The organism is Pseudomonas sp. R43(2017) (genome assembly GCF_002112345.1).
In the GTDB taxonomy this organism is placed as follows: Bacteria; Pseudomonadota; Gammaproteobacteria; order Pseudomonadales; family Pseudomonadaceae; genus Aquipseudomonas; species Aquipseudomonas kribbensis.
Map to the genome: position 1 here is coordinate 571,596 of NZ_NEHJ01000002.1, position 57,671 is coordinate 629,266.

Below are 57,671 nucleotides of genomic sequence, written 5' to 3' on the forward strand. Positions count from 1 at the left end.
CAAGGACCTGCTGCTGGAGCTGGCGGCGCTGGACCACATTCCCGAGTCGTTCAACCTCGCCGAACTGACCCGTCCGCTGGAGCGCGTGTCGCGGCACATGCCGCTGTCGCAGTTGCTGGAGCAGTTCCGCAAGGGCGGCTCGCACTTCGCCGTGGTTGAAGAAGCCGACGGCAACATCATCGGCTACCTGACCATGGAAGACGTGCTGGAAGTGCTGGTCGGCGACATCCAGGACGAACACCGCAAGGCCGAGCGCGGCATCCTCGCCTACCAGCCGGGCAAACTGCTGGTGCGGGGCGATACGCCGCTGTTCAAGGTCGAGCGCCTGCTGGGTATCGACCTGGACCACATCGAAGCCGAAACCCTCGCCGGGCTGATCTACGAAACCCTGAAACGGGTGCCGGAAGAGGAAGAAGTGCTGGAAGTCGAAGGCCTGCGGATCATCATCAAGAAGATGAAAGGCCCGAAGATCATTCTGGCCAAGGTGCTGATGCTCGACTGACGGGGATTACCGCTTGCCCAACGCAAAGTTGGGCAACGCCCCCAGCGGCTGGTTGAACTGATACGGAATCGACACCAGCCCCCCTCCGGTATTGCGCTGTACCACGAAGTGCAGGTGCGGGCCGCTGCTGTTGCCGGTGTTGCCGGACAGCGCCAGCGGACTGCCCACCGCCACACGCTGCCCCTCCCGGACACTCACCGACCCTTGCTTGAGATGCAGGTACACGCCCATCGTGCCGTCGTCGTGCAGCACCCGCACAAAATTGCCGGACGGATCGGTGCCGCGCCCGTTCTGCGAGTTCTCGATCTTCACCACCACTCCGGCCCGCGCCGCGATGATCGGCGTGCCCACCGGCATGGCGATGTCCATCGCGTACTTGTTCTTCGGCCCGTAGTGGCTGTAGTCGCCGTTGGCGCCCTGACTCAGACGGAACGGCCCGCCACGCCAGGGAAACGGATAGCGATAGCTCTGGGCAGCGCCTGCGGGGTCACCGAGGGAATACTGGAACTGCGGCGTGTAAACCAACGGCTTGCCGCCGGACACCGCCGTCAGCAACGCCAGCCGCGTATTGCTGCGCGCCGGCAGCACCCGGCGGATCGTTTCCGTCGGCGCGCCACGCACATTGCTCATCCCGGTGAACGCCAGTGCGACCTCCACCGGTGCATACAGATCGTTACGCACGAACACCACGTCGGTGCCCTTCTGCTTCTTGATGTCGAGATAGACCTGACGCTCGAGCCTCTCGACCATCCGGTCCTGAAACACGAACACCTGGGAGCCTTTGCTCGGACGGTCGCTGTACGAAACCACTCCGTTGGCATCGGTGGATTTGTAGATCGTCATGGCCACGGTCGAGGTGGAGGCCATGAACAGACCACAGAAAAACAGCAGGCGCAGGGGCATGGGCAAAAGTTCTGTCGAGTAAGGCCTGGAAATGAGCCTAGCAGCTGAAGCAGACCAGGCTAGTCGACAGATGTTTCAAATTTGGCACAGCATGAAAAAAGACCGCAGCCTTTGTCAGGCGGCGGTCTTCTTTTGCCCGCGACGCTTACGCGCCCGGAACGAAGTGCTTCTGCGCCGTGCCGCGGGCGATCAGGCGGGAGATGTAGTCGAGCTTTTGCGCGTCCTGGTCGACGAAGCGGAAGGTCAGTTGCAGCCAGTCGCTGTCGGGCTTCGGCTCGTGGGCGACGACGGCGTGCAGGTAGCCGTTGAGGCGGGCGATTTCGGCGTTGTCGCCCTGCTCCAGATCGAGCACGGCGCTGTCGAGGATCTGCGGCAGGGTGTCGGTGCGCTTCACTACCAGCAGCGCTTCCTTGATGCTCAGGGCCTTGATCACGCATTGCTGGGTGCCACTTGGCAAACGCAACTGGCCCTGGCCACGGCCGCTGGCCGGAGCAGCAGAGGCTGTCGGGGCTTTCACGGGCGGGCTGTTGAGCAGGCCACGCTGTGGCGCAGCGGCAGGTGCCGGGGCGGCAGCGGCAGGCTTGGCAAACGGGTTGGCTGCAGGCGCAGCCGGCGCGGAGCCGACCACTGCAGCCTTGCCGCCGGTCAGTGCGCTCAGGGAGTCGTTGCCGAATGCCGAGTTCATCTTTGTCGGGGCGCTGTTCATCAGGGCATCGAGCTTGCCGATCTTGTTCAGGGCCTGCTTGACCTTGGTCAGCAACTGTTCGTTGGTGAACGGCTTGCTGACGTAACCGGAAACGCCGGCCTGAATCGCCTGCACCACGTTTTCCTTGTCGCCACGGCTGGTGACCATGATGAACGGCATGGTCTTGAGGTTGTCCTGCTCACGGCACCAGGTCAGCAGTTCGAGACCGGACATTTCCGGCATTTCCCAGTCGCACAGCACCAGGTCGAAAGCCTCCTTGGCCAGCATGGCCTGAGCCTTCTTGCCGTTGACGGCGTCCTCGGTGCGGATCCCCGGGAAGTAATTACGCAGGCACTTTTTCACCAGGTCACGAATGAACGATGCATCGTCCACGACCAACACACTGATCTTGCTCATCCAACACCCCTATTAAAATCCCGGCAAGCATAACGCTGGCTGATGGCACATTGCCAAAACTCTTCAGTCACGCCGGGACTTTTCGTTCGCGGGTGCTGCTTTTTAATTCGCTTCTGCCTATGAAAAGCAGAAACAAAAACGCCCGGCCAAAGGGCCGGGCGCTTTTCTCAGGCAATCTTACTTATCGTCAGCATCGCCCGGAACATTAGCGGTTTCGCCGCTTGTCCCTTCAACTTCTTCCTTCATGCGCTTGAGGCCCATGTGGCGTACGTCGGTGCCGCGCACCAGGTAGATCACCAGCTCCGAGATGTTGCGCGCGTGGTCGCCGATCCGCTCCAGCGAACGCAGCACCCAGATGATGCTCAAGACCCGCGAGATAGAGCGCGGGTCTTCCATCATGTAGGTCGCCAGCTCGCGCAGGGCGGTCTTGTATTCGCGGTCGATGATCTTGTCGTACTGCGCCACCGACAACGCCAGATCGGCGTCGAAACGGGCAAACGCGTCCAGCGCATCGCGGACCATGTTGCGCACCTGGTCGCCGATGTGACGCACCTCGACGTAACCGCGCGGAGCTTCACCTTCCTCGCACAGCTGGATCGCGCGACGGGCGATCTTGGTCGCTTCGTCACCGATTCGCTCCAGGTCGATCACCGACTTGGAGATGCTGATGATCAGACGCAGGTCGGACGCCGCCGGCTGACGACGGGCCAGAATGCGCAGGCATTCTTCGTCGATGTTGCGTTCCATCTGGTTGATCTGGTCGTCGATCTCGCGCACTTGCTGGGCCAGGCCCGAGTCGGCCTCGATCAGCGCGGTGACCGCGTCGTTGACCTGCTTCTCGACCAGCCCGCCCATGGCCAGCAGGTGGCTGCGCACTTCTTCCAGTTCGGCGTTGAACTGCGCGGAAATGTGATGGGTAAGGCCTTCTTTACTAATCATGTTGGCGTCCTTGGAGCGTCCGGTAAGGTGCGAGCGTCAATTCAGTGAGCGACAACCAGCGTCTGCTAGCCGTAACGACCGGTGATGTAGTCTTCGGTCTGCTTCTTGGCCGGATTGGTGAACAGGGTATCGGTGTCGCCGAATTCCACCAGTTTGCCCATGTACATGAACGCCGTGTAGTCGGACACCCGCGCCGCCTGCTGCATGTTGTGGGTCACGATGACGATGGTGAACTTGGATTTGAGCTCGTAGATCAGCTCTTCGACTTTCAGGGTCGAGATCGGGTCGAGGGCCGAGCACGGTTCGTCGAGCAGCAGCACTTCCGGTTCCACGGCGATGGTACGGGCAATCACCAGACGCTGCTGCTGACCGCCGGACAGGCCGAGTGCCGAGTCATGCAGACGGTCTTTCACTTCGTCCCACAGGGCCGCGCCTTTCAGTGCCCACTCGACGGCTTCGTCGAGGATGCGCTTCTTGTTGATGCCCTGGATGCGCAGGCCGTAGACCACGTTTTCGTAGATGGTCTTCGGGAACGGGTTGGGCTTCTGGAACACCATGCCGACCCGGCGACGCAGCTCGGCCACGTCCTCGCCCTTGCGGTAGATGTTGTTGCCGTACAGGTTGATCGCGCCTTCGACGCGGCAGCCGTCCACCAGGTCGTTCATGCGGTTGAAGGTACGCAGCAGCGTGGACTTGCCGCAACCAGACGGGCCGATGAAGGCGGTCACGCGCTGTTTCGGGATGTTCATGCTGACGTCGTACAGCGCTTGTTTCTCGCCGTAGAACAGGCTCAGGCCCGGCACTTCGATGGCCACGGTTTCCTGCTCGAGGTTCAGGCTCTGCTTGTCGCGGCCCAGGGCAGACATGTTGATGCCGTGGGTATGTGTTTCGTGCTGCATGGGAGATCCCCTGTGCTAACAAATTCGGTTCGGTTGGCTGCCGGGAATCAGGCCGGCAGCCCTTCAATTCTTGTGACGGCGATCAGCTGTCCAGCGCCTTGTACTTCTCGCGCAGGTGGTTACGAATCCACACTGCCGACAGGTTGAGCACGGCAATCACCAGCACCAGCAGCAACGCGGTGGCATACACCAGCGGTCGTGCGGCTTCAACGTTCGGGCTCTGGAAGCCGACGTCGTAGATGTGGAAGCCCAGGTGCATGATCTTCTGGTCCAGGTGCAGGTACGGGTAGTTGCCATCCACCGGCAGCGACGGCGCCAGTTTCACCACACCCACCAGCATCAGCGGTGCCACTTCACCGGCGGCGCGGGCCACGGCGAGGATCATGCCGGTCATCATCGCCGGGCTGGCCATCGGCAGAACGATCTTCCACAGGGTTTCAGCCTTGGTCGCGCCGAGGGCCAGCGAGCCTTCACGCACGGTACGCGGGATACGCGCCAGACCTTCTTCGGTGGCCACGATCACCACCGGCACCGCCAGCAGCGCCAGGGTCAACGAAGCCCAGAGCAGACCCGGCGTACCGAAGGTCGGTGCCGGCAGCGCTTCCGGGAAGAACAGACGGTCGAGCGAGCCACCCAGCACGTAAACGAAGAAGCCCAGACCGAACACCCCGTAAACAATGGCCGGAACACCCGCCAGGTTGTTCACCGCGATCCGGATCACCCGGGTCAGGGTGTTCTGCTTGGCGTATTCACGCAGGTACACCGCCGCCAGCACGCCGAACGGGGTCACGATCATCGCCATGATCAGGGTCATCATCACGGTGCCGAAGATCGCCGGGAAAATCCCGCCTTCGGTGTTCGCTTCACGCGGGTCGTCGGACAGGAACTCCCAGACCTTGCTGAAGTAGAAGCCGACCTTGGTGAAAGTACCCATGGCGTTCGGCTGGTAAGCGTGAACCACTTTGCCCAGGCCGATTTCGATTTCCTTGCCGTTGGCATCGCGAGCGGTCAGGGCATCTCGGTTGAACTGCGCGTGCAGATCGGCCAGACGGGCTTCGACGTCCTGATAGCGGGCGTTCAGCTCGGCACGTTCGGCGTCCATGTCCGCTTGCGCGGTGGCGTCGAGCTTGCCTTCCAGTTCCAGTTTGCGACCGTGCAGACGGATGCGCTCGAGACCGGCGTTGATCGCGCCGATGTCGGTTTTTTCCAGGGTCTTGAGTTGCGCGGCGAGGCCGTTCACACGGTTGATCCGCGACTGCAGCTCGGGCCAGGCGGCTTCGCCTTCGGCGATGACCTTGCCGTCCTGTTTGACGTTGACCAGGTAGCCGTAGAAGTTGCCCCACTCACGACGCTCCAGCGCCATCAGCTCCGGCGGGTTCTTCTGGTCGGTCAGCCACTCGCCGACGATCCAGGTGAAGTCGTTGCCGTTCAGGTCCCGGTTGCCGACCTTGATCAGCTCGCGGGTCATGAATTCCGGGCCCTGGTCAGGCACCGGCAAGCCGGCGCTCTTCAGGCGTGCGCGGGGCACTTCTTCCTTCTGCACCACTTCGCCGATGACCAGGTGATTGCCCTGGCCCGGGACGTTGTAGCTGGCGTGGATCAGGTCCGCCGGCCAGAAGTGACCCAGACCGCGCACGGCAATCACCGCCAGCAGGCCAATGGTCATGATGACCGCGATGGACACCGCGCCACCGCTGATCCAGACGCCCGGGGCGCCGCTCTTGAACCATCCATTCAGGGAGTTCTGTTTCACAGACTTCTACCTTTCTTAAAGCGACGAGTATTTCTTGCGCAGACGCTGACGAATCAGTTCCGCGAGGGTGTTCATGACGAAGGTGAACAACAGCAGCACCAGCGCCGAGAGGAACAGCACGCGGTAGTGGCTGCCGCCGACTTCCGACTCCGGCATTTCCACCGCGACGTTGGCCGCCAGGGTGCGCAGGCCTTCGAACAGGTTCATTTCCATGACCGGGGTGTTGCCGGTGGCCATCAGCACGATCATGGTTTCACCGACTGCACGGCCCATGCCGATCATCAGGGCCGAGAAGATGCCCGGGCTGGCGGTCAGGATCACCACGCGAGTCATGGTCTGCCACGGCGTGGCACCGAGGGCCAGCGAGCCCAGGGTCAGGCCGCGCGGCACGCTGAACACGGCGTCTTCGGCGATCGAGTAGATGTTCGGGATCACCGCAAAACCCATGGCCAGACCGACCACCAGTGCGTTGCGCTGGTCGTAGGTGATGCCCAGGTCATGGGAGATCCACATGCGCATGTCACCGCCGAAGAACCAGTTCTCCATGAACGGGCTCATGTACAGCGACAGCCAGCCCACGAACAGGATCACCGGGATCAGCAGCGCACTTTCCCAACCGTCCGGGACTTTCAGGCGGATCGATTCAGGCAGGCGGCTGAAGGTGAAGCCGGCCACCAGGATGCCGATCGGCAGCAGCATCAGCAGGCTGAAGATGCCCGGCAGATGCCCTTCCACATACGGCGCGAGGAACAGGCCGGCGAAGAAGCCGAGGATCACCGTCGGCATCGCTTCCATCAGTTCGATCACCGGTTTGACCTTGCGGCGCATGCCCGGGGCCATGAAGTACGCGGTGTAGATCGCAGCGGCAACGGCCAGCGGTGCAGCCAGCAACATTGCGTAGAACGCGGCTTTCAGAGTGCCGAAGGTCAGTGGTGACAGGCTCAGTTTCGGTTCGAAATCGGTGTTGGCCGCAGTCGATTGCCAGACGTATTTAGGCTCGTCGTAGTTCTCGTACCAGACCTTGCTCCACAGCGCGCTCCACGACACTTCCGGGTGCGGGTTGTCGAGCAGCAGCGGTTGCAGCTTGCCGCCGGCTTCGACGATCACACGGTTGGCCCGTGGCGACAGACCGAACAGGCCCTGGCCTTCGACCACCTGATCGACCAGCAAGGTGCGGTGCGCGGTGCTGTGGAACACGCCGAGCTTGCCGGAAGCATCCAGGGCAACGAAGCCCTTGCGGCGCTCTTCGGCGGTGATTTCAACGATCGGCGTCTTGCCCATCTGGAAGGTGCGGATCTGCTTCAGACGCAGCTCGCCATCGGTGTCGCGGGCCATGAACCACTGGGCCAGGCCACCGGTGGAGTCACCGACGATCAGCGAGATACCGCCTACCAGTTGAGTGGCGGCAGTGACTTGCGCGTCAGCGTTTTCCAGCAACTTGTAGCGACCGTTGAGGCTCTTGTCGCGCAGGCTGAACACGTCGGCCTGGGCACGTCCGTTGACCACGTACAGCCATTGCTGGCGCGGGTCGACGAAGATGTTTTTCACAGGCTCGGTCATCTGCGGCAGATCGATACGCTTCTGCTCGTTGGTGACTTCGCCGGTCATCATGTTTTCTTCGCTGGTCAGCGACAGCACATTGAGTTGCGAACCGGTGGAGCCGACCAGCATCAGGGTCGAGTCGGTGGCGTTGAGGCTGACGTGCTCAAGCGCACCGCCGCTCTCGTTCAGCGCAATCGGCGCTTCGCCGTACGGGAACTCGATCGCCGGGGTGATGGTTTTCTTGCCTTCCGGGTAGCTGACTTTATAGGTGTGACGGAACACCAGCGCCTGACCGTTGGACAGGCCCACGGCCACCAGCGGATGACCCGGCTGGTCTTCACCGATGGAGGTCACACTGGCGCCTGCCGGCAACGGCAGATCGACGCGCTTCAATTCAGCGCCACTGTCGATATCGAAGAACAGCGCCTGGCCCTTGTCAGAAACGCGCATGGCTACCTGATTCTGCTCTTCGAGCGAAATCATCAGTGGCTTGCCGGCGTCCTGCATCCAGGCTGGGGTGATAGCGTCTTTCGCGGTCAGTTCGGCACCCTTGAACAGGGGCGCGACGACGTAGGCGAGGAAGAAGAAGATCAGGGTGATGGCTGCCAGCACCGCCAGACCGCCGACGAGGACGTACCAACGGGTGAAGCGATCCTTGAGCGCGCGAATGCGGCGCTTGCGTTGCAACTCAGGCGTATTGAAATCAATGCGCTTGGGAGGGTTCGTAGTCATTTTGGAATTGGCCAGATCATTCATGCGCACACCCTAGCGATCCTGCATGACAGAAAGATGACAATGCAGTGACGCACCAAATCCGCCGCCAGCAGGTCACTGGCAGTGGATAAAAGAATTCGGGGAGTGTGGGGGCCGGGCCGCTTGCGGGCCGGGCCCCACACGGGAGTCAGGCGGGGTTCACCCCTGACTCAGTTTGTTACTTTTTTGCGACTTCAGCGCCGCCTTCCTGCAGACCCAGGTCAGCCAGTGCTTTTGCAGCAACCTTGGCCGGCAGTGGGATGTAGCCGTCTTTCACTACCACTTCCTGGCCCTGTTTCGACAGAACCAGTTTCACGAACTCGGCTTCCAGCGGGGCCAGAGGCTTGTTCGGGGCCTTGTTCACGTACACGTACAGGAAGCGGGACAGTGGGTACTTGCCGTTCAGGGCGTTTTCTTCGCTGTCTTCGATGAACTCGGTGCTGCCTTTCTTCGACAGAGCAACGGTTTTCACGCTGGCGGTCTTGTAGCCGATGCCCGAGTAACCGATGCCGTTCAGCGAGGAGCTGATCGACTGCACGACCGAAGCCGAGCCTGGTTGTTCGTTGACGTTAGGCTTGTAGTCGCCTTTGCACAGGGCTTCTTCCTTGAAGTAGCCGTAGGTGCCGGATACCGAGTTACGGCCGAACAGTTGAACCGGCTTGTTGGCCAGGTCGCCGGTCACGCCCAGGTCGCCCCAGGTTTTGACGTCGGCTTTGGCGCCGCACAGACGGGTGGACGAGAAGATCGCGTCAACCTGTTCCATGGTCAGGTGCTGGATCGGGTTGTCCTTGTGTACGAAGACAGCCAGGGCGTCCACGGCAACCGGGATAGCGGTTGGCTTGTAGCCGTATTTCTGTTCGAAGGCCGCCAGTTCGGTGTCCTTCATCTTGCGGCTCATCGGGCCCAGGTTGGAGGTGCCTTCGGTCAGCGCAGGTGGCGCGGTGGCGGAGCCAGCGGCCTGAATCTGGATGTTTACGTTCGGGTATTCTTTTTTGTAGTTCTCGGCCCACAAGGTCATGAGGTTGGCCAGGGTATCGGAGCCGACGCTGGACAGGTTGCCCGACACACCAGTGGTCTTGGTGTAGCTCGGGATCGACGGGTCAACAGCGGCGAACGCGTTGGCGGTCGCAACGCCAGCAGCGACAAAAGTCATTGCCGCCATCAAACGCTTCAGTTTCATGCCTTACTCCTAGCAGATAGGGGGTGTTAAGTCGGGGCCAAGTATCAGCAGGCCGTGTGAACACTCTATGGCTGAAATATGACAATTGGATGAAAGGCCAGCATCCCCTGTCGGAAGGCTGGCCTTTCAGTTGTAACCGGACATTTGGGATGAATCAGCGACCCTTGCTCCACAGCCAGGCGCCAACCAGGATCCCCATCCCGCACAGCACCGCCACGTAATAGGCCGGCCCCATCGCACTTTCTTTCAGCAGCAGGCTGACCACCATCGGGGTCAGGCCGCCGAAGATGGCGTAGGCGACGTTATAAGAGAAGGACAGACCGCTGAAGCGCACCACCGGCGGGAACGCCTTGACCATCACGTACGGCACCGCACCGATGGTGCCGACCAGGAAGCCGGTCAGCGCATACAGTGGGAACAGCCAGTCCGGGTGATCGGCGAGGCTGTGATAGAAGGTCCAGGAACTGGCCAGCAAGCCCAGGCAGCCGAACACGAACACGCGACCGGCACCGAAGCGATCCGCCAGCGCGCCGGAAATGATGCAGCCCAGGCTCAGGAAGACGATGGCCAGGCTGTTGGATTGCAGCGCCATCGTCGGCGAGAAGTGATAGACCGTCTGCAGCACGGTCGGGGTCATCAGGATCACCACAACGATGCCGGCAGACAACAGCCAGGTCAGCAGCATCGAGACCGCGATGGCTCCGCGATGGTCACGCAGCACCGCGCGCAGCGGCACTTCTTCGGCCAGGGCCTTGCGCTGTTGCAGTTCGGCGAACACCGGGGTTTCGTGTAGCCAGCGGCGCAGGTAGACCGAGAACAGGCCGAACACGCCGCCGAGCAGGAATGGAATCCGCCAGGCGTAGTCCGAAACTTCCACCGGCGTATAAATGCTGTTGATCGCGGTGGCGACCAGCGAACCCAGCAGGATGCCCGCCGTCAGGCCGCTGGTCAGGGTTCCACAGGCATAACCAATATGCTTTCCGGGCACGTGTTCGGAAACGAAGACCCACGCCCCCGGCACCTCACCGCCAATCGCCGCGCCCTGAATGACGCGCATCAACAGCAGCAGGATCGGCGCCCACATGCCGATCTGCGCGTAGGTCGGCAGCAGGCCCATGATCAGGGTCGGCACGGCCATCATGAAGATGCTCAGGGTGAACATCTTCTTGCGCCCCAGCAGGTCGCCGAAGTGCGCCATCACAATCCCGCCCAGCGGCCGCGCGAGGTAGCCGGCGGCGAAGATGCCGAAGGTCTGCATCAGCCGCAGCCACTCGGGCATGTCGGCCGGGAAGAACAATTTGCCGACCACGGTGGCAAAGAACACGAAAATGATGAAATCGTAGAACTCCAGCGCACCGCCCAGGGCCGATAGCGACAGAGTCTTGTAGTCATTGCGGGTCAAGGGTCGTGCGGGTTGGTCCGGCTGCGCGATGCTCGAGGGCGCTGTGGTCATGGCAAGGTCTTCTCTTATAGTCGGATCTGCCGCCACAACAACGCTGGCTGTGGCTCGGGCAGGTTCGGCACCATAGCAAATTGTTCGAAAAAGCACATAGAGGCGCGTATTTGACGGTCGAAATGAGAACCGGATGGTCGTCGCGGAGTCTACCGACCGATATACTCGCAATCCTGCTCCGGCTTGTAAGGGGTTGCTGTGCGAAAACGTTGCTGGCCGCCTTATCGCGTTGAACCAGTCGGTTTCGCAGAGTTTCCCCTTTAGTTGCCTTATGGAAAACGTGACGAACGTAGTATGTTCGGTGCTGAATCGTTTTTCCTGAAGACGGCTACCACCAGCAATACCCAACGAAGAGTCACGGGTCAGAGGCACCCCCGGCATGATAGAGCTCGAACAAGAAGATCCGATCCCGCAAGGCGACCTGGCCCTGCAAATCACCGCGCTTCCCCGCGAAACCAACGGCTTCGGCGATATTTTCGGCGGCTGGCTGGTGGCGCAGATGGACCTGGCCGGCACCGCAATGGCCAGCCGCGTCGCCGGTGGCCGCGTCGCGACCGTCGCCATCGACCGCATGGCGTTCCTGGTGCCGGTGGCCGTCGGCGCGCAATTGTCCTTCTATACCCAGACCCTGGAAATCGGCCGCAGCTCGATCCAGATGATGGTCGAGGTGTGGAGCGACGATCCGCTGTCCAGCGAGTGGCGCAAAGTGACCGAAGCGGTGTTCGTGTTCGTGGCCATCGACGGCAGCGGTCGCACCCGTTCGGTTCCGCCGCGCGCACGTTAAACCTCGCGGCCGTTTCAAGGTCGATAGTCGTCCCAAGTTGCTGATTCGAGAGTTGTCCCATGAACACGCCCAACGTTGAAGCCGTGAAACTGGATGAACTGAACTGCTGGCGCATCCGCCACGGTCAGGCCGAAGTGCTGGTGGCCCAGCAAGGCGCGCACATCCTCAGTTATCAGGTGGACGGCCAGCCGCCGCTGATCTGGCTGAACGACAAGGCCGTGTTCAAGACCGGCAAGAGCATCCGCGCCGGCGTGCCGGTGTGCTGGCCGTGGTTCGGCGTCTTCGCCCGCAACCCGCAGAGCGTGCAGGCCATGCGCGTCAGCGAAGAGCCGGCGGCCGCTCACGGGTTTGTCCGGGCGATGGACTGGGAGCTGGGTGGTATCGAAACCGAGGGCGAAAGCCTGAAAGTGGAATTCACCCTGCCCTACCCCGAAGGCGGCTTTGCGGGCTGGCCGCATCAGGTCGACCTGACCCTGACTCTGCGCCTCGACGATCAGCTGCACATCAGCCTGACCAGCCACAACCGCGGTGCCGACACCGTCAGCATCAGCCAGGCGCTGCACAGCTATTTCGCCGTCAGCGATGTGCGCAACGTGCGCGTCGAAGGCGTGGACGGCCTGGACTACATCGAGACGCTAGATGACTGGAAGACTCACTCCCAGCAAGGCGACCTGCGTTTTGCCGGGGAAACCGACCGCATCTACCTCGACGCTCCGCCGCAACTGAGCATCGTCGATCCGGCCTGGGAGCGGCGCATCGTGCTGACCGCTACCGGCTCACGGACGGCAGTCATCTGGAACCCTTGGATCGACCGCGCCGCCGCGTTCAGCGACATGGACAACGATGGCTGGCAGCGCATGCTGTGCATCGAGACGGCGAATGTGATGGATGACATCGTGACCCTCGCGCCGGATGCCAGCCACACCATGGGCGTCAGCGTCGGCGGCAAGCCGCTCTGAAAACAAAAATCGCAGCCCTTGGGCTGCGATTTTTTTTGCTGCTCGGGATTACAGATCCTTTTCCTGCACCACCCGCACCTTGTCCGCTTCCAGCGCATAGGCCGCATCGGCCAGGTCATTGCTGACCTTTTCGATCTTCAGCGTGCCGGTCACCCAAAGCGGCGTGTAGATGTCGTCCAGCTTCAAACCCTTGGGGTAGCGCACCAGCACCAGTTGATTCGGTGGCGGTGGCGGCACATGGATGCAGGCGCCCGGGTATGGCACAAGGAAAAACAGCGTGCTGCGGCCCTTGGCGTCCGACTCCAGCGGCACCGGATAACCACCGATGCGGATGTGCTTGTCGTTCATCGACGCCACAGTCTTGGTCGAATACATCACAGCCGGCAAACCCTTGGCCTGCTTCATCCCGCCTTTCTGGGTGAAGGTGCCGGTGGCTTCCGGAGAGTTGTGGTCGATTTCAGGCATGGCCTCGAGGGCTTTCTGGTCCGACTTGGGCATCAGTTCCAGCCAGTCGGTTTCCGGCAGTTCGCCGGCGTGGGCCAGACCGCTGCCCAGCAAAAGGAGAGTCAACAGAAGACGGCGCATGAAGATGCTCGTAGGAAAAAGGAAACAGTAAATCGCCGAGCATTCTAGCCCTCTCCACCGGTTTGGCAGAGAGGGCTTTGTCGCTTTGGATCAGTTCTTTTTGATCAGGCCGTAGATCACCAGCAGGATGATCGCGCCCACCAGCGCACCGAAGAAGCCGGCGCCCTGGCCTGCCTGATAAATGCCTAGGGCCTGGCCGCCGTAGGTGGCTGCCAGCGAACCGCCGATACCCAGCAGGATGGTCATGATCCAGCCCATGCTGTCATCGCCCGGCTTGAGGAACCTTGCCAGCAGGCCGACGATCAGGCCGATAAAGATGGTTCCGATAATTCCCATGGCATTTCCCTCTGAATTGGTCGATAGGCCAAAGCCTAGTCAGACTTTGGCATCCTGCCATCAGAGAACGGCGGCCCTTAATGGTTCCGCCGCTGCCAGATGAAACTCTCGTTACTCGGCGATCAGTGCCTCGACCTTGAGGATCTGCTGTTCGAGGGTCGCCTTGTCCTTGCAACGCAGGTTGGCGTGACCGACCTTGCGCCCGGCCTTGAAGGCCTTGCCATAGTGATGCAGATGGCAATCGTCGATGGCGATGACTTTCTCGACCGGCGGAACCACACCAATGAAGTTGAGCATTGCGCTCTCGCCGACCTTGGCCGTCGACCCCAGCGGCAGACCGGCAACGGCCCGCAGGTGGTTTTCGAACTGGCTGCACTCGGCGCCTTCTGTGGTCCAGTGCCCGGAGTTGTGCACGCGCGGGGCGATTTCGTTGGCCTTGAGGCCACCGTCGACTTCAAAGAACTCGAACGCCATCACGCCGACATAGTCCAGCTGCTTGAGGACGCGGCTGGAGTAGTCTTCAGCCAAGGCCTGCAGCGGGTGACCGGAACTGGCGACCGACAGCTTGAGAATGCCGCTGTCGTGGGTGTTGTGCACCAGTGGATAGAACTTCGTCTCGCCATCGCGGGCACGCACGGCGATCAGCGACACTTCGCCGGTGAACGGCACGAAGCCTTCCAGCAGGCACGGCACACTGCCCAGTTCAGCGAAGGTATCGACCACGTCTTCCGGCTTGCGCAGGACTTTCTGGCCCTTGCCGTCGTAACCCAGGGTGCGGGTTTTCAACACGGCCGGCAGACCGATCGAAGCGACAGCGGCGTCCAGGTCGGCTTGCGACTGGATGTCGGCGAACGCCGGGGTCGGAATCCCCAGGTCCTTGAACATGCTTTTCTCGAACCAGCGGTCGCGAGCGATGCGCAGGGCTTCGGCGCTCGGGTAGACCGGCACGAACTGCGAAAGGAAGGCCACGGTTTCAGCCGGGACGCTTTCGAACTCGAAGGTCACCAGATCGACTTCATCGGCCAGCTGACGCAAGTGATCCTGATCGCCGTAATCGGCCCGCAGGTGTTCGCCCAGCGCAGCGGCGCAAGCGTCCGGCGCGGGGTCGAGGAAAGCGAAGTTCATGCCCAGCGGAGTGCCCGCCAGGGCCAACATGCGACCCAACTGGCCGCCACCGATTACACCGATCTTCATCTCAACAACCTCAGGCAATACGTGGGTCTGGATTGTCCAGGACGCTGTCCGTCTGCTCGGCACGGAAGGTCTTCAGTACCGCGTGGAATTGTGGATGCTTGGCGCCCAGGATGCTCGCCGACAGCAGCGCAGCGTTGATCGCACCGGCCTTGCCGATGGCCAGAGTGGCAACCGGAATGCCGGCCGGCATCTGCACGATCGACAGCAGCGAATCGACGCCCGAAAGCATGGCCGACTGCACCGGAACGCCCAGCACCGGCAGGTGGGTCTTGGCCGCACACATGCCTGGCAGGTGGGCTGCGCCACCGGCACCGGCGATGATCACCTCGATGCCGCGGCCTTCAGCCTCTTCAGCGTACTGGAACAGCAGATCCGGGGTGCGGTGGGCAGAAACCACCTTGACCTCGTACGGGATGCCGAGCTTTTCCAGCATATCGGCGGTGTGGCTAAGGGTGGACCAATCGGACTTGGAGCCCATGATCACGCCAACCAGTGCACTCATCGTCGCGCCTCTTCTCTCTGGGCGCCCGCAGGCGCGTCAAAAACAACAAGCCACGCAGATTGCGTGGCTTGTTGTAGGAAAAATGGCCGGACGAACCGGCCGAAGGCCGCGCAGTATACCGCAAAGAAAGCAATAAACAGCCCCCGTTGCGACCATCTGTCAAATGAGCCAAAGCCCCGGTTTTATTGACTCAAAGGTCAGCGCCAGCGCATTCAGGAAGATTGTGCGGCACCGCCTTCAAGCTTGCGCCACAACAACCGCACGTTGGCCTTGCGCACCAGCGCGCAGCGGTACAGGCGAATCTCCAGCGGCACATGCCATTGCGGGCCGCCGCAGACCACCAGTTCGCCTCGGGCCAGTTCGGCCCGCACGCTCAATTGCGGCACCCAGGCAATGCCAAGGCCTTCGAGGGCCATGCTTTTAAGGCTGTCGGCCATGGCGGTTTCGTAGATGGTGGTGAAGCGCAACTGACGCTGGCGCAACAAGCCGTTCACCGAACGGCCGAGAAATGCCCCGGCGCTATAGGCCAGCAGCGGCACGCTGGCCTCGCCTTCGAGATCGAACAACGGTTTGCCATTGGCATCCGCCGCACACACCGGAAGCATTTCGGTCTGGCCCAGATGCAGCGACGGGAAGATTTCCGGGTCCATCTGCATCGCTGCGTCCGGGTCATAGAACGCCAGCATCAGATCGCAGCCGCCCTCACGCAACGCATGCACCGCGTCGCCAACGTTGGTCGCCACCAGCCGCGTGGCGATGTTCAGGCCTTCGTTGCGCAGTTGTGCGATCCAGCGCGGGAAAAAACCCAGCGCCAGCGAGTGCGCCGCCGCCACCTGGATCACCTCGCCCTGCCCGCCTTCCAGGTGATGCAAATGGCGCAGCACCTCGCCGAGCTGTTCAACCACAGTGCGCGCGGTCACCAGAAACAGTTGCCCCGCCGCCGTCAGCTCGACCGGCGTGCGCGAGCGGTTGACCAACGTCAGGCCCAGCGCCGCTTCCAGGCTGCGGATCCGCCGACTGAAAGCCGGCTGGGTCACGAAGCGCCGTTCGGCTGCCTGCGAGAAGCTGCGGGTGGCGGCCAGGGCACTGAAGTCCTCGAGCCATTTGCTTTCCAGATTCATCACGTCCTCCCGGACACGCACCAAAACAGGTCACACGTCTGCCGCGCACGCGGCGTCACACGGGCATTATGCCGAATGTGCATAGGGCAGTGCTTAACAGCATTGGCCCAAAAATTCCCACAAGCCTAGCATTCGCAGCGTTCCGGCACAGACCGGGTCCATATCGAGATGATTTCTATCATGTCCTCCGCTGCATCATTCCGCACAGAAAACGACCTGCTTGGCTCCCTGGAAGTCCCTGCTCAAGCGTATTACGGCATCCAGACCCTGCGAGCGGTGAACAACTTCCGCCTCTCGGGCGTTCCGATTTCGCACTACCCGAAGCTGGTTGTCGGTCTGGCGATGGTCAAACAGGCCGCCGCTGACGCCAACCGTGAGCTGGGTCACCTGAGCGAAGCCAAGCACGCTGCCATCAGCGAAGCCTGTGCACGTCTGATCCGCGGTGATTTCCACGAAGAATTCGTGGTCGACATGATTCAAGGTGGCGCCGGTACTTCCACCAACATGAACGCCAACGAAGTGATCGCCAACATCGCGCTGGAAGCGATGGGTCACCAGAAAGGCGAGTACCAGTACCTGCACCCGAACGACGACGTGAACATGGCGCAGTCGACCAACGACGCCTACCCGACCGCGATCCGTCTGGGTCTGCTGCTGGGTCACGACGCGCTGCTGGCCAGCCTCGACAGCCTGATTCAGGCATTCGCGGCCAAGGGTGAAGAATTCAACCACGTCCTGAAGATGGGTCGTACCCAGCTGCAAGACGCCGTGCCGATGACTCTGGGTCAAGAGTTCCGCGCTTTCGCCACCACCATGGGCGAAGACCTGGCCCGTCTGAAGACGCTGGCCCCGGAAGTCCTGACCGAAGTGAACCTGGGCGGCACCGCGATCGGCACCGGCATCAACGCCGATCCGCGCTATCAGGCCCTGGCCGTACAGCGTCTGGCCCTGATCAGCGGTCAACCGCTGGTTCCAGCCGCCGACCTGATCGAAGCCACCTCCGACATGGGCGCCTTCGTGCTGTTCTCCGGCATGCTCAAGCGCACCGCAGTCAAGCTGTCGAAGATCTGCAACGACCTGCGCCTGCTGTCCAGCGGCCCGCGCACCGGCATCAACGAAATCAACCTGCCGGCGCGTCAGCCAGGCAGCTCGATCATGCCAGGCAAGGTCAACCCGGTAATCCCGGAAGCCGTGAACCAGGTTGCGTTCCAGGTCATCGGTAACGATCTGGCGCTGACCATGGCAGCCGAAGGCGGCCAACTGCAACTGAACGTGATGGAGCCGCTGATCGCCTTCAAGATCCTCGACTCGATCCGCCTGCTGCAACGCGCCATGGACATGCTGCGCGAGCACTGCATCGTCGGCATCACCGCCAACGAAGCGCGCTGCCGCGAACTGGTCGAACACTCGATCGGTCTGGTCACCGCACTGAACCCGTACATCGGCTACAAAAACGCCACCCGCATCGCCCGTATCGCGCTTGAAAGCGGCCGCGGCGTGCTGGAACTGGTGCGCGAAGAAGGTCTGCTCGACGACGCCATGCTCGCCGACATCCTGCGCCCGGAAAACATGATTGCTCCGCGTCTGGTGCCTCTGAAGGCCTGATCCGACGCGTTACTTGTAGCACCGCTCACCAGGTCGAGGGACTAGACACCTCTCACCTTTTGAGGGCTTGGGGATCATTCCCCAAGCCCTTTTTTTTAACTATTTGAAAGGACAATCGTCTTCTGTGGGAGTCATCCCGCAAAAGCCCCGACGCCGGTAACGTCGGGTGTTTCAAAGCTTCGTTTCGTCGCTTGCACCACAACCGTGCAGACGGGCGCCGCACTGATCGGTATAGTGCCGCCCCTCTTCGCGTGAGCGGTCGTCGGTAACGAGGCCATAACCCATGCGAAACCCGAACTAATAACAAACCCGCGATATGGATCCGGGACGAAACCCTCGCCTCGCCCGTTGTGCCGCGCGCACACCGGTGTAACGCGATGTTTCCGACCATCCAGCATTTGCTTACACAATAAACAGCGAGGAAAAATCCATGCTCGAAGTCATCAACGACTTCCTCTCAGGGAAAGTACTGATCGTGCTCATTGTCGGGCTCGGTAGCTACTTCACGATTCGCTCGCGTTTCGTTCAATTGCGCCACTTCTTCCACATGTTCGCGGTGTTCCGCGACAGTCTCAAAGGCAGCGCCGGTCAACTCAGCTCGTTCCAGGCCCTGATGCTCAGCCTTGCCGGCCGCGTCGGTGCAGGCAACATCGCCGGTGTCGGCATCGCCGTGACCCTGGGTGGTCCGGGTGCGGTGTTCTGGATGTGGGTGACCGCACTGGTCGGCATGTCCAGCAGCTTCTTCGAATGTACCCTGGCCCAGGTCTACAAACGTGCCGATGGTGATGGCCTGTACCGTGGTGGTCCGGCCTACTACATCCAGCACGGCCTGAAGCTCAAGGGCATGGCGGTGGTGTTCTCGATCCTGCTGCTGGTCACTTACGGCTTCGCCTTCATCGGCCTGCAGTCCTACACCGTGACCCACTCGCTGCAGAACGCCTTTGCCTTTGACCCGCAACACACCGGTATCGTCCTGGCGGTGCTGCTGGCCATCACCTTCATCGGTGGCATCAAGCGCATCGCCTCGGTGTCCGACCTGCTGGTTCCGGTCAAGACCCTGGCCTATATCGCCGTGACCCTGTACGTGATCGGCACCCAGATCGAACACGTACCGGCCATGCTGGTCACCATCTTCAAGAGCGCCTTCGGTCTCGACCCGGCCTTCGGTGGCCTGCTCGGCAGCGCCATCGTCATGGGCGTGAAGCGTGGCGTGTTCGCCAACGAAGCGGGCCTGGGCAGCGCGCCGAACGTCGCCGCCGTGGCGGCCGTGAAGCACCCTGGCGCTCAGGGCGTGGTTCAGGCGTTCAGCGTGTTCCTCGACACCTTCGTGATCTGCACCTGCACCGCGCTGCTGATCCTGCTGTCGGGCTTCTACACCCCGGGCTTCGAAGGTGACGGCATCGTCCTGACCCAGAACTCGCTGGCCGCCGTGGTCGGTGACTGGGGCCGCATGTTCGTCAGCGTCGCGCTGTCGCTGTTCGTCTTCACCTGCATCCTCTACAACTACTACCTGGGCGAAAACAGCCTGCAATTCCTCACTCGCAACCGCGTTGCGCTGATGACGTTCCGTGGTCTGGTGCTGGCGCTGGTGGTCTGGGGTTCGATGCAGGACCTGTCGACCGTGTTCGCCTTCGCCGACATCACCATGACTTGCCTGGCCTTCGTCAACCTGGTGGCCCTGGCCCTGCTGTTCAAGGTCGGCATGCGTGTGATGCGCGACTACGACGAACAGCGCCGCGCCGGTGTCGATCAACCCGTGTTCGACTCCAGCAAATTTGCCGACCTGGACCTGGACCTGAAAGCCTGGCCAACCAGCCCGTCGGCGGCTGCCAAGGCTGACGCTCAGGCGCAAGGCATCCCTGCAGCGCAACGCTGATGGGTGAATGACGGGCGCATCCCCGCGCCCGTCAGTTACAGTTCGAAAAACTGTGGGAGCGAGCTTGCTCCGGGCGGCGATCCGACGAATGCAGTCGTTCAGTTGATAAATATGCTGACTGACACACCGCTTTCGCGAGCAAGCTCGCTCCCACAGGACCTCATCGTTTCGGAGAATCCCCATGAATTCCTCGACTTACCCTGCCGCCCAGCACGTCATGGTGCTGTACACCGGCGGCACCATCGGCATGCAGGCCAGCGCCAACGGTCTGGCCCCGGCCTCCGGTTTCGAAGCGCGGATGCGCGACTACCTGCACAGCCAGCCTGAACTGGTCGTACCGCAGTGGCGCTTTCGCGAGATGTCGCCGCTGATCGACAGCGCCAACATGACCCCGGCCTACTGGCAGCAACTGCGCGAAGCCGTCGTCGACGCCATCGATGTGCAAGGCTGCGACAGCGTACTGATCCTGCACGGCACCGACACCCTGGCCTACAGCGCCGCCGCCATGAGCTTCCAGTTGCTCGGCCTGCATGCCCGCGTTTGCTTCACCGGTTCGATGCTGCCGGCCGGCGTCACCGACAGCGACGCCTGGGAAAACCTCAGTGGCGCACTGGTCGCCCTCGGCCATGGCCTGGCGCCGGGCGTGCATCTTTACTTCCACGGCGAGCTGCTGGCCCCGACCCGTTGCGCGAAAGTGCGCAGCTTCGGCCGTCACCCGTTCAAGCGCCTGGAGCGTCAGGGCGGCGGTGTGAAAGCCACTTCGCTGCCGGCAGCGCTGAGCTACAACCAGCCGAAGCAACTGGCCAACGTTGCCGTGCTACCACTGTTCCCGGGCATCCGTGCCGAGATCATCGACGGCCTGCTCGACAGCGGCATTCAGGGTCTGGTGCTGGAATGCTACGGCAGCGGCACCGGGCCGAGCGACAATCCTGAGTTCCTCGCCAGCCTCGGCCGGGCGCGGGATAAGGGTGTGGTGGTGGTTGCAGTCACACAGTGCCATGAAGGCGGTGTGGAACTGGATATCTACGAAGCGGGCAGCCGCTTGCGTGGCGTCGGTGTGTTGTCCGGTGGCGGCATGACCCGTGAGGCGGCGTTCGGCAAGTTGAATGCTTTGCTGGGGGCAGGCCTTGAGACGGCTGAAGTCCGGCGTCTGGTCGAACTCGACCTGTGCGGCGAGCTCAGCTGATCGCAACCAGCCGTGGGAGCTTCGCCGCTCCCTCGGCCCGGCATGCAACTTGCTGCCGTTTCCAGCATCCCAAGGCTGGAAGATCCTATGCTCCACTCCCACCTCACCACGCTCAATGCGGTCTCGCTGATCCTCAACACGTTCAAGACCGAAGGCCTGTCCAGCGAAGCACTGCTGGCCGGCAGCGGCATCAGCGCGGCGGATCTGAGCCGGGCCGACACTCGCATCACCACCAATCAGGAGATGCAGGTCTGTGCCAACGCCGTCGCGCTCAAGCACGACATCGGCCTGGAACTGGGCCGGCGCATGCATGTTTCCTGCTACGGCATCCTCGGTTACGCGCTGCTGACCTGTGCCACCTTCGGTGACGCTTTGCGGCTGGCGATCCGTTATCCGGCGCTGCTGGGAACACTTTTCGAGCTGAGCCTGGAAGACGACGGCGAGCGTGTCTGGTTCGTCGCCGCCGACTACCGCGAGAGTCCGTCGATGGCAGTGTTCAATGCCGAGTTCTGTCTGGTATCGCTGAAAGTCATCTGCGACGACCTGCTCGGTCATCCGCTTCCTCTGCTGGCCGCCCGCTTCGAACACGCCGCACCGGACTACCGCGACAGCTACGCCGAACACTTCAAGGCGCCCCTGCACTTCGGTGCCAAGGACAACGCCTTCGCCTTCGACCGACGCTGGCTCGACCAGCCGCTGCCGCTGGCCGACATCATTACCCATCAGGCCATGGCCGAACGCTGCCGCAAACAGAACACCGAGTTCACCGGCCGCCAGGCGTGGCTCGGGCGCATCCGTCAGTTGCTGACTGCGCAACTCAATGCCGCACCGGGGCTGGAAGGTCTGGCGCAGCAGATGAACTGCTCGCCGCGCACCCTCCGCCGACACCTGAAAGACATGGGTTGCAGCTATCAGGAGCTACTCGACGAGCTGCGCTTCGAGCGGGCCAAACAGATGCTTTGCGAAGATCAGCTGCCGATCTACCGCATCGCCGAAACACTCGGTTTCAGCGAGACCGCGAGCTTCCGCCATGCCTTCGTGCGCTGGAGCGGCGTGGCGCCAAGTCAGTTCCGTCCACACGGTTAAACCGTCGAGGGGCGATATCAGGTCAGCATTTTTGGCCATATCGATCCCCTTTTGGCCTCTCTGGCCGTTCTCCGATTCGTCCCGCGCCGCAACACTGGAGCCAACCGAATCAGCCCCTGCGGAGAACAACAAATGCTGACGATCTACTCTGACGATCACCACCTGCACCATGGCCGCTGCGAATTGATCGACGGGCAACTCAAGCCTTGCTTCGAGATGCCGTCCCGCGCCGACCACGTGCTGCAACGGGTAAAAAATCAAAACCTCGGCCCGGTCGAGGCACCGAAGGATTTCGGCCTAGGGCCGATCGAACGCATCCACAGCCGCGAATACCTCGACTTCTTCAAAGGCGCCTGGGCGCGCTGGACCGAATTCAACACCGACGGCGACTTGCTGCCTTACACCTGGCCCGCGCGCACGCTGCGTCAGGTCAAACCCACCAGCCTGCACGGCCAGCTCGGTTATTACAGCTTCGACGGCGGCGCGCCGATCACCGCCGGCACCTGGCAAGCGGCGTACAGCGCGGCGCAAGTGGCGTTGACCGCTCAAGCGGAAATCCAGCGCGGCGCCCGTGGCGCTTTCGCTCTGTGCCGTCCGCCGGGACACCACGCCGCCGGCGATTTGATGGGCGGTTATTGCTACCTCAACAACGCCGCCATCGCCGCCCAGGCATTCCTCGATCAGGGCCACAAGAAGGTCGCGATCCTCGACGTCGACTACCACCACGGCAACGGCACCCAGTCGATTTTCTACGAGCGCAGTGACGTGCTGTTCACCTCGATCCACGGCCACCCGGAAGCGGAATTTCCGTTCTTCCTCGGCTACGAAGACGAGCGCGGCGAAGGCGCCGGCGAAGGCTTCAACTTCAACTATCCGCTGCCGGCCGGTTCCGGCTGGGATGTCTGGAGCGCGGCGCTGGATCAGGCCTGCGCGGAGATCGACAACTACGGTGCCGACATCATTGTCGTGTCGCTGGGCGTCGACACCTTCAAGGACGACCCGATCTCGCAGTTCAAGCTCGACAGCCCGGACTATCTGGCCATGGGCAAGCGTATTGCAGCCCTCGGCAAGCCGACCCTGTTCGTCATGGAAGGTGGATACGCGGTGGAAGAAATCGGCATCAATGCGGTGAACGTGCTCGAAGGTTTCGAGTCATGAAAAGTCTCAAGCATTTCATCGCCCCCGCGCTCTGTGCAGCACTGCTGAGCGGCGCCGCCCACGCCGAAGAACGCACCCTGCGCGTCTACAACTGGTTCGACTACATCACTCCCAAGGCTCTGGAAGATTTCAAGGCGCAGAACAGTCAGACCAAACTGGTCTACGACATCTTCGACACCAACGAAGCGCTGGAAGCCAAGTTGCTGACCGGCAACTCCGGCTATGACGTGGTGGTGCCGTCCAACGTGTTCCTCGCCAAGCAGATCGAGGCCGGGGTGTTCCAGCCGCTGGATCGCAGCCAGTTGCCGAACTGGAACCACCTCGACCCGAAACTGATGAAGCTGATCGAGGCCAACGATCCGGGCAACAAGTTCGCCGTGCCGTACATGTACGGCACCATCCTGATCGGCTTCAACCCGGCCAAGGTCAAGGCAGCGCTGGGGGACAACGCGCCGGTGGACAGCTGGGACCTGATCTTCAAGGAAGAGAACATCAGCAAGCTCAAGCAGTGCGGCGTCGCCCTGCTCGACTCGCCGTCGGAGATCCTGCCGCTGGCCCTGCAACACCTGGGTCTCGATCCCAACAGCAAGAACCCGGCGGACTACGCCAAGGCCGAAGCGCTGCTGATGAAGATTCGTCCGTACGTGACCTACTTCCATTCGTCCAAGTACATGGCCGATATCGCCAACGGTGACATCTGCGTCGCGGTCGGTTATTCGGGCAGCTTCTCGCAAGCCGCCAACCGTGCCAAAGAGGCGAAGAACGGCGTGGTGGTCGACATGCGCCTGCCGAAGGAAGGGGCGCCGATCTGGTTCGACATGCTCGCCATCCCGAAAGGCGCGAAGAACCCGCAGGACGCCTACACCTTCATCAACTACCTGCTGCAACCCCAGGTGATTGCGCCGGTCAGCGACTTTGTCGGCTATCCGAACCCGAACAAGGACGCCACCGCACAGGTCGATCCGGCGATTCGCAACAACCCGAATCTGTACCCGACCGATGCGGCGATGAACACGCTCTATACCCTGCAACCGTTGCCGCGCGACGCGGAGCGGGCACGCACCCGGGCGTGGACCAAGATCAAGTCCGGCACTTGAAGCCAGCCACCGAAAAAGACCCGCCTTCGCGGGTCTTTTTTTGCGGTATCCATGTACCGCACCCTGTCCCCGACAAGCCTTTAACGTGTCCCGATCCCGGCGTTGCAGGAGAGCGCCGCTACCGACAAACAAGGACACGGACATGCCTGAAACTCCCCGCCCCGACATCGCCGATCTGCAAACCCGGCTGCTGTCCGGACCGTCACTCAGGGACGCCGCATCGAATGCCCTGCGCCCGGCGCTGAAGGTCCTGTACCCGGATCTCGACATCGACCCGCAACTGGCAATCGTGGTGACCCCCACCTGGAGCATCGAAGACGATTACGTCGTCGCCGGACCCGAGCAGTTTGAATCACTCACCGACGTTCTTGTACGCCTGGGCGTCCATGGCACCACGGTGACCTGGCTTGATGGCGAGCACTTCCTGACGCGCCAACCGGGGAGCGAACCGATCATTCATCTACCGGTGAAGATCGAAGCAGTGGGTCGTCTGGTCAACGAACTCGCAACACTTCTGTTCGTGGCGTACCAGGAGCAGCAACTCGCCTACTGGAACACCGCCACCGCAACGGATGAGCCACGCTGGTATCAGTTGTCGGATGCCTTGCGGGAGCAGTGGAACGTCATCGATTCACAGGGATGGGACGCCGAACAACTGGCCATGGCCAGAACCGTGTACCGGTTTCCCGACAGGCGACAGCGGCTGCACAACGACCCATACAAGGCACGTGCGTGTCTGATCGATATCGACCGCAATGACAACACGGAAGACCGTCATCTGACTGTATTGCCGATCGCTGTTCTGACGGGCACTTCGGGTCAGCGCACGATCATCACCACCTGTTCCGTCACCCAGGGGTTTCGCCATTTCGATTCATACGATGCCCTTGGCAATGCACTGACTGCGCTGCTGACTCCGTTGACCCGCGCGAGCCGCCTGAAGTGGCGACTGTTCGAACCCGATGGCAACTTCTTCGATCATCAGGCCTGCACGCTGCTGGCACTGGATGCGGACGTCATCGGCGCATTCGGCCAGTCACTGCACGCAAGCGATACCTCAGTCCTCCCCGTCGGCGAAAGCCTGACAGCAAACAAACGCACAGCGTCTGATTTCGAACAACTGCGGCCGCTGCTGCCAGACTGGCTGGACAGCGCCTCCACCGCCGACCAGACCTGCTTCAGCCGACACCTGCTGGATCTGGCGATCCTGCAGAACCGCACCCACGGCAAATCCTTTCAACACGAGATTCCCACGCTCCATGCCTACACCGTGGCACAACTGGTCGCGCAGATTCGCAAGGATCACCCGGCGGCATCCGACATCCGGGTCGAGAACATCGAGCTCACCATCACCAGCCTGGTCGTGTGGGGTACGTTCGTCGTGCCGGGACAGACAGAGACCCTGACGCTGACGCTCATCGAACTGGCGCTGCAGAACCTGGCCGGTTTGCCGATGGGCATCAAAACCGTTCGTCATGTGGACGGCTCGCCGACGCCGGACTGGATGACCCCGCAGTACCTGGAAACCCTGGTGACCACGGTGGACATCGGCAATGTCTACCCCGCCATGCTCAAGCGCCGGTTGATCGAAGATCCAATCGAGGCACCTGCCCTGCGCAAGCTGTACACCGATCAGTTACCGATCGAGCTGGCGTTGCTGGCGCTGCAATGCAAGATCCGTGGCGAGAGAGGCCTGGATGAGCAAGGTTATCGCTATGTCGTCGCAGCCCTCGCCACCGCCCCCGGCGACCGGCTGGTGAGCGGGCAAAGGATCGTGGTCCGCCCGTTGGCGTTTCGGGCCCATCGCACAAACGGCAGCACCGATACCGTGGCCAACATGTTCATCATCGGTCCGCAGGAAGCCGAAAAGGGGCCGTGCCTGCTCTATCGACCGCTGCTCGACCCGCCGCTGATCCAGTATCCGGGCCAGACCAATCTGTTGTATGCGATCCAGCACTCGCGGACGCTCCGGCAATCGGTACTGGCGTGGCTGCCCGACAATGTGCGCTTCAATTATTCCCAGTACGTGTTCCCGGGTACGCTGATGTCGGTGTGGACCCTCCCGCAATTGCTGGTCGACCCCACCGTCGCGCTGGACATGACCGGGCCGGTCTCACTGGCACACGACAATGCCCTCGAAGCGGATGTGGCGATGGCGCTGTTCAATGCCAATGCTCAAGCCTTGATCACCCAGGCCGACCGCCAGTCCGTGTCCAATGCCGAAGCACGCTGGGCAACGCTCAGGCACGGTGGCTGGATGCTGTTCAACGCAGCCTTGCCATTCCTGGGCCGCAGCATCGGTAGCGCCGCATGGGTCTGGCAGATCATGGATGACCTGCAGGCCTTGATCGATGCGCAAAACGAAACACCGGGGACCGTCGAGTGGTCGGCCCTGACCGATGTGTTGCTCACGCTGGGCATGATCCTCGCCCACCGGGCCGCCTCCAACCGACAGACCCGACAGCGCACGGTCATCGCGCCAGAAATGAAACCCGAGCTGCTCAAGCCTGAAGTCTCGCACCATGCAGACATTGGCGGAGCGACTTTTCCATCCACCCATGAAACCTCATTGGTCACCGTAGGCGCCCTGAGTCGGTCAAAGCCGACCCTCGGCATGCTCCTCGATACCCTGAAGATCGAGAAGCCGGCGACGCTCACCGGGCCCGCGAGCGCAGGCCCGCACCAACACCTCTACAGCCATGGACAGAAGTGGTACGCGCCGGTGGGCGAGCGCTGGTTCGAGGTGTCCATCAACGATGATGACCTGATACAGATCATCGACTCGCGCCAACAACTCGTTCGCACGGGGCCGTTGCTGACCCACAATGCACAGGGCCAGTGGTTCATCGACCTGCGGTTACGCCTGCAGGGAGGTGGTCTGGGCAGCCGGCGGAAAAAAATGCAGCAGGAGAACAAGCAGCGACTGAACCAGAAGAAAGTCGCGCTGGCCGCCTTCGAAGCCACTCTGGAGGACAAACAGCAAGAGTTGATCAACGTACGCAAGGCGATGCTGGGCGCCACCCCACAGACTGCTGCGGCGGCACGCCAGCACTTTCTCGATACCCTGGATACCCAGATCCGGGCATACGCCGCCCATGCCCAGGATCTCAAGGCCCTGAATGCGCTGGAGCCGATTCCCAACTACCGCTCCGCGATGGTCGAGCGGCTGTCGTTGCAGTTGTTTCTGATGCAGTCCTGGCTCGACGAGCACACCCGGGATTTTCGCGATGGCTTGCGCACCACTCTGACGCTGCTGGACGAAGAACAGCCCGTGCGTGGCCCTGAACGCTCGGCATCCTTTACTCGCATGACCGACATGACTCAGGGCATGATCGAAAAAATCGAGCTCGCCAACTCGCGCTTCCAGGAGCTCAGCCTGCTGGGCAAGGAAGCCTGTGAGGTCACGCGTGTCTACAAGGCCAAACTGCCGATCTTCACGCTCAGTGATCTCAAACTGTTGCAGATCACGCTGGCGGAACACCTGTGCCTGAAAGAAGAGCCCGTCCCGAGCCTTGATGCGCAGATGGCAGTCGATCGTCTGATCGACGACGCCAGCCTCAACATCCGCAGCGCTCTGGATCTGAGCGGCGATGAAAGCCTGCTCAATCTCGGAGAGCGGATCGAGGCCATGGACATGCTGGCGCAGCAGTTTTCCACCATCGACCAACGCTTTGTCGACCTGGTTGCCGAGTATCCCGAGCACATCATTGCCGATCGCCTGGAGCATGTACGTACGCGCGTGGCCGAATTCGGCCAGGACACGCTGACCCACCTGACCCGCCTTCTGCGGGAGCGGCGTCTCGTCGAACCGACACCCGGCCCATCCCGGCTCGTAACGACGCCCACGAAAAAAATCATCAAGACCCGCTTCAAAGGCACGCTGGTCGGTGAGCCGCGCAAAGGCGCAGACGGCAGGGACACGGGGCTGGTGGACGTCAAGGCCCCCTTGACCGGCAAGATCATTGCCACTTTCCATGAAAAAACGCCGGGTGTCTGGCTGCGCAGAGTCACCGCTCGCCCAGCGCCCGAAAGGCCTGCGCCCAAACTGGCGGACAGTCTCGCCAGCGGTCAGGCGTTGCTCGACGGGCTCGCGGAATTTGACCGACGCATACAGGCTCAGATCAGACGCGCACCCAGAATTCCCGCCGAGATTCAGGACCTCTACCAGCAGCATGCGGGACGTCTGCGGGAGGTCATCAAGCACATCGATCAGTCGCTGCTCGCCAGCAACCGCAGCGAGGAACGCAACGACGCGGCCGTCACCCTGCGCAATGCTCTCGAGAGCGCAGTCAGCACGCTTCATGAGACAGGCCGCAATACCCGCATCCGGATGATCAAGGAACAACCGCCCACGGCCGCACGGGTGGAATGGCTCAAAAGCGAGGGCGAGGTGGACATCGCCAAGGTCACCACCCGGCGTCGACTCAAAGGGCCCGGAAAAGACTATCTGGACGAATACGAAGTGCTCGATCGCAGAACCCGCGAGGTACTTTGGTACGCCCATTTCCACTACGCCAGTCCGGCGGATCCCGTCGGATCATTTACCGCCGCGCATTTGAAGACCGTTGCACAAAGACGACTGGGAGGCGCCATCGAACAGGACAATGCAGGTCAGGAACTGATCGCCATTTATCGCAGCGAGATCAGTCACGCGCTGGCTTCGTCGATGTTCTTCAGCTGATGTCCACAGGTCGCGACGGACTGTGGCCTGTCGCGACTAACCGAGCCAGACCTGGCGCAAACGGGCCAGGGCCGACTCGATCGCCGGCTCCGGTACTGCGGCAAATCCCAGCACCAGGCCGGCGCGCTGATCCATCGGCGTCGTCGAGTCCCGCAGCCAGTACTTGCTCAAGCCGTGGACTTCCACCTCCACGCTCGCCGCCTGCTCGATCAATTGTTGTTCGCGAGCCACGCTGTCGACCGCCACCGTCAAATGCAGTCCGGCGGACACGGCCGGCAGTTCACCCACACCCTCCAATCCCTGGGGCCAACCGTTGATAAGGGCATTACGCCGGCTCAGGGCTGCCCGGCGCATCCGCCGGATGTGCCGCTGGAAGTGCCCGGCCGCCATGAACTCGGCCATCACCGCCTGAGTGCTCACTTCGGAATGCCGCACATCCACCGCGCGTCGTTGCGCAAAGGCTTCCACCAGTCCCGGCGGGAGCACCAGATACCCCAGTCGCAACGCCGGAAACGCGACTTTGCCGAAAGTGCCGACGTAGAGCACACGGCCCTGTCGGTCGAGCGCAGCCAATGGAGCCAGCGGCGCGCCGGTGTAGCGATACTCGCCGTCGTAGTCGTCCTCGACGATCCAGCCCCCGGTGCGCTCGGCCCAGGCCAGCAATTCCAGGCGCCGGGCCAGGCTCATCACTACCCCGGTCGGATACTGATGAGACGGCGTGACGTACGCCACCCGACAATCTTCGGCGGCCGCCAGTGCAGCGCAGTCGATGCCCTCGTCGTCCACAGCAATGCCGTGCAATCGACCGCCGGCCAGCGCGAAGGCATGACCGGCTGCGCGGTAGCCTGGATTCTCGATGCCCACCCCGGCGCCAGGCTCCACCAGCAACTGTGCACAAAGGCTGATTCCCTGTTGCGCGCCACTGGTGATCACAATTTGTTCAGCCGAGCACTGCATGCCGCGCGAACTGCGCAAATAAGCGGCGATCAGACCACGCAGGCGCGCATCGCCCGCCGGGTCGCCGTAACACAGTTGCTGCAAGTCGGGCTTGCGCCAGAACGCCGCATTCAGCTTGGCCCAGACGTCGAACGGGAACAGGTCGAACGCCGGAACCCCCACCCTGAACGCCCGTGGCGGACCACTTGGCGGCGTCGGCAAATGGTTGTGTTCAAGCCGCTGCATCGCACCGCTGTGGATAACTTTGCTGGATAAATCCCCAGTGGAATCGGCTGATTTTGTGGATAAGGCTGTGGGTAAGCCTGTTGAAAAGCCTGTGGATACTTTTGTGGATAGTTTTTTTGCCGGCCTCGTCGATTGTGGCAACTGCGCCACATAAGTGCCGTCCCCGACCCGACCTTCGATGAAGCCTTCGGCATACAGTTGATCGTAGGCGCGTACTACGCTGTTGCGGGATATCGCCAGCGCTGCCGCCAGATCCCGGCTGGCCGGCAGCCGCGTGCCGCTGGCCAGGCGCCCGTCGAGCACCCGCAGGCGCAAGGCCTGATAGAGCTGGCGGCTCAGGCCTTTGCGGCGATCGAGTTCGATACCGGCAGGGTTGAACGGCAGCGACAACGTGGTCGAATCGGGCATGGCAATGGACCTATGAAATTGGTCATCAATGGCTCTTACAACAGACCAATAGCCTGCCTAGGATGCAGGCATTCGCCAAGGAAAATCTCTCCATGTACACGCCACGCGCCTTTGCCATCGACGACCTGTCCCAACTGCACGAACTGATCCTCGCTACCCGCCTCGCCATTCTGGTGACTCACGGTGAACAAGGCTTGCAGGCCAGCCACGTGCCGGTGCTGCTGCATCGCGAACAAGGTCCGAACGGCACGCTGTACGGGCATCTGGCCAAGGCCAATCCACAGTGGAAGGACCTGCGTGACGGTGCCGAGGCCATGCTGATTTTCCCGGGGCCCGACGCCTACGTCAGCCCGGGCTTTTACCCGAGCAAGGCCGAGCACGGCAAAGTCGTGCCGACCTGGAACTACGTCGCCGTGCACGCCTACGGTCACGCCGAAACCTTCAGCGATGGCGGTCGGCTGCTGGATATCGTCAGCACCCTTACCGATCGCCATGAAGCGGGTCGCGCCCAGCCCTGGTCCGTCGACGATGCCCCGGCCGACTACATCGACGGCATGCTCAAGGCCATCGTCGGGTTCGCCATTCCGATCGACCGCCTCGAAGGCAAGCGCAAGCTCAGCCAGAACCGTAGCGCCGAAGATATCGCCGGTGTGCGCGAAGGCCTGGCCGCCAGCCCCGAGATCAACGATCAAACCCTCGCTCACTTGATGCGTTAAGGAAATCACCATGAGTCAGATCGACATCCGCCCGGTCAGCGCCGCCGATCACGCGGCCTGGCTGCCGCTGTGGCAGGCCTACCTGCGCTTCTACAACACCGAGTTGCCGGACGCCGTCAGCCAGAGCACCTGGCAGCGTTTTCTCGACCCGAACGAACCGACCCACGCCGCCCTCGCCTGGGCCGACGGCAAAGCGGTGGGCATGGTGCACTTCATCTACCATCGTTCGAACTGGAGCATCGAAAACTCCTGCTACCTGCAAGACCTGCTGGTAGAGCCGCAAACCCGCGGCACCGGCGTCGGTCGCCTGCTGATCGAACACGTCTACGCTACGGCCAAGGCCGGCGGTTGCTGCAAGGTGCACTGGCTGACCCACGAAACCAACGCCACCGCGATCCAACTCTACGAGCGCATCGCCGAGCGCCCGGGTTTCATCCAGTTTCGCAAAGCCATTTAAGGAGCCAAGTGCATGACGATTTCTCTCGCTGACTGGAAAGGCGTGCCGCCGCCCTCCACCACCCTGATCGAAGGCCGCTTCATTCGCCTGGAAAAGCTCGACCCGGCGCGCCATGGCGACGATCTGTTCAACGCTCTGCAAGGTCCGGGCGCCGACCCGAAACTCTGGGATTACTTGCCCTACGGCCCGTTCCCGGAGCGCAGCGCCTTCAATGACTGGCTGAACAACCACGCCGCCCACAGCGATCCGTATTTCTTCAGCGTCATCGACCGCGCCAGCGGCCAGGTGCAAGGCATCCTCAGCCTGATGTCGATTGTCCCGGCCCAGGGCCGCATCGAAATCGGCCACGTCACCTTCGGCGCGCCGATGCAGCGCTCGCCGAAAAGCACCGAGGCGGTCTACCTGCTGGCGAAGGAATCCTTCGCCCTCGGCTACCGTCGCCTCGAATGGAAATGCAACAACGGCAACGCCCGCTCCAAATACGCGGCCGAACGGTTGGGCTTCAGCTTCGAAGGCGTGTTCCGCCAGCACATGGTGGTCAAGGGCCAGAACCGCGATACCGCGTGGTACTCGATCCTGGACTCGGAATGGCCGGCGATTGCGGCGGGGTTCGAGCGCTGGTTGAGCGACGAGAATCAGACGGCCGAGGGGCAGGTGAAAGGGTTGGTCGAGTGCCGCAGCTAAGTGAGTAAACGCCCCGGGCAGCTCCTGCAGCAGTTGAAGGGAGCTTCCCTCTGTTATTGCTTCATCTGCAACGAATTGCAGATGAAGCACCCCACTCGCAGATATATCTGCAAAAGAATGCACCTGACCCAGACATCATTCTGTAAAAACCCTCCGCTATACAGAACGCCCTCACTTATAACTAAAAGGACGTTCCCCCCATGCCGCTCCCGCCTCAGCGCCTGTCGCTCGCCACCGCCCTGTTGATCGCCACCAGTGCCGCCCACGGCAAGAATGTCGTGATCGACACCGCCACCACCGCGTCGCAGACACTGGGCGGCAGCGACACCCTGACGATTTCGGCGCCGGGCAGCATCACCAACAGCGGCAAGGCCGTAAGCCTCAAGGATGGCACCAGCGGTACCGGCGTGATCATCGATAACGCCGGCAAGATCATTTCCACGGGCGGCCGGGCCATCGACAGCAGCGGCGACCTGACCCAGGCACGCAATTACGCGATCTACAACCGCAGCGGCGGGCAGATTCTCGGTTCCAACGACGCGATTCGCATCGACAGCAACTTCGTCAGCGGCAGCCTGTTGATCGACAACAGCGGCACCATTCGCTCGACCACCGGCCAAGGGCTGGATCTGGATGCGTTGCGCAGCGACGGGGTCAAAACCACCATCATCAACCGCGCCGGCGGACTGATTCGCGGCGACGCCAGCGACGGCATGAAGACCGGCGCCAATGCGACCATCAGCAACTACGGCGAGATCTCCACCGGTGATTCGCACAATGCCGACGAGAAGTTCGACGGCATCGATATCGACACCGCGACCGGCGTCAGCGTGACCAACTACGGCGTGATTTCCGGCGGACGCCACGGCATCACCACCGACCTCGGGGCGACGCTGGTGAACTACGGGCAGATCACCGGGCGCAACGGCTCCGGTTTCGGCTCGGACGGCGACGGCACGGTGATCAACCACGGCACCATCACTGGCGCGTATTCAGGTTTGCAACCCAACGGCGACGGTGACGGCGTGGACATCGACAAGATCGCCCACATCGAAAACTACGGCACCATTCAGGGCGTCGGCGCGGGCGGCGTGGACAAGGGCGGTTTCGCCAACGGCAGTGAAGGCATCGCCCTGGGCGGCGGTTACATCCTCAACGCCAAAGGCGCGCTGATCAGCGGCGCCAACAGCGCGATTCTGGTGGACGACGGCAGCGGCGGTTCGGGGCTGGCGGCCACCACACTGGAGAACTACGGCACCATTCAAGGGCTCGACGGTTTTGGCGTGAAGTTCGTCGGCGAGTTCGCCGACAACGTGATCAACGGCGGCACCATCAGCGGCAGCAACGGACTGGCGCTGGATCTGGGCGACGGCAACGACAGCCTGACCCTGCGCAGCGGCAGCCGGTTTATCGGCGTGGTCGATGGCGGCACTGGTTATGACCGCGTGGTGATGGACGATGCGGCGGGCGGCAGCTTTGGTGCCAGCCGCAATTTCGAATGGCTGGAAGTCAGGCAAGGCGCCTGGACCCTGACCGGCAGCGGCGATTTCAGCGACGGCGGTGCCGTGCGCAACGGCGCGACTCTGATCAACCAGGGAGGTATCGCCGGCAACCTGACCGTCGATGCCGGCGGCGTGTATGCCGGCGGTGGTTCAGTGGGCAACCTCAACGTGAATGGCACATTGCGCACTGACACCCGACTCGGCACAGCAACCATCGTGCACGACTTGAACATGGGCAGCGCATCCACCCTCGCCTACGGCGTCAACGCCGATGGCAGCAGCGCACCCGTGCAGGTCGGTGGCACGGCCAACCTCAACGGCGCAACGCTGGCGGTCAATCCCGGCACCGGCACCTATCCGTGGCAGAGCAACTACACGGTGCTACAGGCTGCACGGGTCAACGGCACGTTCGGCGCGGTCACCAGCGACTACGCCTTTCTCACCCCGACCCTCGCTTATACGCCGACTCAGGTCGACCTGACCTACACCCGCAATGACGTGGCGTTCAATGAATACGCAGCCACCGGCAACGGCAGCAACGCTGCCAACAGCCTGGCCTCGATGGGCAAGAACAACGCACTGTACAACGTCCTGCTCAACACGACTCAAAGCAGCGCAGGCGCGGCCATCGAGCAACTGGCCGGCGCCAGCAACGCCAACCTGACCAGCGCCACCCTCGGTGCCAGCAGCCAGGTGGGCAGCAGCATGCTCTCGGCGATGCAGCAGATGGGTGGCAGTCCCGGTCTGATGGTCGGCCTCGATCAGCGTGACACACCGATCCTCGCCGCCAACGGCGTACCGTCCGAAGCACGAAACCTGAATGATCCGAACGCTCAAGGCCGGCTCTGGCTGCAAGCCATTGGCGGCTACGGCAAGCTCGATGGCGAACACGGCAACAGCAGTCTGGAGCAGCGCACCAAGGGCAGCGTGCTCGGTGCCGATTGGGCGCTCAATCCACAATGGCGACTGGGCGTGCTTGGCGGTTATTCGAAGACCGATCTGGACGCCACCGGCGTCGACGGCAATGTCGAGAGCTGGCATGCCGGGGTCTACGCACAACACCAGAACGGCCCGATCGCCCTGCGCCTGGGCGCGGCTTACAGCGGTCATCAAGGCGAGAGCAAACGCACGGTCGCGTTCAACGGTTTCAGTGACCGTCCCAAGGGCGATTACGACGCCGACAGCCAACAAGCGTTCGCCGAACTCGGCTACGCCATGGGCAGCGGCCGGCTCAGCGCCGAACCGTTCGCCAGCCTCGGCTACCAGCGCTATCAACGCGACCGCTATCAGGAAAAGGGCGGCGCGGCGGCCTTGCAGGTCGATAGCCAGACCCAGGACAACTTCAGCAGCACTGTCGGTCTGCGCCTGGCGCACCTGAACGCGCTGGAAAACGGCATGAGCCTGACCCCGCGCATGGCAGCAGGCTGGAAACACACCTACGGCGATGTCAGCAGCTCGACCCGTCAGGCATTCGTCGTCGGCGGCACCGCGTTCAGCGTCGATGGCAGCTCGCTGGATCGTGACAGCCTGGTGCTGGAAGCCGGCCTGGATCTGGGTGTTTCGGCGCGGCACACCCTGGGGCTGGGTTACAGCGGCGAAATTGGCAACAACAGTCGCAATCACGGGTTGATCGGGCAGTGGCAGATGAGTTTCTGAGGTTTCGCCAATCGATACTTCAGCGGGTGTTGTAGGCAAAGGCGTCTGGTCGATTGAGTAATCGTGGCGGGTTCATGACTCGCCATTGATCGAGCTACAAAATCAGGCGGCATCACCTGCGTCCAGTTCGGAATTGCCCGGCATCGGTGCACAGGCATCGACTTTTACAGTTTGGCCTCACCCTTCAAGAGGCCCAACTGAATGCCCATTCAATGCAAATACACGTTCCAACACCTTGTCCTGGCGATTGCGCTGGCGGTCGGTTGCGTAGAGTTTTCACTGGCGGAGCAGTCGGAGCCCGAGGCGCCCGTTGTGAAAGATGTGAAACCCAAGAACCAGCGCAAACCTAAGGACAAACCTGCTCCGCTTAATCTCGCTGAAGAAACAGCGCGTGAGGAAAAGATCTCTCCACCACCGCAAGCCCTCCCTACCAGCACTGAGACTCCAACCGCGCCACTTCATGCAGCCGATGACCTCCACTCCAAGAGAGTCGCCACTACAGAGAACGGCAGCGCGCTCGAAGAAAGCATTGGAAAACCCGCGCCTCCATCGCAGCCCGTCCTGAGCGAAGCGCCAGCAACCCCCGGATCCAAAGAGGTGCCTACTTCAGGCAACGCAGCCATCGACGCCCTGCTCGCTGCCGACGAAACCACCGCCACCCTCGCCTACTATCAACTGGCGGGCGGCAGCAATGCCAACCTCGCCAATGCAACCCTGAGCAGTGTCACGCCAGTCAGCGCCAGCCTGCTGTCAGCCATGCACCAACTCGACAATGCCCAAGACTCATCGGGAAACTCACCACGCCATGCGGCCGGCAACGCAGACACCGGCAGGGTCTGGCTGCAAGCCCTTGGCCATAGCGGAAAACTGGCTCGCGAATTTGAACCGATGCAACATTCCACCAAAGGATTGCTGTTGGGTACCGACTGGCGCGTTGCCGAAGAATGGCGTCTGGGTTTGATGGGAGGCACTTCGGACACGCGCATCGACAGCCAGGAACTGGACGGCGACCTCGACAGTTGGCACCTCGGCGCCTACGCCTTGCGCCAGACCGATCCGTTGTCACTTCGGCTCGGCGCAACCTGGAGCCGTCACGAAGGCAGCACCCGCCGCGAAGTCGCGTTCGGCCGCTTCCATGACCGGCTCAAAGGCAACTACCACGCCAGCACCCGGCAAGTGTTCATCGAGTCGGGGTACAACCTTGGTAGGGCCAGCGTCAGCATCGAGCCATTTGCCGGAATCGGCTACCAGCGCTACCAGCGTGACGGCTACACCGAGAAAGGCGGGGATGCAGCGCTCAAGGTTCATGCTCAATCCCAGGGCAACTTCAACACCACTGTCGGCTTGCGCATGGCGAAAGTCAGCACGCTGGATAACGGCATGCGCCTCACGCCACGATTCAGCGCGGGGTGGAAACACGTTTACGGCGAAACCTACACCAGCACCCGCCAACGGCTGGCCAAGGGCGGCCACGACTACACCGTTTACGGCGCCGAACTGGATCGAAACAGCCTGAAACTCGACACCGGACTGGATCTGGCAATCTCGAACAACCACGCCGTGGGTGTCGGACTGACCGGAGAAATCGGCACCGACAGCCGCAACCATGGCGTATCGGGTCAGTGGCGAATGGCGTTCTGAGTCCGGACGGATTGCTGCCGCATGTTGCGGCAGCACTTTGAAAGCAAAAAAAAGGGGAGCACATGCCCCCCCGAGGTTTAAAGCGTTGTATCGAGGCCGTTATCTCAGCCTTCGATTTCGATCAGGATTTCGCCCGGGTTCACCCGGTCGCCCTTGGCCACGTGGATGGCGGTGACCTTGCCGGCAACGGCAGCCTGGACTTCGGTTTCCATCTTCATCGCTTCGGTGATCAGCACAGCCTGGCCGGCCTTGACGGTGTCGCCCTCCTTGACCAGCACATCGACGATGTTGCCCGGCATAGTGGTGCTGACGTGGCCCGGAGCTGAAGCCTGCTTGCGCTTGCTGCTGCCGCCGCCGACGAATTCGTTGAGCGGTTCGAACACCACTTCTTCCGGCATGCCGTCGATGGACAGGTAGAAGTGACGCTTGCCTTCGGCCTTGACGCCGACACCGGTGATGTCCACACGGTAGGTTTCGCCGTGGACGTCGATGACGAACTCGGTCGGTACGCCTTCGCCGCCGGCCGAAGCCACCTTGCCCGCTTCCGGGATCGGCAGCAGCACTTCCGGGGTGAGGGTGCCGGCGGCACGCTCTTCGAGGAACTTGCGACCGATGTCCGGGAACATGGCGAAGGTCAGCACGTCTTCTTCGGACTTGGCCAAAGCGCCGATGTCGGCACGCAGCTTGGTCATTTCCGGCTTGAGCAGGTCTGCCGGGCGGACGTCGATCACCTCTTCGCTACCGATGGCCTGGCGACGCAGCTTCTCGTTCACGGTGCCCGGCGCCTTGCCGTAGCCGCCCTGCAGGTAGAGCTTCACCTCGTTGGTGATGGTCTTGTAACGCTCACCGGCCAGCACGTTGAAGAACGCCTGGGTGCCGACGATCTGCGAAGTCGGAGTTACCAGCGGCGGGAAGCCGAGGTCTTCACGTACGCGCGGGATCTCCGCCAGCACTTCATTCATGCGATTGAGGGCGCCCTGCTCTTTCAACTGGTTGGCCAGGTTGGAAATCATCCCGCCCGGCACCTGGTTGACTTGAACGCGGGTGTCGACAGCAGTGAATTCGCTTTCGAACTGGTGGTACTTCTTGCGCACGGCATAGAAGTACAGACCGATCTCCTGCAACAGTTCCAGGTTCAGACCGGTATCGAACTCGCTGCCCTTGAGGGCGGCGACCATCGACTCGGTGCCTGGATGGCTGGTGCCCCAGGCGAAGCTGGAAATGGCGGTGTCGATGTGGTCGGCACCGTTTTCGATGGCCTTCAACTGACACATCGCGGCCAAGCCGGCGGTGTCGTGGGAGTGGATGAACACCGGCAGCGACTGCTCGGCCTTGAGGGCCTTGACCAGTTCGCCGGTGGCGTACGGGGTCAGCAGGCCGGCCATGTCCTTGATCGCCACCGAGTCGCAACCCATGGCTTCCATTTGTTTGGCCTGGGCCACGAACGCGTCAATGGTATGCACCGGGCTGGTGGTGTAGGCGATAGTGCCCTGGGCGTGCTTGCCGGCAGCCTTCACCGCTTCGATGGCCACGCGCAGGTTACGCACGTCGTTCATGGCGTCGAAGATGCGGAACACGTCGATGCCGTTGACCGCGGCCTTGGCGACGAACGCCTTGACCACGTCATCGCTGTAATGGCGATAACCCAGCAGGTTCTGGCCGCGCAGGAGCATCTGCAGACGGGTGTTGGGCAGCGCAGCGCGCAGTTGGCGCAGGCGCTCCCACGGATCTTCTTTCAGGAAGCGTACGCAGGCGTCGAACGTCGCGCCGCCCCAGACTTCCAGCGACCAGTAGCCGACCTTGTCCAGTTTGTCGCAGATCGGCAGCATGTCTTCGGTGCGCATGCGGGTGGCGAGCAGCGATTGGTGGGCGTCGCGCAGGATGGTGTCGGTTACGAAAATCTTTTTAGTCATTGTTCTATTCCTCACAGGCCTGCGTGGGCGGCAATGGCGGCGGCGATGGCCAGGGCCAGCTCTTCGGGTTTGCGCTTGATCGAGTAGTTGGTCAGTTCAGGATGGCTTTCGACGAAGCTGGTGTTGAACTGGCCGCTACGGAATTCCGGGTTGCGCAGGATTTCCTGGTAATACGCGGCGGTGGTCTTCACGCCTTGCAGACGCATGTCGTCGAGGGCACGCAGGCCACGGTCCATCGCCTCTTCCCAGGTCAGTGCCCACACAACCAGTTTCAGGCACATCGAGTCGTAGAACGGCGGAATGGTGTAGCCGGTGTAGATCGCCGTGTCGGTCCGCACGCCCGGGCCGCCGGGGGCGTAGTAACGGGTGATCTTGCCGAAGCTCGGCAGGAAGTTGTTTTTCGGGTCTTCGGCGTTGATCCGGAACTGCAGGGCAAAACCGCGATGCTGGATGTCTTCCTGTTTCACCGACAGCGGCAGGCCGGAGGCGATGCGGATCTGTTCGCGGACGATGTCGATCCCGGTGATTTCTTCGGTGATGGTGTGTTCCACCTGCACCCGGGTGTTCATCTCCATGAAGTACACCTCGCCCTCGGCGAGCAGGAACTCCACGGTGCCGGCGTTCTCGTAACCCACAGCCTTGGCCGCACGCACCGACAGGTCGCCGATATAGGCGCGCTGTTCAGGGGTCAGTTGCGGACTCGGGGCGATTTCGATCAGCTTCTGGTTGCGGCGCTGGATCGAGCAGTCACGCTCGAACAGGTGCACCACATTGCCGAAGCTGTCGCCGAGGATCTGCGCTTCGATGTGTTTCGGATTGACGATGCATTTTTCCAGGAACACTTCCGCCGAACCGAAGGCCTTGGTGGCTTCGGAAATGACGCGAGGGAAGTTCTGTTCGAGTTCTTCGCGGCTGTTGCAGCGACGGATACCGCGACCGCCACCACCGGAAGTGGCCTTGAGCATCACCGGGTAACCGATGCGGTCGCCCTCGCTCAACGCTTCTTCAATGCCCGAGACGTTGCCTTCGGTGCCCGGCGTGACCGGCACACCGGCCTTGATCATGCTGCGGCGCGCTTCGGTCTTGTCGCCCATGCGGCGGATGACTTCCGCCGACGGGCCGATGAATTTGATCCCGCGTTCGGCGCAGATCTCTGCCAGTTCGGCGTTTTCCGAAAGGAAACCGTAGCCGGGGTGCAGTGCATCGCAACCGGTTTCCACGGCCAGGTTCACCAGCTTGCGCGGGTTGAGGTAACCGGCCAGCGGCTCGGCACCAATGCTGTGGGCCTCGTCCGCACGCTTCACATGCAAGGCATGGCGGTCGGCGTCGGAAAAAATCGCAACCGAGCGAATGCCCATCTCGGCGCACGCACGCACGATTCGTACGGCAATCTCACCACGGTTGGCGATCAGGATCTTTGTTATCACTTGGAGGTTCCCTTGAGCCGGTGGTACCCACGACCTGCTAGACCCAGGTCGACGCGTGACCAAATGTTTCAATCTGGTCGCGGCTTCACACTAGCGCTCACAAGGGATTAACAAAAATGAATAAAAATTGGGTCATGCATAAGTAAAGACTTATAGTCATTGCACCAGCCAGCGGCCAGAGCCTGTAGAAAATGCGTAAGTCCTTGATGCGTATGACATTGCGTCAATTGCAGATCTTCAACGAAGTGTGTGATTTACGCTCCTACAGCCGCGCAGCCGAGGAAATGTCTCTCACACAGCCGGCCGTCAGCCTACAGATTCGTCAGCTGGAAGAGTTGATCGGGCAGCCGTTGTTCGATTACGTCGGCAAAAAACTCTACATGACCGAGGCTGCCGAAGCACTCCAGCGTGCCAGTCGCGACATCTTCGGTCGCCTGGAAAACCTCGACATGCAGCTGTCGGACATGCAGGGCTCGCTGCAGGGCCAGTTGAAACTGGCGGTGGAATCCAGCGCCAAATACTTCGTGCCGCACTTGTTTGCCGCCTTCAAGCGCCAGCATCCGGAGGTGAACCTGCAACTGACGGTGGTCAATCGCGGACAGGTCATCCGCCGGCTCTCGGACAACCGCGACGACCTGGTGATCATGTCGATGGTGCCGCAGGACATGGGCCTGGAGTTCCTCCCCTTCCTCAACAACCCGATCGTGGCAACCGCCCGACCGGACCATCCGCTGGCACACATGGGACCGCTGCGCCTGCAGGACCTTGAGCCGTACACCCTGCTGATTCGCGAACCCGGTTCGGGAACGCGACTGGCCTGTGAAGAGTATTTCAAAGAGAAGCGCGTGCACTTCACGCAGACTCAAGAAGTGGCGTCGGCTGAAGCTCAGCGCGAGTGCGTTTTGGCGGGTCTGGGCGTAGCACTGTTGACGCGCCACGCCCTGAACCTGGAGCTGGCGACCGGCGGCCTGGTGGAGCTGCCGGTCGAAGAGTTGCCGCTGTTTCGCAGCTGGTGCCTGGTGCAGGCCAAGGCCAAACGCCTGTCACCGGTGGCGCACGCCTTCCTGGCGTTTATCCGCAGCGAACGGGTGCAGATCAGCGCGCTGGTTGAGCGCTTCGACGGGAAGCTGCGGGAGCTGCCTGCCAGTAGTTGAGTTCGATGTCCTCGGGAAAATCGCTGATTTCGGTCTGAAGCTGACGAAGTTCGAAGCGATCTTCGATGGCGCGGCGGAATTCCATGCGGCGCTGGTCTTCCTGCTGACGACGGGTTTTCGCGGCGCTGTTGCGTTCTTCGTAAGGCTGAGCCATTTCGAGTCTCCCAAGGCGAGTACGGGAGTTTCACGATAGGCGCGAGGGATGACGGTTTGGCTTCGCCGGGGTTACAGGCAGATGAAGATTGCCTTCACCCCAAGATGATCAGTCATCCAGCGCTTTCACCGACTTTGGCGACAGCCGCAAGCTGCGCAGACTGCGTTTGACGCTCTTGAGGTGGTTGACCAGGCTCGGCCCGCGCGCCATGGCCACGCCCATGGCCAGCACGTCGATCACCACCAGGTGGGCGATGCGCGAGGTCAGCGGCGTGTAGATTTCGGTGTCTTCGTGCACGTCGATCGCGAGGTTGACGGTCGACAGCTCGGCCAAAGGCGTCTGGCTCGGGCACAAGGTGATCAGCGACGCACCGCTCTCGCGCACCAGATTGGCGGTGATCAGCAGGTCCTTGGAGCGACCGGACTGGGAAATGCAGATCGCCACGTCGGTCGGCTTCAGGGTCACCGCCGACATCGCCTGCATGTGCGGGTCGGAATACGCCGCCGCCGTCAGCAGCAGACGGAAGAACTTGTGCTGCGCATCCGCCGCCACCGCGCCCGACGCACCAAAACCGTAGAACTCGACGCGTTGGGCCTGGGACATCAACGTCACAGCACGCTGCAACTCCAGCGGATCGAGCTTCTCGCGAACCTCCATCAGCGTGTGCAGGGTGGTGTCGAAAATCTTCAGACTGTAGTCAGCGACGGAATCGTCTTCATGGATCGCGAACTGACCGAAACTGGCGCCGGCCGCGAGGCTCTGCGCGAGCTTGAGTTTCAGGTCCTGAAAACCGGAACAGCCGATGGCCCGGCAGAAGCGCACGATGGTCGGCTCGCTGATGCCGACGCTGTGGGCCAGATCGGCCATGGAACTGTGCATCACTGCCGCAGGGTCAAGCAGCACGTGGTCGGCGACCTTGAGCTCCGACTTGCGTAACAGGTGACGTGACTGGGCGATGTGTTGCAGCAGATTCAAGGGGCTGGACTCTTGTTATGGAAAGATGTGCTTTGGCCAGATGCCGGGGATGTAGCAAGCTTGTAGTTATACTACATGAATCGGCTTTTTGCCTGCTCAATGCGTAACTGGATCGCCCCGGTTCAGGCGACATGCACTGCATGTAGCCCTTTACCTGGGATTTTCCTGCCGGCCCAACAAGCCAGCCAGACCGGCAGCCTCCACCGGACGGCTGATCAGATAGCCCTGCACCTCGTCGCACCCCTCGGCCTTCAGGAACTCAAGCTGCTCCGGCCGCTCGACACCTTCGGCCACTACTTTCAGCGACAATCCATGAGCCATCGCAATGATCGCGCGAGTGATCGCCGCATCTTCGCTGCCCTCACCCAACCCGCGAATGAACGCCTGATCGATCTTCACGTAATCCACCGGAATCCGCTTCAGATAGCTCAGCGACGAATAACCGGTGCCGAAATCGTCGATCGCCAGTTTCACGCCCAGGTCCCGCAGTTGCTGGAACGTGGCGATGATGTGTTCGACGCTGTCGAGCAACTGGCTTTCGGTCAGTTCCAGTTCGAGGTAGTGCGGCGCCAGCCCGGTTTCCTCCAGCACCTGACGCACCAGACTGACCAGTTTGCCCTGTCGCAACTGATGCACCGACAGGTTCACTGAAACCCGGATCGGTTCCAGCCCCTGCCGCTGCCATTCGCAAGCCTGCCAACAGGCCTGACGCAGCACGAATTCGCCGATCGGCCCGATCAGCCCCGTCTCCTCGGCCAGACCGATGAAGTCCCCCGGCGGCACACGGCCCATGGTCGGGTGATCCCAGCGCACCAGCGCTTCGGCGGCGTTGAGTCGGCCAGTCGCCAGGCACAGTTTCGGTTGATAGAAGACGTTGAGCTGCTTGTCCTCGATGGCTTTGCGCAGCTGGTTTTCCAGTTGCAGGCGTTCCAGCGTGCTGGCCTGCAGGCTGTCGGTGTAGAACTGGAAGTTGTTGCCGCCCAGATGCTTGGCGTGTTGCATTGCCATGTTCGACTGGCTGACCAACGCGGAAATTTCCCGGGCGTTGTCCGGCAGCATGCTGATGCCCATCGAGGCGCTGACCACCAGCTCATGACCTTCCACCGTCAACGGCAGGCGCAGCTTGGCCGACAGCCGCGTGGCAACCCGCGCCAGACTCGACAGGTTGCCATAGGCATCGAACAGCACCGCGAATTCGTCGCCGGACAACCGGGCAATGGTGTCGGCCTCCGGCAGAGCATTGACCAGACGACGAGACATCTTTTGCAGCAACTGGTCGGCAATTTCGTGGCCGAGGCTGTCGTTGAGCAGCTTGAAGCGGTCCAGATTGATGTGCAGCAGCGCCAGACTCCGCCGCCCGCCCTGCCGTACACGCTGATGGGCTTCGTGTAGTCGTTCGCGGAACAGCGAACGGTTGGCCAGACCGGTGAGTTCGTCGTAGTGCGTCAAATAACGCATACGCTCTTCGGATTCGCGTCTTGCCGACAGATCGGCGAAGAAGCCGACGATATGACTGACATTTCCCCGACTGTCGCGTACCGCATTCAATTGCAGCCACTGCGGATACAGCTCGCCGTTCTTGCGGGTTTCCACCAGTTCGCCCTGCCAGCTGCCATGCTGCTCCAGAGCGTGGCGGATGGCGACGTAGTGCCTGCGAGCGTCACGGCTGCACGGCAATTCGACGACATTGCGCCCGAGCATGTCATCGATGTCATACCCGGTAACCCGGCTGAAGGCCTGATTGATGGCGATCAGCGAATAGTTCGGGTCGAGGATCACGATGCCTTCGCTGGCGGCTTCGAATACCGTGGCCGCCAGTTGTTGCTGGGCCTCCAGACTCTTGCTGACACTGATATCGCGCCGGGTGCCCACCATGCGGATGACCCGCCCGCTGTCGTCGCGCTCCACCGCACGACCACGGTCCTCGATCCAGACCCAGTGGCCGTCGCCATGGCGCACGCGGTATTCGATCTGATAATCCTCGGTGCGCCCCTTCAAGTGCTCGATCAACGCCCGTTTAAGCGGTGGGACATCTTCCGGGTGCAACCGGGGCCGCAGATGCCTGAGCAGCCCGGTGACGTATTCCGGATCAAGGCCGAACAGTTCCTGAATCTGCGTGTGGTGAACTTCATCGGTCTGCAGGTTCCAGTCCCACAGCCCCAGTTCACTGGCCTTCAACGCCAGGGCCAGGCGAGCTTCGCTTTTGCTCAGGGCCTGGTTGGCGGCATCCAGTTCGCGGCTGCGCTGGGCCACCCGGTCCTCCAGTTCGACCTGGGCTTCGCGTAACTTTGCTTCGGCACAGCGGCGCTGTTCGATTTCCTTCGCCAACGCCTGGTTGAGCAGTTCGCTGCGAGATTGGGCTTGTTGCAAGTGTTCGATCAGGTGCTGGTTCTGGAAGCGCCGCAGCAAACCACGATCGATCAACCGATTGACCTGCCACGCCACCACGCTCAGGGAACCGAGCAGGATCAGCCCGAGCCAGCCCCAGCCCCGCGCCAGTTCGTCACCGCCCCAGAACAGATAGCCGATGGCCGGCAGCAGGCACGGCAAGGTAAAGGAAAGAAAAGCCGGAATGCTCACGGCGTAGGCCACGCTGGCCGACAGGGTTGCGGCACCGATCAGGCCGAACACCCACGCCTGCTGCATGAAATTGTCGGCCGGGACCAGAGCGATGCCGGCGCCGGCCAGGGTCAGGCCGGTCATGGTCGAACCGAGCAGGAACATCCGGCCCCAGATCGGCTGGGCCTGGCGGTCGGGGATTGCCGAATCGAATGCCGCAACCTGAATCACTCGCAACGCCACCAGCGACAGCAGCCACACCAGCCAGACGCTGACCACGAAATAACGCTGCGGACTCCAGAGCAGACCGGCGCAGACCAGACCATTGATCAACATGAACAGGGTGGGTAACAGCGAACCCTGATATAGAAGGCGCGTGCGCTCGACCGCCATCTGGGTGGCGTAATGCTTGCGGATCACCCGGGGTTCCACAGAGGGGCCCGACAGGTCGAAGCTGAGGGTCATAGGCAACGTTCTTGTTCTTATAAGTGTGAGCATGCGCCCGGAAACGTGGACGGAGCATACACAAGCCCAACCACTTGCCAAACTGCTCCAGATCATAATTTCGCCGAAACTTTTCGACCTCCCGTCACCCGCAAAAGCCCCGACGCCAGGCGGGCCAACGCCTGTAGCCGGTGACCGACCGGTCGTCATCGGCAGCACTTTCATCGGCTAATGCAAAGCTCGGTTTGCCCGGGCCTGCGGCGCACCCTAGAATGCCCCGATGCGCGATGATCTCTCCCTTCTGCTGAACTCCCTCAACGATGCCCAACGCCAGGCCGTAGCGGCTCCCGTTGGTCGTCAATTGGTCCTGGCCGGTGCCGGCTCAGGCAAGACCCGAGTGCTGGTGCACCGTATCGCCTGGTTGATCCAGGTCGAAAACGCCTCGCCCCACTCGATCCTGTCGGTGACCTTCACCAACAAGGCCGCTGCCGAGATGCGTCACCGCATCGAGCAATTGCTGGGGATCAACCCGGCCGGCATGTGGGTCGGCACGTTCCACGGCCTGGCGCACCGCCTGTTGCGGGCGCACTGGCAGGAAGCAGGCTTGAGCCAGACCTTCCAGATCCTCGACAGCGATGACCAGCAGCGCCTGGTCAAGCGGGTGATCCGCGAGCTGGGGCTGGACGAACAGCGCTGGCCGGCCCGTCAGGCCCAGTGGTTCATCAACGGGCAGAAAGACGAAGGCCTGCGTCCGCAGCACATTCAGGCCAGCGGCGATCTGTACCTGGCCACCATGCGCGGCATCTATGAGGCCTACGAGGCGGCCTGCCAGCGCGCCGGCGTCATCGATTTCTCCGAATTGCTGCTGCGCGCCCTGGATCTGTGGCGCGACCATCCGGGCCTGCTGGCCCACTACCAGAAGCGTTTCCGCCACATTCTGGTGGACGAGTTCCAGGACACCAACGCCGTGCAGTACGCCTGGCTGCGTCTGCTGGGCAAGGGTGGCGACAGCCTGATGGTGGTCGGCGACGACGACCAGTCGATCTACGGCTGGCGCGGCGCGAAAATCGAGAACATCCATCAGTATTCTTCCGACTTCCCGGATTCCGAGACCATCCGTCTGGAGCAGAACTACCGCTCCACCGCCGGCATCCTGAAAGCCGCCAACGCCCTGATCGCCAACAACACCGGGCGGCTGGGCAAAGAGCTGTGGACCGACGGCGGCGACGGCGAAGCGATCAATCTGTACGCCGCGTTCAACGAACACGATGAAGCACGCTACGTTGTCGAAACCATCGAAAGCGCGCTGAAAACCGGCCTGGCCCGCAGCGATATCGCGATTCTCTACCGCTCCAACGCCCAATCCCGCGTTCTGGAAGAAGCCTTGCTGCGCGAGCGCATTCCGTACCGCATCTATGGCGGCCAACGCTTCTTCGAGCGCGCGGAAATCAAGAACGCCATGGCCTACCTGCGTTTGCTGGAAGGTCGCGGCAACGATGCGGCGCTGGAACGGGTCATCAACGTCCCGGCTCGCGGCATCGGCGAGAAGACCGTCGAAGCCATCCGTGAACATGCGCGCCACAGCGATGTGTCGATGTGGGAAGCCATGCGCCAACTGGTGGCCAACAAGGGCCTGACCGGTCGTGCGGCCGGCGCCCTCGGTGCGTTTATCGAGCTGATCGAGAACCTCGCCGCCAAGTGCGCCGAGATGCCGTTGCACCTGATGACCCAGACCGTCATCGAGCAATCCGGCCTGATCGCCTACCACGAAGCGGAAAAAGGCGAGAAAGGCCAGGCCCGGGTGGAAAACCTTGAGGAATTGGTCAGCGCCGCGCGCAACTTCGAGAACACCGAGGAAGACGAAGACCTGACGCCGCTGGCGGCATTCCTCGGCCACGCGTCGCTGGAGGCCGGCGACACTCAGGCCGACGAGCACGAAGACAGCATTCAGTTGATGACCCTGCACAGCGCCAAGGGCCTGGAATTCCCTTACGTGTTCCTGGTGGGCATGGAAGAAGGCCTGTTCCCGCACAAGATGAGCCTGGAGGAACCGGGACGTCTTGAAGAGGAGCGTCGTCTGGCTTACGTCGGCATCACCCGGGCCATGCAGAACCTGGTGATGACCTACGCTGAAACCCGACGCCTGTACGGCAGCGAAACCTACAACAAGGTGTCGCGATTCGTACGGGAAGTGCCGAAAGGCCTGATTCAGGAAGTGCGTCTGTCGAACAGCGTCAGCCGACCGTTCGGCGGCAACCAGTCGATGAGCGGCAGCAACCTGTTCAGCGGCAGCGAGATCCCGGATACCGGTCTGAGCCTCGGCCAGGCTGTGCGGCACTCGATCTTTGGCGACGGCGTGATCCTCAACTTCGAGGGCGCCGGTGCCCAGGCCCGGGTGCAGGTGAGCTTCAGCGAAGGCAGCAAGTGGCTGATGCTGGGTTACGCGAAGCTGGAAGCCATTTAAGGCCGCCAGCTGTTGCTCATCGTTCCCTCGCTCTGCCGGGGAACGATCAAACATCCTGAAAGGTACGAGACATGGGCTCTGGCTTCTTTTCCTCCTGGACATTCTGGGCCCTGCTCTCGGCCACCTTCGCCGCGCTGACGGCAATCTTCGCCAAGGTCGGCATCGAAAACGTCAACTCCGACTTCGCCACCCTGCTGCGCACCATCGTGGTACTCGTCAGTCTGGCCTTGATTTTGTACGCCACGGGCCAATATCAGTCCCTGGGATCGATCTCTGCCAAAAGCTATCTGTTCCTGCTGTTGTCGGGGTTGGGTACCGGGGCTTCATGGCTGTGCTATTTCCGCGCCTTGAAAGTCGGGCCAGCCTCGCTGGTCGCTCCGGTGGACAAGCTCAGCGTGGTGCTGGTGGCGGTGCTCGGCGTGATCCTGCTGGGCGAGAAACTTGACCTGCGCCAGTGGGGCGGCATCGGTCTGATCACCGCGGGCGTGGTGATGTTGGCGTTTCGACGCTGATCCATTTCCCACTGAACCTACCTCCTTTTCCTACAGACAAAAGTACATAGCCTTATTGCCTCGACCGAGCTGAACGTAACCTGTCAGGCAAAAGCCCGAAACACTCTCTCGCTAGCCAGTGACACTTCAGCTGTGCAACATGGCGCGCGTGTCTCCACAAACGGGAATTCCCTTTATGAAACGTTTTCTTAGCATCGCCATGGCGTTGTGCATCGGCCTGACGATGAGCCTCGACGCCAACGCCAAGCGCTTTGGTGGTGGCAAAAGCGCCGGCGCTGCGCCGACGCACCAGACCAGCCAGATGGCTCCTTCTTCCCCAGGCATGGGCGGCGCGGCTGCGACCGCTGGTGCTGCCGGTGCCGCAGGCGCTGCTGCCAAGGCTGGCGGCGCTTCGAAATGGCTCGGCCCTCTGGCCGGCATCGCCGCCGGTGGCCTGCTGGCGTCCATGCTCATGGGCGGCGGCTTCCAGGGCATGCAGATCTTCGACATCCTGATCATGGCCGTGATCGCGTTCGTGATCTTCCGCTTCATCGCCGCTCGTCGCCGCAAGCAGCAGGAGCAGTTCGCGCCGGCCGGCGCGCCGATGCAGCGTGAAGTGTTCGAGCAGAAACCTGCCGCCATGGGTTCGATCTTCGGTGGTTCGGCTGCTCCGGCTGCCGCCCGTCCGGTGATCAACGCACCGGCCTGGTTCAACGAGCAGCGCTTCCTCGAAGCCGCCCGCAGCCACTTCCAGGCGCTGCAGCAGCACTGGGATGCCAACGAAATGGACAAGATCGCCGAGTTCGTGACCCCGCAGATGTTCGAGTTCCTCAAGCGCGAGCGCGCGGAACTGGGCGATGCGTTCCAGTCCACCTTCATCGAAAACCTCCAGGTACAACTGGACGGCGTGGATGACCGTGCGGACAAGACCATCGCCACCCTGACCTTCAACGGTGTGTCGAAGACCTCGCGTTTCGACCAGCAGGGCGAAGTGTTCAGCGAAAGCTGGAACATGGAACGTCCACAGGGCGACAACCAGCCTTGGCTGGTCGCCGGTATCCGCCAGAACGGCTGATCACCTCCGACGTTTACCCGCTGCAATAAAAACCCCGGCCTCGGCCGGGGTTTTCTATTTCGCGGTTGCATCTATAGCGAGCTACTGTATAAACCGGCCCATATAAACCGCGCCATTCAAGCAAGAGGATCCCGGACGTGGAAGAAATCATCGAACAACTGCGCGAAGCCAACGAACCCGTGCCGGTTCCCCTGGAGTTGCCCGACGAAGACCAGTTGGTGGAAGTCGAAGAAGAACTCTTCATCAACATCCCGTTCGTCTTCAAAGAATTTCTGCTGACCGTCAGCGATGTGGTTTACGGCAGCCTGGAGCCGGTGACCGTCACCGACCCGCAGTCCCACACCTACCTGCCGGATGTAGCCGCCAATGCCTGGGACGCCGGTGTGCCGCGCGACCTGATCCCGATCTGCCAGGACGGCGACAACTACTACTGCGTCGAAGAAGACGGCACCGTGGTGCTGTGGTCCGGCGAAGAAGAGTTGATCACCGAGGAGTCCTGGGAATCGGTCTGGCACTGGGCACGGGACGTCTGGCTGGAAAGCTGATCGGCCAGCGCCCCACCGGGTCAATGCCCCGACGACTCCTTGTGATTGTCGAGGGTCTCCAGCAAGGCCACCTGCATCCGCGTGTGCACCCGGATGAACCAGCGCCAGAGCAGCGCCGCCACGGCGGCCGCGACCACGGCGACCAGCACCAGCAACTTGTTGGTCGGCAGGATACTGGCCGACAAGGCTGCCAGCAGCAGGAAAATCACCAGCAGCGAGAGGATCGGGATCACTTCGGCGATCACCCGGCGCACTCGCTGTGTGTGACGCCCCGCCATCTCAGGCTTCACCCCCATCTCCGCCAGCAGCATCGACAGCGCCTTGAGCTTGCGATAGGCCGCAATCAGGAACGGCAGCGACAACAGCAACGCCCCACCCCAGATCAACGCCTTCTGCCAGCTCGGATCGCTGATCCAGTCCTGCAGCCACGTCGAGAGACGCCCGGCAAAGAAAGCGCCGGCAAAGAAGATCGCAATCACCAGCGCCAGATTGACCCCGACCTGCAGCAGAATCCGCCGGATCATCGACGCCAGCATCGCGCCCTCACCCTGCGGCTGAATGCTGCGCAGCCATTCGCCATACATCCCGAACACCCGCCCGAGACGCTGCGGCATGGCGGCGGATAGCTTGATCGACAGCGGATCGGCGGCGCGGATCAGGTAAGGCGTCAGCAACGTGGTGATGACCGAGACCGCCACGGCCACCGGATAGAGGAAGTTGCTGGTCACCTGCAGCGTCATGCCGAGTGCGGCGATGATGAAGGAGAACTCACCGATCTGCGAAAGACCCATCCCGACCCGCAGTGAGGTGCGTCCGTCATTGCCGGCGATAAATGCCCCGAGGCCGCAGGACAACATCTTGCCCAGCACCACGGCGACGGTAATCACCGCAATCGGCCACGCGTATTGCAGAAGGATCATCGGATCGAGCATCAGGCCGATGGCAACAAAGAAGATCGCACTGAACAGGTCGCGAACCGGCTCGATCAGGCGCTCGATCTTCAGCAATTGCCGCGACTCGGCCATGATCGCACCGATCAGGAACGCACCGAGCACCATGCTGTACTCAAGCTTGACCACCAGCAGGCAAAAGCCGAAGCACAGCCCGAGCACGGTGATCAGCAGCATCTCGTTGCTTTCGAACTTCGCCACATAGGCCAGCAATCGCGGTACCAGCAGAATGCCGATGACCAGCGCGACGATCATGAAGAGCGACAGCTTGCCGACCGTGGAAAACACTTCGCCGGAGCTGACCGTGCCGCTGACCGCGATGCTCGACAGCAGCGCAATGATGCCGATGCCGAGAATGTCTTCGACGATCAAAACGCCGAAGATCAGCTGGGCGAAGCGCTCGTTCTTCATCTTCAGGTCGTTGAGCGCCTTGACGATGATGGTGGTCGAGGAAATCGCCAGGATCGCGCCGAGGAACAGCGAATCCATGGTGTTCCAGTCGAACCAGCGACCGATTTCGTAGCCGATCCAGATCATCAGGATGATTTCCAGGAATGCCGCGATAAACGCTGTGGCCCCCACCTTGAACAGCTTGCGCAGGCTGAATTCCAAGCCCAGGCAGAACATCAGGAAAATCACCCCCAGCTCGGCGAGGGTCTTGATGGTTTCTTCGTCGTGGATCAGGCCGAACGGCGGGGTGTGCGGGCCGATGATGAAACCGGCGACGATATAGCCGAGCACCACCGGCTGCTTGAAGCGGTGAAACAGCACGGTCACCACACCTGCGACCAACATGATCACTGCCAGATCCTGAATAAAGCTGATGGCATGCATGGCGTGGGCTCCTTGAATGACGATGCTCGCGGCAGGCGTCTGAAAACGTCTGGGCGAGCTGAGTAAAAATCCGCTTTAGGTGTAGGAATCGCCCTTGGGGTGGGCTTTTGCAGGGTAACACCGCGACTTCCGGCTGAAAGGCGGTGCAATATATGGAAACAGATCGATCAGGGCGTGACGGCGGCCAGTTGCCCGGCGTCCCGATAACGGTGGTTTTGAAAAGCGACCAGGCACCCGCAGAGGTGCTTCTTCCAGCAACCCTGCCTTGACCCGTGAGAACGTTATGGAACCCGGAAACGCCCAGCTGTCGATGACGGTACTGATGACCCCCGACATGGCCAACTTCTCTGGCAATGTCCACGGCGGCACCCTGCTCAAATACCTCGACGAAGTGGCCTACGCCTGCGCGAGCCGCTATGCCGGCCGCTACGTGGTGACTCTGTCGGTGGATCAGGTGATTTTCCGCGAGCCGATCCACGTCGGCGAACTGGTGACCTTCCTGGCGTCGGTCAACTACACCGGCAACACCTCGATGGAAGTCGGCATCAAAGTGGTGACCGAGAACATCCGCGAGCGCTCGGTACGCCACACCAACAGCTGCTTCTTCACCATGGTTGCCGTGGATGATCAGCGCAAACCGGCCGCCGTACCGCCACTGCAGCCGCAGAACAGCGAAGACAAACGCCGCTACATGCAGGCCCAGCAGCGCCGGCAGATTCGCCAGGAGCTGGAAAAACGCTATCAGGAAATAAAGGGCGACGCCTGATCAGTCCTTCGATCCATGGCGCTCTGTAGATAGCTTTCGCGAGCAAGCCCGCTCCCACAGGAGGAACGCATTCCAAATGTGGGAGCGGGCTTGCTCGCGAATGAGGGCAACGCGGTTTACAGACTGATCGCCGTCGCCTCGAACTTCACCCGGGGATGCGCAATCCGGTCCTGCGCCCGCACCAGTTGCAGCTCGTAACTGGCACAGGCCTGGGTTTCCAGCAGCACCTCATGCACCGCCGCTGCGGTGAATTCAAATGCCGCCACCAGACTGTCGCCGAGCAGCACCCGCGCCAGGAACAGGCCGGACGTCAGGTCTCCCACTCCGACCGGCTGCCGCGGGAACGCCAGCAGCGGACGCCGCAAGTGCCAACTGCCCTCGGCCGTCACCAGCAGCATCTCGAAGCCATCCGCCGGTTTCCCCGGGTAATCCAGATGCTTGACCAGCACCGCTTTCGGCCCGCGCGCCAGCAGTGCCCGCGCCATCGCCAGGCAATCGAACAACGACTGCGGCTTGCGCCCCGAGAAGCTGTCCAGCTCGAGCTGGTTCGGGCACATGAAGTCAGCTACTGCTGCGGCTTCGTCGAGCAGGAAGTCACTGACTTCAGCCGGCACGCTGCAACCCTTCTCCGGATGCCCCATCACCGGGTCGCACAGGTACAGCGCTTTCGGATTGACCGCCTTGATCCGCTCGATGCCACTGAGAATCGCCCGGCCCTGCGCCGCACTGCCGAGATAGCCGGACAGCACCGCGTCGCAATTGCCCAATTCCCCAATGGCGGCGATACCTTCAACCAGCTCCGGGATTCGCTGCGGCGCCAGCACTTCTCCGGCCCACTGGCCGTACTGAGTGTGGTTGGAGAACTGCACGGTGTTGAGCGGCCAGACGTTGACCCCGACCCGCTGCATCGGAAAAACCGCAGCGCTGTTGCCGGCATGGCCGAACACCACATGGGACTGGATGGCGAGCAGATGAGGCGTACGTTTCATTCGGGTTTTTCCGTAAAACGATTGAAATTCAAGCCGCGCAGTATGCGACGAAACACAGTCTGTACGACAGACCGGCGACGCAGTTAAGCTGATGCCAACTTTTGGAGTTTCTTGTTGATGCTGACCCTGGAAAACATTTTCGTGCTGATGCTGTTCGCCGTTGCCGGTGCATGGCTGTGGCACAACCATGGCCTGCGCGAGCGGGCGCTGGAACGGGTCAAGCAGCATTGCGTGAATGTCGGCGTCGAACTGCTCGACGGCAACGTGGCGCTAAAGAAGATCGGTCTCATCAAGGATGCCAGCGGGCGTCGGCGTCTGGCCCGGGTCTACAACTTCGAATTCACCGTGACCGGTGAAACCCGTCACAACGGCACCATCACCCAGTTCGGCCCCCATAGCGCGCAGATCGAACTGGCGCCCTACCCGGCACCGTTCGACGACACCCCGCCTGTGGTGGAAGTGGCCAGGCCGAGCGCGCAAGTCATCGAACTGAGCCAATGGCGCCAGGAACACACCAAGTGGAAGCCTTGAGTCAGGCCGCTTGAATCCGACAGCCGGCCAATCCTGCCTGCAATTCATCGATTACTTGCGATTGGTCGAATATCAGCTCGATCCGCGAATCCTTGCGCCATTCGCTGGGCTGCCAGTCCAGTTTGGCGTTATCCAGGGCATTGGCTGATTCCCAGCCAGTCTGACTGTGGATAACCAGCTTCGCCCGTCGCCAGTTCAGGGGTTCCAGCCACTGAGTGATGCGAGTCAGATCAAACGTCTGGCTTGGGTGCCAGCGCCAGCCGATGCTCCAACCGCCCTCCTGCGCCTGACTCAGGCAAATCGGCGAAGCCGGATCGCTCCAGATGGCCGGCATCTGCGCCAGCCCTTTGGGCACGATCAACTTATCCACACCCGCTTGCGCTTGAGCCGCCACACCCGGCAATTCGCTCAGGGGCAACGATGCCTGTTGCGTCCAGATCAGCCTGACGGACGGCAACTGACGGGCAATCTGCTCTCGCTGGGATTCATCGATGTTTTCCGCCTTGTTCAATACCAGCAAACCGGCATCAGGGAGCGCCTCCCGCTGTGCTGGCGGTACCGTTTTGCCTGCCGCCAATGCCTGGGCGTCCAGCACCAGCACGCAGGGTTGAACCGCGAGAACACCTTGCCATGGCGCTTCGCTCAGCTGTTGCAGCAACTGCGCCGGATGTCCCAATCCGGAAGGCTCGATGAACAGGCGATCCGGCCGGGCCTTGCGCAATAAACGTCCCAACCCGATTTGAAATGGCGCACCGTTCACGCAACACAAACAGCCCCCGGCCACTTCGCCCAGTGCGATACCATCGGCGTCCCGGGTCAACAGTGCAGCGTCGAGGCCGATCTGGCCGAACTCGTTGATCAGCACCGCCCAGCGCTCACCGGCCGGTCGTTGCGCCATGAGCTGGCGGATCAGGCTGGTCTTGCCGGCGCCCAAGGGGCCTGCGATGACGTGGGTAGGAATGTTCTGCAACATGATCAAGGTTTTCTGGAGGTCGGGAATGCGGTGGATGGGATGGTCGTTGCTGTTGGCGCTGGTGTCGGGCGAGGCGCTGGCCCAGGCTTGTGTGGTGCACAGCCAGGCAGAACGCCTCGACGTGAAGGTCTGCCAGCAGAACCGCAACATCCCGGAGAAGCTGTTCAACGACGGCTTCTGCCAGCCCACGCTGGCGGGGCAAAAAGTCGACGTGCAGTACGTCGATCAGTGCCCTGCCGGAGCGTTTGGCGTGTGCAGCAACGCGCAAGTCGCCAATATGCCTTATCGCCAGGATATCCACTATTACGGCGTGGCCACCGATGCGGCGTATTTGAAGCCGTACTGCGAGAGCCAGAGCCAGGGCAACTGGCTCAAGCCTTGAGGCGTCAGCCCAACCAGTCCAGGGTCAGCATCAGACGCCGCTCGCCCGGCGCCGGTTGTGGAGAGCGATGGATCAGCCCGAAGCCTTCGTTGCCGTGCCACTTCTCCCCTTTGAGCAGCGCCACTTCTCCGCTGACCAGTTGCTGAATCCGCGATTTTTCCTGCGGCTCGGCCAGCGGTTTTCCCAGTTGCTGGCGATCCATTTCCCCTTCCTTGAGCCACTCGCTGCCAATGCCGGCGTAGGTGGTGATCAGTCGTACGGGCACATGATCGACGTGAAAACGCGGGCACATCGCCTTGTCCAGCACACGCAGCCGCAAGCCGATCCGCCGCGCGCCGAGCAGGCAGGCGAAGGCGCCGACCAGCCATTTCAAGTCGGCGATAAAACCTTCGTAGCCTTCCAGGTCACGGAATCCGCTGGCCAGTCCCGTCAGATCTGGTTCTGCGTCTTCGTCGTGCAATTCGAGGCTCAGCGCTTCGGCATAAGGCTCGTTGAGTGACACCAACAACTTCGCAAAATCGGCGACATGCAGTGGTAGTTGCCGCTGCCAGACAGTGAGGTTTATTTCATCTTCCAGGATGCTCGCCAGCGCCTGCGGGGTCGGGCCGAGCACCTGATGACGTGTTTTGCTTTGCAGCGGTTTGAGGGCAAGCATCACGCGGCCTCGTCATGCCAGGGACCGAATGGATCAGCCAGCAATCGCCAGCCTTCGACACCGAGCGCCATCTCGGCATCGGTGAGCAGGCAGTCGTCGAGGGCTGACTTGAGCTGTGCGAAATCGATGTTCTGGCCGATAAACACCAGTTCCTGGCGGCAGTCTCCTACGCTGACGGTCCAGTTTTCCATGATCGCAGCGGTGCTTTCCTGATCCTGTGGCCACTGATCCTTCGGCACGAAACGCCACCAGCGGCCGGCGAAACCGTGGCGCATCAAACCGCCCGCCTGGGACCAACTGCCGGCATCCGTGGGTTTGCTTGCTAGCCAGAAGAAACCTTTGGAGCGCAGCAGCTTGCCGTTCAGCCAGGGTCGATCGATGAAGTCGAAAAAGCGCTGAGGGTGAAAGGGGCGGCGCGCGCGGTAGGCCGTGGACGCGATGCCGTATTCCTCGGTTTCCGGCACGTGTTCCCCACGCAATTCCTGAAGCCAGCCCGGGGCTGTCGCAGCCCTTTCGAAGTCGAAGCGGCGGGTGTTGAGGATCTTCTCCAGCGGCACTTCGCCCATCACCATCGGGATGATCTCGGCGTTCGCGTTCAGCCGCTTGAGGATCGCCATCAGCTCTTCCCGTTCGCTGCTGCTGATCAGATCGATCTTGCTGATCAACAGAACGTCGGCGAACTCGATCTGTTCGATCAACAGATCGGTGATCGAGCGCTCATCTTCTTCACCAAGGATTTCACCACGGGAGGCCAGGCTTTCGGCGGCCTGGAAATCAGGCAGGAAATTCAGGCCGTCGACTACAGTGACCATGGTGTCGAGGCGAGCGATGTCCGCGAGGCTTTGGCCCTGCTGGTCGCGGAAGGTGAAGGTCTCGGCAATCGGCAGTGGCTCGGAAATGCCGGTGGATTCGATCAGCAGATAATCGAATCGGCCTTCCCGAGCCAGT

Annotated in this window: 47 protein-coding genes (2 of these 47 cut by a window edge); 23 read left to right on the forward strand and 24 right to left on the reverse strand. The window is 61.8% G+C overall.

Annotation, left to right across the window (positions count from 1 at the left end; all coding sequences use genetic code 11):
- Positions 1-502, forward strand: the end of a protein-coding gene (locus tag CAG02_RS07230) for a hemolysin family protein (protein ID WP_007954342.1). It extends 839 nt beyond the left edge of the window; the window shows 502 of its 1,341 coding nt (coding positions 840-1,341); its start codon lies beyond the left edge, outside the window; it ends in the stop codon at positions 500-502.
- A gap of 6 nt (positions 503-508) precedes the next feature.
- Here CAG02_RS07230 and CAG02_RS07235 read toward each other — a convergent pair whose 3' ends face one another.
- From CAG02_RS07235 to CAG02_RS07270, 8 genes are all read right to left on the reverse strand, one after another.
- Positions 509-1,405 (reverse strand): M23 family metallopeptidase, encoded by an 897-nt coding sequence (locus tag CAG02_RS07235; protein WP_085708818.1) that lies wholly within the window; start codon positions 1,403-1,405, stop codon positions 509-511.
- A 145-nt stretch (positions 1,406-1,550) separates the two neighbouring features.
- Positions 1,551-2,507, reverse strand: a complete 957-nt coding sequence (locus CAG02_RS07240) for a response regulator (RefSeq protein WP_085708817.1) — start codon at positions 2,505-2,507, stop codon at positions 1,551-1,553.
- Between the two features lie 177 nt (positions 2,508-2,684).
- The gene (gene phoU, locus CAG02_RS07245) at positions 2,685-3,446 is read right to left on the reverse strand and encodes a phosphate signaling complex protein PhoU (protein ID WP_007954334.1); all 762 of its coding nucleotides are present in this window, start codon (positions 3,444-3,446) and stop codon (positions 2,685-2,687) included.
- Between the two features lie 65 nt (positions 3,447-3,511).
- Positions 3,512-4,345: a phosphate ABC transporter ATP-binding protein PstB gene (pstB, locus tag CAG02_RS07250; RefSeq protein WP_065258233.1), complete on the reverse strand. Its 834-nt coding sequence runs from the start codon at positions 4,343-4,345 to the stop codon at positions 3,512-3,514.
- 82 nt (positions 4,346-4,427) lie between these two features.
- On the reverse strand, positions 4,428-6,098 hold the full coding sequence (gene pstA, locus CAG02_RS07255) for a phosphate ABC transporter permease PstA (protein WP_085708816.1): 1,671 nt from the start codon (positions 6,096-6,098) through the stop codon (positions 4,428-4,430).
- Between the two features lie 15 nt (positions 6,099-6,113).
- On the reverse strand, positions 6,114-8,147 hold the full coding sequence (locus tag CAG02_RS07260; protein ID WP_170931577.1) for an ABC transporter permease subunit: 2,034 nt from the start codon (positions 8,145-8,147) through the stop codon (positions 6,114-6,116).
- A gap of 424 nt (positions 8,148-8,571) precedes the next feature.
- Positions 8,572-9,573 (reverse strand): phosphate ABC transporter substrate-binding protein PstS, encoded by a 1,002-nt coding sequence (locus tag CAG02_RS07265; protein WP_085708814.1) that lies wholly within the window; start codon positions 9,571-9,573, stop codon positions 8,572-8,574.
- Between the two features lie 154 nt (positions 9,574-9,727).
- Positions 9,728-11,026 (reverse strand): MFS transporter, encoded by a 1,299-nt coding sequence (locus CAG02_RS07270; protein ID WP_085708813.1) that lies wholly within the window; start codon positions 11,024-11,026, stop codon positions 9,728-9,730.
- A 379-nt stretch (positions 11,027-11,405) separates the two neighbouring features.
- Here CAG02_RS07270 and CAG02_RS07275 point away from each other — a divergent pair, with 379 nt between their 5' ends.
- On the forward strand, positions 11,406-11,810 hold the full coding sequence (locus tag CAG02_RS07275; protein ID WP_003229628.1) for an acyl-CoA thioesterase: 405 nt from the start codon (positions 11,406-11,408) through the stop codon (positions 11,808-11,810).
- Between the two features lie 59 nt (positions 11,811-11,869).
- A complete protein-coding gene (locus CAG02_RS07280) occupies positions 11,870-12,769 on the forward strand; it encodes a D-hexose-6-phosphate mutarotase (RefSeq protein WP_085708812.1) in 900 nt (299 codons plus the stop codon).
- 48 nt (positions 12,770-12,817) lie between these two features.
- Here CAG02_RS07280 and CAG02_RS07285 read toward each other — a convergent pair whose 3' ends face one another.
- The 5 genes from CAG02_RS07285 to CAG02_RS07305 form a co-directional block, all read right to left on the reverse strand.
- Positions 12,818-13,354, reverse strand: coding sequence for a DUF3299 domain-containing protein (locus CAG02_RS07285; protein WP_085708811.1), 537 nt, complete (start codon positions 13,352-13,354; stop codon positions 12,818-12,820).
- A 90-nt stretch (positions 13,355-13,444) separates the two neighbouring features.
- Positions 13,445-13,690, reverse strand: a complete 246-nt coding sequence (locus CAG02_RS07290; protein ID WP_065260866.1) for a GlsB/YeaQ/YmgE family stress response membrane protein — start codon at positions 13,688-13,690, stop codon at positions 13,445-13,447.
- Between the two features lie 111 nt (positions 13,691-13,801).
- A complete protein-coding gene (locus CAG02_RS07295; protein ID WP_085708810.1) occupies positions 13,802-14,884 on the reverse strand; it encodes a 5-(carboxyamino)imidazole ribonucleotide synthase in 1,083 nt (360 codons plus the stop codon).
- Positions 14,885-14,894: 10 nt separating this feature from the next.
- A complete protein-coding gene (gene purE / locus CAG02_RS07300) occupies positions 14,895-15,386 on the reverse strand; it encodes a 5-(carboxyamino)imidazole ribonucleotide mutase (RefSeq protein ID WP_007954291.1) in 492 nt (163 codons plus the stop codon).
- Between the two features lie 212 nt (positions 15,387-15,598).
- Positions 15,599-16,507 (reverse strand): LysR substrate-binding domain-containing protein, encoded by a 909-nt coding sequence (locus CAG02_RS07305; protein WP_085708809.1) that lies wholly within the window; start codon positions 16,505-16,507, stop codon positions 15,599-15,601.
- Between the two features lie 180 nt (positions 16,508-16,687).
- On the opposite strand from CAG02_RS07305, the gene aspA reads away from it, so the two are divergent.
- The 7 genes from aspA to CAG02_RS07340 all read left to right on the forward strand — a co-directional run bounded on the left by aspA (position 16,688) and on the right by CAG02_RS07340 (position 29,196).
- On the forward strand, positions 16,688-18,112 hold the full coding sequence (gene aspA / locus CAG02_RS07310) for an aspartate ammonia-lyase (RefSeq protein WP_085708808.1): 1,425 nt from the start codon (positions 16,688-16,690) through the stop codon (positions 18,110-18,112).
- Positions 18,113-18,542: 430 nt separating this feature from the next.
- The gene (locus CAG02_RS07315; protein WP_085708807.1) at positions 18,543-19,988 is read left to right on the forward strand and encodes a sodium:alanine symporter family protein; all 1,446 of its coding nucleotides are present in this window, start codon (positions 18,543-18,545) and stop codon (positions 19,986-19,988) included.
- Between the two features lie 181 nt (positions 19,989-20,169).
- The gene (locus CAG02_RS07320) at positions 20,170-21,174 is read left to right on the forward strand and encodes an asparaginase (RefSeq protein ID WP_085708806.1); all 1,005 of its coding nucleotides are present in this window, start codon (positions 20,170-20,172) and stop codon (positions 21,172-21,174) included.
- Positions 21,175-21,261: 87 nt separating this feature from the next.
- A complete protein-coding gene (locus tag CAG02_RS07325; RefSeq protein WP_085708805.1) occupies positions 21,262-22,260 on the forward strand; it encodes an AraC family transcriptional regulator in 999 nt (332 codons plus the stop codon).
- A 132-nt stretch (positions 22,261-22,392) separates the two neighbouring features.
- Positions 22,393-23,418 carry a histone deacetylase family protein gene (locus CAG02_RS07330; protein WP_085708804.1) on the forward strand — a complete coding sequence of 342 codons (1,026 nt, stop codon included), beginning with the start codon at positions 22,393-22,395 and terminating at the stop codon, positions 23,416-23,418.
- Complete coding sequence (locus CAG02_RS07335; RefSeq protein ID WP_085708803.1) at positions 23,415-24,515, forward strand: polyamine ABC transporter substrate-binding protein; 1,101 nt, start codon at positions 23,415-23,417, stop codon at positions 24,513-24,515. The genes CAG02_RS07330 and CAG02_RS07335 overlap by 4 nt, the downstream gene beginning before the upstream one ends.
- 142 nt (positions 24,516-24,657) lie before the next feature.
- Positions 24,658-29,196: a dermonecrotic toxin domain-containing protein gene (locus CAG02_RS07340; protein ID WP_085708802.1), complete on the forward strand. Its 4,539-nt coding sequence runs from the start codon at positions 24,658-24,660 to the stop codon at positions 29,194-29,196.
- Between the two features lie 36 nt (positions 29,197-29,232).
- On the opposite strand, the gene CAG02_RS07345 is transcribed toward CAG02_RS07340, so the two are convergent.
- Positions 29,233-30,786 (reverse strand): PLP-dependent aminotransferase family protein, encoded by a 1,554-nt coding sequence (locus tag CAG02_RS07345; protein WP_085708801.1) that lies wholly within the window; start codon positions 30,784-30,786, stop codon positions 29,233-29,235.
- Positions 30,787-30,878: 92 nt separating this feature from the next.
- On the opposite strand from CAG02_RS07345, the gene CAG02_RS07350 reads away from it, so the two are divergent.
- From CAG02_RS07350 to CAG02_RS07370, 5 genes are all read left to right on the forward strand, one after another.
- Positions 30,879-31,502 carry an FMN-binding negative transcriptional regulator gene (locus tag CAG02_RS07350; protein ID WP_085708800.1) on the forward strand — a complete coding sequence of 208 codons (624 nt, stop codon included), beginning with the start codon at positions 30,879-30,881 and terminating at the stop codon, positions 31,500-31,502.
- Positions 31,503-31,512: 10 nt separating this feature from the next.
- Positions 31,513-31,959, forward strand: a complete 447-nt coding sequence (locus CAG02_RS07355; protein ID WP_085708799.1) for a GNAT family N-acetyltransferase — start codon at positions 31,513-31,515, stop codon at positions 31,957-31,959.
- Between the two features lie 12 nt (positions 31,960-31,971).
- A complete protein-coding gene (locus CAG02_RS07360) occupies positions 31,972-32,643 on the forward strand; it encodes a GNAT family N-acetyltransferase (RefSeq protein ID WP_085708798.1) in 672 nt (223 codons plus the stop codon).
- A gap of 200 nt (positions 32,644-32,843) precedes the next feature.
- Positions 32,844-35,801: an autotransporter domain-containing protein gene (locus CAG02_RS07365; protein WP_085708797.1), complete on the forward strand. Its 2,958-nt coding sequence runs from the start codon at positions 32,844-32,846 to the stop codon at positions 35,799-35,801.
- A 597-nt stretch (positions 35,802-36,398) separates the two neighbouring features.
- A complete protein-coding gene (locus CAG02_RS07370; RefSeq protein WP_371856486.1) occupies positions 36,399-37,442 on the forward strand; it encodes an autotransporter domain-containing protein in 1,044 nt (347 codons plus the stop codon).
- 104 nt (positions 37,443-37,546) lie between these two features.
- Here CAG02_RS07370 and oadA read toward each other — a convergent pair whose 3' ends face one another.
- Both oadA and CAG02_RS07380 read right to left on the reverse strand, forming a co-directional pair.
- A complete protein-coding gene (gene oadA, locus CAG02_RS07375; protein WP_085708795.1) occupies positions 37,547-39,355 on the reverse strand; it encodes a sodium-extruding oxaloacetate decarboxylase subunit alpha in 1,809 nt (602 codons plus the stop codon).
- 11 nt (positions 39,356-39,366) lie between these two features.
- Positions 39,367-40,782 (reverse strand): acetyl-CoA carboxylase biotin carboxylase subunit, encoded by a 1,416-nt coding sequence (locus tag CAG02_RS07380; RefSeq protein ID WP_085708794.1) that lies wholly within the window; start codon positions 40,780-40,782, stop codon positions 39,367-39,369.
- Positions 40,783-40,973: 191 nt separating this feature from the next.
- Here CAG02_RS07380 and CAG02_RS07385 point away from each other — a divergent pair, with 191 nt between their 5' ends.
- Positions 40,974-41,936 carry a LysR family transcriptional regulator gene (locus CAG02_RS07385; RefSeq protein ID WP_085708793.1) on the forward strand — a complete coding sequence of 321 codons (963 nt, stop codon included), beginning with the start codon at positions 40,974-40,976 and terminating at the stop codon, positions 41,934-41,936.
- Here the strand turns inward: CAG02_RS07385 and CAG02_RS07390 are convergent.
- The 3 genes from CAG02_RS07390 to CAG02_RS07400 all read right to left on the reverse strand — a co-directional run bounded on the left by CAG02_RS07390 (position 41,878) and on the right by CAG02_RS07400 (position 46,089).
- Positions 41,878-42,090, reverse strand: a complete 213-nt coding sequence (locus tag CAG02_RS07390) for a PA3496 family putative envelope integrity protein (protein WP_085708792.1) — start codon at positions 42,088-42,090, stop codon at positions 41,878-41,880. The two genes, CAG02_RS07385 and CAG02_RS07390, sit on opposite strands and share 59 nt — an antisense overlap.
- A gap of 108 nt (positions 42,091-42,198) precedes the next feature.
- Entirely contained in the window at positions 42,199-43,065 is an 867-nt protein-coding gene (hexR, locus tag CAG02_RS07395; RefSeq protein WP_007954250.1) for a transcriptional regulator HexR, read from the reverse strand.
- Between the two features lie 150 nt (positions 43,066-43,215).
- The gene (locus CAG02_RS07400; protein ID WP_085708791.1) at positions 43,216-46,089 is read right to left on the reverse strand and encodes a GGDEF domain-containing phosphodiesterase; all 2,874 of its coding nucleotides are present in this window, start codon (positions 46,087-46,089) and stop codon (positions 43,216-43,218) included.
- A 259-nt stretch (positions 46,090-46,348) separates the two neighbouring features.
- On the opposite strand from CAG02_RS07400, the gene uvrD reads away from it, so the two are divergent.
- The 4 genes from uvrD (at position 46,349) to CAG02_RS07420 (ending at position 50,643) form a co-directional block, all read left to right on the forward strand.
- Positions 46,349-48,532 carry a DNA helicase II gene (gene uvrD, locus CAG02_RS07405; RefSeq protein WP_085708790.1) on the forward strand — a complete coding sequence of 728 codons (2,184 nt, stop codon included), beginning with the start codon at positions 46,349-46,351 and terminating at the stop codon, positions 48,530-48,532.
- Between the two features lie 71 nt (positions 48,533-48,603).
- Entirely contained in the window at positions 48,604-49,044 is a 441-nt protein-coding gene (locus CAG02_RS07410; RefSeq protein WP_016984014.1) for an EamA family transporter, read from the forward strand.
- A gap of 175 nt (positions 49,045-49,219) precedes the next feature.
- Positions 49,220-50,098: a Tim44 domain-containing protein gene (locus CAG02_RS07415; protein WP_085708789.1), complete on the forward strand. Its 879-nt coding sequence runs from the start codon at positions 49,220-49,222 to the stop codon at positions 50,096-50,098.
- 137 nt (positions 50,099-50,235) lie between these two features.
- The gene (locus CAG02_RS07420; RefSeq protein ID WP_007995855.1) at positions 50,236-50,643 is read left to right on the forward strand and encodes an SMI1/KNR4 family protein; all 408 of its coding nucleotides are present in this window, start codon (positions 50,236-50,238) and stop codon (positions 50,641-50,643) included.
- A 20-nt stretch (positions 50,644-50,663) separates the two neighbouring features.
- Here CAG02_RS07420 and CAG02_RS07425 read toward each other — a convergent pair whose 3' ends face one another.
- On the reverse strand, positions 50,664-52,427 hold the full coding sequence (locus CAG02_RS07425; protein ID WP_085708788.1) for a cation:proton antiporter: 1,764 nt from the start codon (positions 52,425-52,427) through the stop codon (positions 50,664-50,666).
- 283 nt (positions 52,428-52,710) lie between these two features.
- Between CAG02_RS07425 and CAG02_RS07430 the strand changes: the two genes are divergently transcribed.
- Positions 52,711-53,193: an acyl-CoA thioesterase gene (locus tag CAG02_RS07430; RefSeq protein WP_003229693.1), complete on the forward strand. Its 483-nt coding sequence runs from the start codon at positions 52,711-52,713 to the stop codon at positions 53,191-53,193.
- 116 nt (positions 53,194-53,309) lie between these two features.
- Here the strand turns inward: CAG02_RS07430 and pdxY are convergent, their stop codons facing one another.
- Positions 53,310-54,182 (reverse strand): pyridoxal kinase PdxY, encoded by an 873-nt coding sequence (gene pdxY, locus CAG02_RS07435; RefSeq protein WP_085708787.1) that lies wholly within the window; start codon positions 54,180-54,182, stop codon positions 53,310-53,312.
- Between the two features lie 117 nt (positions 54,183-54,299).
- On the opposite strand from pdxY, the gene CAG02_RS07440 reads away from it, so the two are divergent.
- On the forward strand, positions 54,300-54,713 hold the full coding sequence (locus CAG02_RS07440) for a DUF3301 domain-containing protein (protein ID WP_085708786.1): 414 nt from the start codon (positions 54,300-54,302) through the stop codon (positions 54,711-54,713).
- Position 54,714: 1 nt separating this feature from the next.
- Here the strand turns inward: CAG02_RS07440 and CAG02_RS07445 are convergent, their stop codons facing one another.
- The gene (locus CAG02_RS07445) at positions 54,715-55,686 is read right to left on the reverse strand and encodes a GTP-binding protein (RefSeq protein ID WP_085708785.1); all 972 of its coding nucleotides are present in this window, start codon (positions 55,684-55,686) and stop codon (positions 54,715-54,717) included.
- A 25-nt stretch (positions 55,687-55,711) separates the two neighbouring features.
- Between CAG02_RS07445 and CAG02_RS07450 the strand changes: the two genes are divergently transcribed.
- The gene (locus CAG02_RS07450) at positions 55,712-56,068 is read left to right on the forward strand and encodes an NADH:ubiquinone oxidoreductase (RefSeq protein ID WP_085708784.1); all 357 of its coding nucleotides are present in this window, start codon (positions 55,712-55,714) and stop codon (positions 56,066-56,068) included.
- Positions 56,069-56,072: 4 nt separating this feature from the next.
- On the opposite strand, the gene CAG02_RS07455 is transcribed toward CAG02_RS07450, so the two are convergent.
- Positions 56,073-56,723 (reverse strand): DUF1826 domain-containing protein, encoded by a 651-nt coding sequence (locus CAG02_RS07455; RefSeq protein ID WP_085708783.1) that lies wholly within the window; start codon positions 56,721-56,723, stop codon positions 56,073-56,075.
- Positions 56,723-57,671: the 3' portion of a zinc metallochaperone GTPase ZigA gene (gene zigA / locus CAG02_RS07460; RefSeq protein WP_085708782.1), read on the reverse strand. It continues 257 nt past the right edge of the window; 949 of the gene's 1,206 nt are visible here — the last part of the coding sequence; the start codon falls outside the window, past its right edge — the gene reads right to left on this strand; it ends in the stop codon at positions 56,723-56,725. Before zigA ends, CAG02_RS07455 begins: the two co-directional genes overlap by 1 nt.

Bases quoted from the DNA above. Each gene is read 5' to 3' on its own strand.
- CAG02_RS07235 (WP_085708818.1), bottom strand. From the start codon at position 1,405: ATGCCCCTGCGCCTGCTGTTTTTCTGTGGTCTGTTCATGGCCTCCACC.
- CAG02_RS07240 (WP_085708817.1), bottom strand. From the start codon at position 2,507: ATGAGCAAGATCAGTGTGTTGGTCGTGGACGATGCATCGTTCATTCGT.
- phoU (WP_007954334.1), bottom strand. From the start codon at position 3,446: ATGATTAGTAAAGAAGGCCTTACCCATCACATTTCCGCGCAGTTCAAC.
- pstB (WP_065258233.1), bottom strand. From the start codon at position 4,345: ATGCAGCACGAAACACATACCCACGGCATCAACATGTCTGCCCTGGGC.
- CAG02_RS07260 (WP_170931577.1), bottom strand. From the start codon at position 8,147: ATGCAGGACGCCGGCAAGCCACTGATGATTTCGCTCGAAGAGCAGAAT.
- CAG02_RS07265 (WP_085708814.1), bottom strand. From the start codon at position 9,573: ATGAAACTGAAGCGTTTGATGGCGGCAATGACTTTTGTCGCTGCTGGC.
- CAG02_RS07270 (WP_085708813.1), bottom strand. From the start codon at position 11,026: ATGACCACAGCGCCCTCGAGCATCGCGCAGCCGGACCAACCCGCACGA.
- CAG02_RS07275 (WP_003229628.1), top strand. From the start codon at position 11,406: ATGATAGAGCTCGAACAAGAAGATCCGATCCCGCAAGGCGACCTGGCC.
- CAG02_RS07280 (WP_085708812.1), top strand. From the start codon at position 11,870: ATGAACACGCCCAACGTTGAAGCCGTGAAACTGGATGAACTGAACTGC.
- CAG02_RS07285 (WP_085708811.1), bottom strand. From the start codon at position 13,354: ATGCGCCGTCTTCTGTTGACTCTCCTTTTGCTGGGCAGCGGTCTGGCC.
- CAG02_RS07290 (WP_065260866.1), bottom strand. From the start codon at position 13,690: ATGGGAATTATCGGAACCATCTTTATCGGCCTGATCGTCGGCCTGCTG.
- CAG02_RS07295 (WP_085708810.1), bottom strand. From the start codon at position 14,884: ATGAAGATCGGTGTAATCGGTGGCGGCCAGTTGGGTCGCATGTTGGCC.
- purE (WP_007954291.1), bottom strand. From the start codon at position 15,386: ATGAGTGCACTGGTTGGCGTGATCATGGGCTCCAAGTCCGATTGGTCC.
- CAG02_RS07305 (WP_085708809.1), bottom strand. From the start codon at position 16,507: ATGAATCTGGAAAGCAAATGGCTCGAGGACTTCAGTGCCCTGGCCGCC.
- aspA (WP_085708808.1), top strand. From the start codon at position 16,688: ATGTCCTCCGCTGCATCATTCCGCACAGAAAACGACCTGCTTGGCTCC.
- CAG02_RS07315 (WP_085708807.1), top strand. From the start codon at position 18,543: ATGCTCGAAGTCATCAACGACTTCCTCTCAGGGAAAGTACTGATCGTG.
- CAG02_RS07320 (WP_085708806.1), top strand. From the start codon at position 20,170: ATGAATTCCTCGACTTACCCTGCCGCCCAGCACGTCATGGTGCTGTAC.
- CAG02_RS07325 (WP_085708805.1), top strand. From the start codon at position 21,262: ATGCTCCACTCCCACCTCACCACGCTCAATGCGGTCTCGCTGATCCTC.
- CAG02_RS07330 (WP_085708804.1), top strand. From the start codon at position 22,393: ATGCTGACGATCTACTCTGACGATCACCACCTGCACCATGGCCGCTGC.
- CAG02_RS07335 (WP_085708803.1), top strand. From the start codon at position 23,415: ATGAAAAGTCTCAAGCATTTCATCGCCCCCGCGCTCTGTGCAGCACTG.
- CAG02_RS07340 (WP_085708802.1), top strand. From the start codon at position 24,658: ATGCCTGAAACTCCCCGCCCCGACATCGCCGATCTGCAAACCCGGCTG.
- CAG02_RS07345 (WP_085708801.1), bottom strand. From the start codon at position 30,786: ATGCCCGATTCGACCACGTTGTCGCTGCCGTTCAACCCTGCCGGTATC.
- CAG02_RS07350 (WP_085708800.1), top strand. From the start codon at position 30,879: ATGTACACGCCACGCGCCTTTGCCATCGACGACCTGTCCCAACTGCAC.
- CAG02_RS07355 (WP_085708799.1), top strand. From the start codon at position 31,513: ATGAGTCAGATCGACATCCGCCCGGTCAGCGCCGCCGATCACGCGGCC.
- CAG02_RS07360 (WP_085708798.1), top strand. From the start codon at position 31,972: ATGACGATTTCTCTCGCTGACTGGAAAGGCGTGCCGCCGCCCTCCACC.
- CAG02_RS07365 (WP_085708797.1), top strand. From the start codon at position 32,844: ATGCCGCTCCCGCCTCAGCGCCTGTCGCTCGCCACCGCCCTGTTGATC.
- oadA (WP_085708795.1), bottom strand. From the start codon at position 39,355: ATGACTAAAAAGATTTTCGTAACCGACACCATCCTGCGCGACGCCCAC.
- CAG02_RS07385 (WP_085708793.1), top strand. From the start codon at position 40,974: ATGCGTAAGTCCTTGATGCGTATGACATTGCGTCAATTGCAGATCTTC.
- CAG02_RS07390 (WP_085708792.1), bottom strand. From the start codon at position 42,090: ATGGCTCAGCCTTACGAAGAACGCAACAGCGCCGCGAAAACCCGTCGT.
- CAG02_RS07400 (WP_085708791.1), bottom strand. From the start codon at position 46,089: ATGACCCTCAGCTTCGACCTGTCGGGCCCCTCTGTGGAACCCCGGGTG.
- uvrD (WP_085708790.1), top strand. From the start codon at position 46,349: ATGCGCGATGATCTCTCCCTTCTGCTGAACTCCCTCAACGATGCCCAA.
- CAG02_RS07410 (WP_016984014.1), top strand. From the start codon at position 48,604: ATGGGCTCTGGCTTCTTTTCCTCCTGGACATTCTGGGCCCTGCTCTCG.
- CAG02_RS07415 (WP_085708789.1), top strand. From the start codon at position 49,220: ATGAAACGTTTTCTTAGCATCGCCATGGCGTTGTGCATCGGCCTGACG.
- CAG02_RS07425 (WP_085708788.1), bottom strand. From the start codon at position 52,427: ATGCATGCCATCAGCTTTATTCAGGATCTGGCAGTGATCATGTTGGTC.
- CAG02_RS07430 (WP_003229693.1), top strand. From the start codon at position 52,711: ATGGAACCCGGAAACGCCCAGCTGTCGATGACGGTACTGATGACCCCC.
- pdxY (WP_085708787.1), bottom strand. From the start codon at position 54,182: ATGAAACGTACGCCTCATCTGCTCGCCATCCAGTCCCATGTGGTGTTC.
- CAG02_RS07440 (WP_085708786.1), top strand. From the start codon at position 54,300: ATGCTGACCCTGGAAAACATTTTCGTGCTGATGCTGTTCGCCGTTGCC.
- CAG02_RS07445 (WP_085708785.1), bottom strand. From the start codon at position 55,686: ATGTTGCAGAACATTCCTACCCACGTCATCGCAGGCCCCTTGGGCGCC.
- CAG02_RS07450 (WP_085708784.1), top strand. From the start codon at position 55,712: ATGCGGTGGATGGGATGGTCGTTGCTGTTGGCGCTGGTGTCGGGCGAG.
- CAG02_RS07455 (WP_085708783.1), bottom strand. From the start codon at position 56,723: ATGCTTGCCCTCAAACCGCTGCAAAGCAAAACACGTCATCAGGTGCTC.